This window comes from Streptomyces sp. a15, assembly GCF_059026085.1.
The window spans coordinates 57,672-101,956 of the sequence record NZ_JBWLKM010000021.1 but is presented as its reverse complement, the minus strand read 5'-3'; the positions used below and the strand labels follow the sequence as shown (position 1 = coordinate 101,956).

The 44,285-nt window shown below is 70.1% G+C and carries 43 protein-coding genes, 1 tRNA gene and 1 pseudogene (1 of these 45 only partly in view); 20 read left to right on the top strand and 25 right to left on the bottom strand.

Features of this window, described 5'->3' with window-relative positions:
* Positions 1–263: 263 nt before the first annotated feature.
* The gene (locus AC5P09_RS22720; RefSeq protein ID WP_493875644.1) at positions 264–1,292 is read left to right on the top strand and encodes an ATP-binding cassette domain-containing protein; all 1,029 of its coding nucleotides are present in this window, start codon (positions 264–266) and stop codon (positions 1,290–1,292) included.
* Complete coding sequence (locus tag AC5P09_RS22715; protein WP_493875643.1) at positions 1,289–2,137, top strand: ABC transporter permease; 849 nt, start codon at positions 1,289–1,291, stop codon at positions 2,135–2,137. Before AC5P09_RS22720 ends, AC5P09_RS22715 begins: the two co-directional genes overlap by 4 nt.
* Before the next feature lie 76 nt (positions 2,138–2,213).
* Here the strand turns inward: AC5P09_RS22715 and AC5P09_RS22710 are convergent, their stop codons facing one another.
* The 6 genes from AC5P09_RS22710 to pdhA form a co-directional block, all read right to left on the bottom strand.
* Positions 2,214–3,311 (bottom strand): potassium channel family protein, encoded by a 1,098-nt coding sequence (locus AC5P09_RS22710; protein ID WP_493875642.1) that lies wholly within the window; start codon positions 3,309–3,311, stop codon positions 2,214–2,216.
* A complete protein-coding gene (locus AC5P09_RS22705) occupies positions 3,308–4,720 on the bottom strand; it encodes a molybdopterin molybdotransferase MoeA (RefSeq protein WP_493875641.1) in 1,413 nt (470 codons plus the stop codon). The genes AC5P09_RS22710 and AC5P09_RS22705 overlap by 4 nt, the downstream gene beginning before the upstream one ends.
* On the bottom strand, positions 4,717–5,634 hold the full coding sequence (locus AC5P09_RS22700; protein ID WP_493875640.1) for an NTP transferase domain-containing protein: 918 nt from the start codon (positions 5,632–5,634) through the stop codon (positions 4,717–4,719). The genes AC5P09_RS22705 and AC5P09_RS22700 overlap by 4 nt, the downstream gene beginning before the upstream one ends.
* An 81-nt stretch (positions 5,635–5,715) precedes the next feature.
* Positions 5,716–7,068 (bottom strand): dihydrolipoamide acetyltransferase family protein, encoded by a 1,353-nt coding sequence (locus AC5P09_RS22695; RefSeq protein WP_493875639.1) that lies wholly within the window; start codon positions 7,066–7,068, stop codon positions 5,716–5,718.
* Positions 7,068–8,072 carry an alpha-ketoacid dehydrogenase subunit beta gene (locus AC5P09_RS22690; RefSeq protein ID WP_493875638.1) on the bottom strand — a complete coding sequence of 335 codons (1,005 nt, stop codon included), beginning with the start codon at positions 8,070–8,072 and terminating at the stop codon, positions 7,068–7,070. Before AC5P09_RS22690 ends, AC5P09_RS22695 begins: the two co-directional genes overlap by 1 nt.
* Positions 8,072–9,205 carry a pyruvate dehydrogenase (acetyl-transferring) E1 component subunit alpha gene (pdhA, locus tag AC5P09_RS22685; protein ID WP_493875637.1) on the bottom strand — a complete coding sequence of 378 codons (1,134 nt, stop codon included), beginning with the start codon at positions 9,203–9,205 and terminating at the stop codon, positions 8,072–8,074. Before pdhA ends, AC5P09_RS22690 begins: the two co-directional genes overlap by 1 nt.
* 189 nt (positions 9,206–9,394) lie before the next feature.
* Here pdhA and AC5P09_RS22680 point away from each other — a divergent pair, with 189 nt between their 5' ends.
* Positions 9,395–9,880 carry an Lrp/AsnC family transcriptional regulator gene (locus AC5P09_RS22680; protein WP_266448292.1) on the top strand — a complete coding sequence of 162 codons (486 nt, stop codon included), beginning with the start codon at positions 9,395–9,397 and terminating at the stop codon, positions 9,878–9,880.
* A 2-nt stretch (positions 9,881–9,882) separates the two neighbouring features.
* Here the strand turns inward: AC5P09_RS22680 and AC5P09_RS22675 are convergent, their stop codons facing one another.
* Both AC5P09_RS22675 and AC5P09_RS22670 read right to left on the bottom strand, forming a co-directional pair.
* On the bottom strand, positions 9,883–10,473 hold the full coding sequence (locus AC5P09_RS22675; RefSeq protein ID WP_307676078.1) for a TetR/AcrR family transcriptional regulator: 591 nt from the start codon (positions 10,471–10,473) through the stop codon (positions 9,883–9,885).
* Entirely contained in the window at positions 10,470–11,987 is a 1,518-nt protein-coding gene (locus tag AC5P09_RS22670; RefSeq protein ID WP_493875636.1) for a 3-hydroxyacyl-CoA dehydrogenase, read from the bottom strand. Before AC5P09_RS22670 ends, AC5P09_RS22675 begins: the two co-directional genes overlap by 4 nt.
* Before the next feature lie 160 nt (positions 11,988–12,147).
* On the opposite strand from AC5P09_RS22670, the gene paaN reads away from it, so the two are divergent.
* Entirely contained in the window at positions 12,148–13,839 is a 1,692-nt protein-coding gene (paaN, locus tag AC5P09_RS22665; RefSeq protein ID WP_493875635.1) for a phenylacetic acid degradation protein PaaN, read from the top strand.
* On the opposite strand, the gene AC5P09_RS22660 is transcribed toward paaN, so the two are convergent.
* Genes AC5P09_RS22660 through AC5P09_RS22650 form a run of 3 tightly spaced genes read right to left on the bottom strand, consistent with a single transcriptional unit; the run spans position 13,836 to position 16,665 of the window.
* Complete coding sequence (locus AC5P09_RS22660; RefSeq protein WP_493875634.1) at positions 13,836–14,597, bottom strand: TrmH family RNA methyltransferase; 762 nt, start codon at positions 14,595–14,597, stop codon at positions 13,836–13,838. The two genes, paaN and AC5P09_RS22660, sit on opposite strands and share 4 nt — an antisense overlap.
* Positions 14,594–15,883: an HTTM domain-containing protein gene (locus AC5P09_RS22655; RefSeq protein WP_493875633.1), complete on the bottom strand. Its 1,290-nt coding sequence runs from the start codon at positions 15,881–15,883 to the stop codon at positions 14,594–14,596. Before AC5P09_RS22655 ends, AC5P09_RS22660 begins: the two co-directional genes overlap by 4 nt.
* Positions 15,880–16,665 (bottom strand): DUF5819 family protein, encoded by a 786-nt coding sequence (locus tag AC5P09_RS22650; protein ID WP_493875632.1) that lies wholly within the window; start codon positions 16,663–16,665, stop codon positions 15,880–15,882. The genes AC5P09_RS22655 and AC5P09_RS22650 overlap by 4 nt, the downstream gene beginning before the upstream one ends.
* A 367-nt stretch (positions 16,666–17,032) precedes the next feature.
* Here AC5P09_RS22650 and paaA point away from each other — a divergent pair, with 367 nt between their 5' ends.
* From paaA to AC5P09_RS22620, 6 genes are all read left to right on the top strand, one after another.
* A complete protein-coding gene (gene paaA, locus AC5P09_RS22645) occupies positions 17,033–18,064 on the top strand; it encodes a 1,2-phenylacetyl-CoA epoxidase subunit PaaA (protein ID WP_493875631.1) in 1,032 nt (343 codons plus the stop codon).
* The gene (paaB, locus tag AC5P09_RS22640; RefSeq protein WP_054242083.1) at positions 18,061–18,348 is read left to right on the top strand and encodes a 1,2-phenylacetyl-CoA epoxidase subunit PaaB; all 288 of its coding nucleotides are present in this window, start codon (positions 18,061–18,063) and stop codon (positions 18,346–18,348) included. The genes paaA and paaB overlap by 4 nt, the downstream gene beginning before the upstream one ends.
* On the top strand, positions 18,345–19,067 hold the full coding sequence (gene paaC, locus AC5P09_RS22635) for a 1,2-phenylacetyl-CoA epoxidase subunit PaaC (RefSeq protein ID WP_493875630.1): 723 nt from the start codon (positions 18,345–18,347) through the stop codon (positions 19,065–19,067). Before paaB ends, paaC begins: the two co-directional genes overlap by 4 nt.
* Positions 19,061–19,609, top strand: coding sequence for a 1,2-phenylacetyl-CoA epoxidase subunit PaaD (paaD, locus tag AC5P09_RS22630; protein ID WP_493875629.1), 549 nt, complete (start codon positions 19,061–19,063; stop codon positions 19,607–19,609). Before paaC ends, paaD begins: the two co-directional genes overlap by 7 nt.
* The gene (locus AC5P09_RS22625) at positions 19,609–20,670 is read left to right on the top strand and encodes a 2Fe-2S iron-sulfur cluster-binding protein (RefSeq protein WP_493875628.1); all 1,062 of its coding nucleotides are present in this window, start codon (positions 19,609–19,611) and stop codon (positions 20,668–20,670) included. Before paaD ends, AC5P09_RS22625 begins: the two co-directional genes overlap by 1 nt.
* A 119-nt stretch (positions 20,671–20,789) precedes the next feature.
* Positions 20,790–21,923, top strand: a complete 1,134-nt coding sequence (locus tag AC5P09_RS22620; protein ID WP_493875627.1) for an acyl-CoA dehydrogenase family protein — start codon at positions 20,790–20,792, stop codon at positions 21,921–21,923.
* Between the two features lie 47 nt (positions 21,924–21,970).
* On the opposite strand, the gene AC5P09_RS22615 is transcribed toward AC5P09_RS22620, so the two are convergent.
* The 4 genes from AC5P09_RS22615 to AC5P09_RS22600 all read right to left on the bottom strand — a co-directional run bounded on the left by AC5P09_RS22615 (position 21,971) and on the right by AC5P09_RS22600 (position 25,419).
* Positions 21,971–22,300, bottom strand: a complete 330-nt coding sequence (locus AC5P09_RS22615) for a rhodanese-like domain-containing protein (protein ID WP_493875679.1) — start codon at positions 22,298–22,300, stop codon at positions 21,971–21,973.
* Positions 22,301–22,373: 73 nt separating this feature from the next.
* Entirely contained in the window at positions 22,374–23,216 is an 843-nt protein-coding gene (locus AC5P09_RS22610) for a J domain-containing protein (RefSeq protein ID WP_493875626.1), read from the bottom strand.
* Positions 23,217–23,346: 130 nt separating this feature from the next.
* Positions 23,347–24,783 carry a DUF2252 domain-containing protein gene (locus AC5P09_RS22605; protein WP_493875678.1) on the bottom strand — a complete coding sequence of 479 codons (1,437 nt, stop codon included), beginning with the start codon at positions 24,781–24,783 and terminating at the stop codon, positions 23,347–23,349.
* A gap of 273 nt (positions 24,784–25,056) precedes the next feature.
* Positions 25,057–25,419, bottom strand: a complete 363-nt coding sequence (locus AC5P09_RS22600) for a winged helix-turn-helix transcriptional regulator (RefSeq protein WP_493875625.1) — start codon at positions 25,417–25,419, stop codon at positions 25,057–25,059.
* Between the two features lie 132 nt (positions 25,420–25,551).
* Between AC5P09_RS22600 and AC5P09_RS22595 the strand changes: the two genes are divergently transcribed.
* Entirely contained in the window at positions 25,552–26,205 is a 654-nt protein-coding gene (locus AC5P09_RS22595; RefSeq protein ID WP_493875624.1) for an FMN-dependent NADH-azoreductase, read from the top strand.
* Positions 26,206–26,342: 137 nt separating this feature from the next.
* On the top strand, positions 26,343–26,963 hold the full coding sequence (locus AC5P09_RS22590) for a TetR/AcrR family transcriptional regulator (RefSeq protein ID WP_493875623.1): 621 nt from the start codon (positions 26,343–26,345) through the stop codon (positions 26,961–26,963).
* 208 nt (positions 26,964–27,171) lie between these two features.
* On the opposite strand, the gene AC5P09_RS22585 is transcribed toward AC5P09_RS22590, so the two are convergent.
* Positions 27,172–27,255 (bottom strand) — tRNA-Leu (locus tag AC5P09_RS22585).
* Between the two features lie 490 nt (positions 27,256–27,745).
* On the opposite strand from AC5P09_RS22585, the gene AC5P09_RS22580 reads away from it, so the two are divergent.
* The 6 genes from AC5P09_RS22580 (at position 27,746) to pknB (ending at position 35,939) form a co-directional block, all read left to right on the top strand.
* Positions 27,746–28,621 carry an FHA domain-containing protein gene (locus tag AC5P09_RS22580; protein ID WP_493875622.1) on the top strand — a complete coding sequence of 292 codons (876 nt, stop codon included), beginning with the start codon at positions 27,746–27,748 and terminating at the stop codon, positions 28,619–28,621.
* Positions 28,622–28,631: 10 nt separating this feature from the next.
* Positions 28,632–29,150, top strand: a complete 519-nt coding sequence (locus AC5P09_RS22575) for an FHA domain-containing protein FhaB/FipA (RefSeq protein ID WP_266436609.1) — start codon at positions 28,632–28,634, stop codon at positions 29,148–29,150.
* 128 nt (positions 29,151–29,278) lie between these two features.
* A complete protein-coding gene (locus AC5P09_RS22570) occupies positions 29,279–30,811 on the top strand; it encodes a Stp1/IreP family PP2C-type Ser/Thr phosphatase (RefSeq protein ID WP_493875621.1) in 1,533 nt (510 codons plus the stop codon).
* Positions 30,812–30,838: 27 nt separating this feature from the next.
* Positions 30,839–32,278 carry an FtsW/RodA/SpoVE family cell cycle protein gene (locus AC5P09_RS22565; protein WP_493875620.1) on the top strand — a complete coding sequence of 480 codons (1,440 nt, stop codon included), beginning with the start codon at positions 30,839–30,841 and terminating at the stop codon, positions 32,276–32,278.
* Complete coding sequence (locus tag AC5P09_RS22560) at positions 32,275–33,741, top strand: peptidoglycan D,D-transpeptidase FtsI family protein (protein ID WP_493875619.1); 1,467 nt, start codon at positions 32,275–32,277, stop codon at positions 33,739–33,741. Before AC5P09_RS22565 ends, AC5P09_RS22560 begins: the two co-directional genes overlap by 4 nt.
* Positions 33,742–33,911: 170 nt before the next feature.
* Positions 33,912–35,939, top strand: a complete 2,028-nt coding sequence (pknB, locus tag AC5P09_RS22555; protein WP_493875618.1) for a Stk1 family PASTA domain-containing Ser/Thr kinase — start codon at positions 33,912–33,914, stop codon at positions 35,937–35,939.
* A 99-nt stretch (positions 35,940–36,038) separates the two neighbouring features.
* Here pknB and AC5P09_RS22550 read toward each other — a convergent pair.
* Positions 36,039–36,359, bottom strand: a pseudogene (locus AC5P09_RS22550) (sortase domain-containing protein); the annotation flags it as partial.
* Between the two features lie 503 nt (positions 36,360–36,862).
* Between AC5P09_RS22550 and AC5P09_RS22545 the strand changes: the two are divergent.
* Positions 36,863–37,786, top strand: coding sequence for a restriction endonuclease (locus AC5P09_RS22545; RefSeq protein WP_493875617.1), 924 nt, complete (start codon positions 36,863–36,865; stop codon positions 37,784–37,786).
* A gap of 97 nt (positions 37,787–37,883) precedes the next feature.
* Here AC5P09_RS22545 and AC5P09_RS22540 read toward each other — a convergent pair whose 3' ends face one another.
* The 6 genes from AC5P09_RS22540 to AC5P09_RS22515 are packed head-to-tail and all read right to left on the bottom strand — an operon-like array spanning position 37,884 to position 42,088.
* Complete coding sequence (locus AC5P09_RS22540) at positions 37,884–38,633, bottom strand: class E sortase (RefSeq protein ID WP_493875616.1); 750 nt, start codon at positions 38,631–38,633, stop codon at positions 37,884–37,886.
* A 13-nt stretch (positions 38,634–38,646) separates the two neighbouring features.
* A complete protein-coding gene (locus AC5P09_RS22535) occupies positions 38,647–39,747 on the bottom strand; it encodes a class E sortase (RefSeq protein ID WP_493875615.1) in 1,101 nt (366 codons plus the stop codon).
* A complete protein-coding gene (locus AC5P09_RS22530; protein WP_266436622.1) occupies positions 39,744–40,382 on the bottom strand; it encodes an aminodeoxychorismate/anthranilate synthase component II in 639 nt (212 codons plus the stop codon). Before AC5P09_RS22530 ends, AC5P09_RS22535 begins: the two co-directional genes overlap by 4 nt.
* Positions 40,379–40,540: a hypothetical protein gene (locus AC5P09_RS22525; protein WP_266436623.1), complete on the bottom strand. Its 162-nt coding sequence runs from the start codon at positions 40,538–40,540 to the stop codon at positions 40,379–40,381. The genes AC5P09_RS22530 and AC5P09_RS22525 overlap by 4 nt, the downstream gene beginning before the upstream one ends.
* Positions 40,541–40,592: 52 nt before the next feature.
* A complete protein-coding gene (locus tag AC5P09_RS22520) occupies positions 40,593–41,279 on the bottom strand; it encodes a class E sortase (RefSeq protein ID WP_493875614.1) in 687 nt (228 codons plus the stop codon).
* 29 nt (positions 41,280–41,308) lie between these two features.
* Positions 41,309–42,088 (bottom strand): DUF881 domain-containing protein, encoded by a 780-nt coding sequence (locus AC5P09_RS22515; protein ID WP_493875613.1) that lies wholly within the window; start codon positions 42,086–42,088, stop codon positions 41,309–41,311.
* 142 nt (positions 42,089–42,230) lie between these two features.
* Here AC5P09_RS22515 and crgA point away from each other — a divergent pair, with 142 nt between their 5' ends.
* Positions 42,231–42,485: a cell division protein CrgA gene (crgA, locus tag AC5P09_RS22510; protein ID WP_493875612.1), complete on the top strand. Its 255-nt coding sequence runs from the start codon at positions 42,231–42,233 to the stop codon at positions 42,483–42,485.
* 242 nt (positions 42,486–42,727) lie between these two features.
* Here crgA and AC5P09_RS22505 read toward each other — a convergent pair whose 3' ends face one another.
* Complete coding sequence (locus AC5P09_RS22505; RefSeq protein ID WP_493875611.1) at positions 42,728–43,600, bottom strand: rhomboid family intramembrane serine protease; 873 nt, start codon at positions 43,598–43,600, stop codon at positions 42,728–42,730.
* Positions 43,601–43,776: 176 nt separating this feature from the next.
* Positions 43,777–44,285 carry the 3' portion of a peptidylprolyl isomerase gene (locus AC5P09_RS22500; RefSeq protein WP_266436628.1) on the bottom strand. 25 nt of this gene lie beyond the right edge of the window, so 509 of the gene's 534 nt are visible here — the last part of the coding sequence; its start codon lies off the right edge, out of view; the stop codon is at positions 43,777–43,779.

Here is a 44,285-nt window from a genome sequence, read left to right as displayed (position 1 = left end):
CGGGCCGATCCTCGGGCCGATCCTCGGGCCGATCCTCGGGCCGATCCTCGGGCCGATCCTCGGGCCGATCCTCGGGCCGATCCTCGGGCGGATCCTCGGGCGGACCCACTTCCGTCCCTGGTCGGATCCTCGTCGGTCCCTGGGCGGACCCTTCGTCGGTCCTTCGACCGATCCCCCGGAAATTCGCTGGGCGCGACCGATGAGTTTGCGCGACCGTAAAGGTCTCCCCATGCGTAACCCAAGTGCGTGGAAGGAAACCCACCATGAGCCAGCACACGTCCGGCCTGGCCATCGAGACCGCAGGCCTGGTGAAGACGTTCGGCGAGACACGGGCCGTCGACGGAGTCGACCTCGCGGTGCCGGCAGGCACGGTCTACGGCGTCCTCGGCCCGAACGGCGCCGGAAAGACGACCACGGTTAAGATGCTCGCCACCCTGCTCCGGCCGGACGGCGGCGAGGCCCATGTCTTCGGACACGACGTCGTACGAGACGCCGACGAGGTCCGCGGCCGGGTCAGCCTCACCGGCCAGTACGCATCGGTGGACGAGGACCTCACCGGCACCGAGAACCTGGTCCTGCTGGGCCGGCTGCTCGGTCACCACAAGAAGGCCGCGCGGGAGCGTGCCGGGCAGCTGCTGGAGGCCTTCGGCCTCACGGACGCGGCCGCCAAGCAGGTCAAGCACTACTCCGGCGGCATGCGGCGCCGTATCGACATCGCCGCCTCCATCCTCAACACCCCCGAGCTGCTCTTCCTCGACGAGCCGACGACCGGCCTCGACCCGCGCAGCCGCAACCAGGTGTGGGACATCGTGCGCGCGGTCGTCGCCCAGGGCACTACCGTGCTGCTGACCACGCAGTACCTGGACGAGGCCGACCAGCTGGCGTCCCGGATCGCGGTCATCGACCAGGGCAAGGTGATCGCCGAGGGCACCAAGGGCGAGCTGAAGGCCTCCGTGGGCGCCGGTTCCGTACATCTGCGACTGCGTGATCCGGCGCAGCGGCCGCAGGCCGAGCAGGTGCTGCGGCTGGCCATGGACGCGGACGTGCAGCTGGAGCCGGATCCGGTGGCGCTGACGGCCCGCGTCGGAAGCGGGGCGTCGAACGGGCAGGGGGCGGCCGAGCAGGCGGCCCGCGCGCTCGCCGAGCTGGCCCGCACCGGCGTGATCGTCGACAACTTCTCCCTGGGGCAGCCCAGCCTGGACGAGGTCTTCCTCGCCCTCACCGGACACGACACCCACGACGCGAAGAACTCCACCGACACGGACGACTCGAAGGACGAGGTGGCGGCATGAGCACCGCGACGACCACGGAGACCAAGGACCTCGCCCCCGTCAGGGCCGAATCCCTCGCGGCGCTGCTCGTCACCGGTGAGCGGCCGCCGCGTCCGAGCGCCCTGTCGGCCTCACTGACCTTCGGCTGGCGGGCCATCCTCAAGATCAAACACGTGCCGGAACAGCTCTTCGACGTCACGGCGTTCCCGATCATGATGGTGCTGATGTACACGTACCTGTTCGGGGGCGCCCTGGCCGGGTCCCCGAAGGAGTACATCCAGTTCCTGCTGCCGGGCATCCTGGTGATGTCGGTCGTGATGATCACGATGTACACCGGCGTCTCGGTGAACACCGACATCGAGAAGGGCGTCTTCGACCGGTTCCGCAGCCTGCCGATCTGGCGGCCGTCGGTGATGGTCGGCTATCTGCTCGGCGACGCCCTGCGCTACACGATCGCGTCCGTCGTGATGCTCACGGTCGGCATGATCCTCGGCTACCGCCCGGACGGCGGGGTCGCCGGAGTGCTTGCCGGGATCGCGCTGCTGGTCGTGTTCTCGTTCGCGTTCTCGTGGATCTGGACCATGTTCGGGCTGATGCTGCGCACCGAGAAGTCGGTGATGGGCGTCAGCATGATGGTGATCTTCCCGCTGACCTTCCTGTCCAACGTCTTCGTCGACCCGAAGACCATGCCGGGCTGGCTGCAGGCGTTCGTCAACAACAGCCCGGTGACCCATCTGGCGTCGGCGGTGCGCGGCCTGATGGCGGGCGACTGGCCGACTGAGGAGGTCGCCTGGTCGCTGGGCTGGGCGGGCCTGTTCGTGGCGGTCTTCGGGCCGATCACGATGCGGCTGTACAACCGCAAGTAGCCCGCCCCTCAACCGCCTTACGGCTTCACCGCCTTACGGCTTCACCGCGACCAGGAGCCCCACCCCATCACCGCTCTCAGTCCTGGCGCAGCGGGCGGACGTCGGGCGCGATCTGCGAGCCCGGCGTCGCCCGCACGATGGTGATCAGCCGGTCCGTCAGCTGCAGCGTGCCGACGGCCGCATCGTCGTATCCGAGCACCCGATGCCCGCGTACGACGCTCACCACCAGGTCGTCCGTCTCCTTCGGGCGCTTGCCCACCTCGGCCTTTATGACCGGCCGTTCGATGATGTCGAGCCCGCTGCCCTGCTGGATCAGATCCTCCATCACCATGCCGGCCGCGGGGCTCAGCACGGACAGGCCGAGCAGCCGCCCGGCGGCACTGGCGCTGGTGATCACCGCGTCGGCGCCGGACTGCTTCAGCAGCGGGGCGTTCTCCTCCTCCCGCACCGCGGCCACGATCTTCGCGCCCTTGTTGAGCTGCCGGGCCGTCAGCGTCACGAGGACCGCCGTGTCGTCGCGCTGCGTCGCGATGATGATCTTCCGGGCCCGATGCACCTCGGCCCGCATCAGGACGTCGCTGCGCGTCGCGTCCCCGATGATCCCGGCGTACCCGTCCGCGGTCGCCGCGTCGATCACCTTGGAGCTGGGGTCGACCACGACGACCTGCTCCTTCTTCAGTCCCGTCGCACAGACGGTCTGGATCGCCGAGCGCCCCTTCGTGCCGAAACCGATGACGACGGTGTGGTCACGCAAGGTGGACCTCCAGCGGTTGAGTCGCCATTCCTCACGCGTGCGCTCGGTGAGAACCTCGAGCGTGGTGCCGACCAGGATGATCAGGAACAGCACGCGCATCGGCGTGACGACGAAGATGTTGGTGAGCCGGGCGGCGTCGCTGACCGGGGTGATGTCGCCGTATCCGGTGGTCGAGAGGGTGACGGTCGCGTAGTAGAGGGAGTCGAGGAGGTCGACGGAGCCGTCGGAGTTGTCGTTGTATCCGTCATGGTCGGCGTAGACGATCAGGGCGGTGGCCGCGAGCAGGAACAACGCCATGGACACGCGCCTGGCGACCTGCCGGAACGGATGCTCCACCACCTTCCGGGGGAGTTTCACCCGATGAGTCACGAGATGCTCGTCCGCCTGACGGGCGATCGCGTCCTGGCCCGGAAGTTTCACGTGAAACACACCCCGATTCCGGCCGTGGCCCAGGGCAGGTCGAGCAGTTCCGTCTCCTCACCGGGCCGCGCCCCGCCCGGTGGTACGACGGCCAGGGCGTCGGAGCCCGCGATGCCCCGCAGCATCGCCGGGCCGTTGTAGTGCAGCGGCACGGCACTGTCACCGCGCAGGACCACGGGGATGAGCCGGGTGTCGTGCGGATGCCCGTGCGCCTCGTCCCGCAGCGGCAGCGTGTACGGCTCCGGGGCGGGGCGTGCCGCGAGGGTGCGCAGCAGCGGCTCGGCGAGCGTGAGCAGACCGGAGACGGCCGCGAGAGGGTTGCCGGGCAGGCCGACGAGGTGCTGGTTCTCCTTGGTGCGGGCCAGCAGCATGGGGTGGCCGGGGCGCACCTTGACGCCGTCCACCAGGAGTTCGGCGCCGATGCGCTGAAGAGTGGGGTGGACATGGTCGACGGGGCCGGAGGCGGTGCCGCCGGTGGTGACGATCACGTCGGCGCCCGAGGTGGTGATCGCCTTGTGGAGCGCCTTGGCGTCGTCGCCGAGCCGGCGTACGGCGGTGACCTCGGCGCCGAGCGCGCGCAGCCAGGGCGGGAGCATCGGGCCGAGCGCGTCCCGGATCAGCCCGTCGTGCGGCTTGCCCTCGGTGAGCAACTCGTCACCGAGGACGAGGACTTCGACGCGGGGGCGGGGTACGGCGGTGAGGGTGTCGTATCCGGCGGCCGCGGCGAGACCGAGCACCGCCGGGGTGACGAGGGTGCCGGCCGGGAGGAGGTGGTCGCCGCTGCGGCACTCCTGTCCGCGCGGGCGGATGTCCTGGCCGTGCGCCATCTCGCGGGTGGCGTGGAGGTGGCCCTTGTCGTCGGTGCGGCCGTGCTCGCTGCGCAGGACGGCGGTGGTGTCGAGGGGGATGCGGGCGCCGGTGGCGATCCGGACGGCCTCGCCGTCGGTGAGCGGCTCGGGCTCCGCGCGTCCGGCGAGTACGCCCTCCTCCCGAACGGCCCAGGGGCCGGGGCCCGCGACCGCCCAGCCGTCCATCGCCGAGGTGTCGAAGGAGGGCAGGTCGATGAGGGCGGTGAGGGGGGCGGCCAGGGTGAGGCCGAGGGCGTCGTCGAGGACGACGGAGACGGGGGCGCGGTGGCTGCCGCGGGTGACGGATCGAGCGGCGCGGGCGGCGATCGCGCGGGCCTCGGGCCAGGGGGTGGCCCGGTGGCGGGGGTCCGGTGGGGAAGACGCGCCGTGCCGGCCGGCTTGCGGGGCGGGTGCGGGCACGTGATCACCGGCGGTGTGGCCGTTCCCTTCCTTCACGAGGGCGAGCACCTCCTCGACGTCGAAGTCCTCGGCGTCCTCGGCGTCCTCGGCGTCCTCGGCGTCCTCGGCGTCCTCGCCGGTCCGGGCGGCGCGGGCGGTCATCCGGCGTCCGGGCGGGCGTCCGGCGTGGCGTCGGGGGCCTTGTCCGGCTTGGCGTCGGCGGTGTCCTCGTCTGCCCAGCGGAGGGCGAGGGCGGCGGCCTTGCGGGACGCCTCGGCCACCGCCTGAGGGCCTCCCCCGGCCTGCGCGGCCGCGTAGCCGACGAGGAAGGTGGTCAGCGGTGCCGCGGGCCTCGCGACGCCGTGGGCGGCGTCACGGGCGAGGTCGAGCAGCACACCGGTGTCGACGTCGAGGTCGATGCCCAGCTCGTCCTTGACTGCGGAAATCCATTCATCCAACACGTGCCCATGCTCCCTGATGCGTGCCCTTGCAGTGGCGATGTCGTCCCAGGTGTCGCAGTCGAAGGACGCGACGGGGTCCGGGACGCGGGTGAGGTCGAGACCGGCGGTGAGCCGGCGCAGAGGCAGCCCGTTCGCGCTGCCGTGCGCCTTGACGAGGGCGGCCAGTTCCCGGCGCAGTGCGGACGCGCGGTACGCGGCCACCAGCGGCTGGTCGCGGCCGTCGGCGTCGGTGAGCAGCACGCCGTCGGCGCCGGTCGCCCCGAGGGCGGTCAGCAGCCGCCGTACCGTCGCCTCGCCGAGGAACGGCAGGTCGGCGGAGAGGACGACGACCTGCTCGGCCGTGGTGTGCCGCAGCCCGGCGTCGAGCGCGGCCACCGGTCCGCCGCCGGGCGGATCCTCGCGTGCCCAGGTCACGGGCCGCGCGGTCGGCCGGGGATCGGCGACGACGACGGTGGTACGCGCGTCGGCGCAGGCGGCGAGCACCCGGTCGAGCAGCGCCCGCCCGCCCACCCGTACGCCGGGCTTGTCCGCACCGCCGAGCCGCCGGGCGGCACCGCCGGCGAGTACGACGGCGTCGTACTCGGCGTCAGCGAGGTGCGGCTCGTGGGCGGTCACCCCCCGAGTATGCGTGCCGCCGCGATCACAGGGAACGCCGATCACAGGGAAGGCGGGAGGGGTCTCGCCGTCACAGCGTGATCAGAGGGTGCGCAGGAGGACCGCCGGCTGTTCCACGCAGTCCGCCACGTACCGCAGGAAGCCGCCCGCCGTGCCGCCGTCGCACACCCGGTGGTCGAAGGTGAGCGAGAGCTGGACGACCTGGCGCACCGCCAGCGCGCCCTCGTGCACCCAGGGCTTGGGCACTATGCGGCCGACGCCGAGCATGGCGGCCTCGGGGTGGTTGATGATCGGCGTGGAGCCGTCGACGCCGAACACTCCGTAGTTGTTCAGCGTGAAGGTGCCGCCGGTCAGTTCCCGGGGCGTGAGTCGGCCCGCGCGGGCCGACTCGGTCAGCCGGGCGAACTCCGCGGTCAGCGACTCCGCGTCCCGCGCCTGCGCGTCCCGTACGACGGGCACGACGAGTCCCCGCTCGGTCTGCGCGGCGAACCCGAGGTGCACGGCGTCGAGCCGGACGATCTCCCTGGCCTCCATGTCCACGGTGGAGTTGAGCTCGGGGTAACGGGCCAGGGCGGCGGTGCAGATGCGGGCCAGGAGGGCGAGGAGGGAGATCTTCGGCCCTCCGGCGGCGTTCATCGCGGTGCGCGCCCGCATGAGTTCCGTGGCGTCGGCGTCCACCCAGCAGGTGGCGTCCGGGATCTCGCGCCGGCTGCGGGAGAGTTTGTCGGCTGCGGCGCCCTGGATGCCCTTGAGGGGGATGCGGGTGGCTGCGGCGGTCGGTGCGGTCGGTGCGGAGAGGGCCGGGGTGGCGGTGGTGGTCGGCGCCACGGGCAGGTGTTCTTCGGCTGTCGGCATCGCCGTATGCCCGGCCGGGACCGCCGTACGCCCCTGCGCGGCGGCGGCCCGCAGCGCGTACTCGACGTCGGCCCGCAGGATCAGCCCGTCGGGCCCGGAGCCGTTCAGCTCCCTGAGGTCGAGGCCGTTCTCGCGGGCGAGGCGGCGCACCAGCGGCGAGATCACCGGAACCGGACCGTCGGCCGACTCGGAGGCGCCGACCTGCCCGTTCGCCGCAGCGGCCGCCGGAGCAGGCTGTCCCGGCCGCACCCTGCGGCGGCGCGCGGGCGCCTGAGAGGTGCCGTATCCGACGAGTACGTTGCCCGAGGCCTCGGCCGGGGCGCCGGAGGCCGGCGCACCCACGGCGACCGTGATCAGCAGCGCCCCGACGGGCAGTTCCGTGCCCTCCTCGCCGAAGCGGGCGGTGACGACCCCTGCGTAGGGGCAGGGCACCTCGACCATCGCCTTGGCCGTCTCGACCTCGACCACGGGCTGGTCGACGGCGACGACGTCACCGACCTCGACCAGCCAGCGGACGATTCCCGCCTCGGTGAGCCCCTCCCCGAGGTCGGGGAGCTTGAACTCGAGCACTTGTGCCATCAGCCCTCGGCCTCCCATTGCAGACGCCCCACGGCATCCAGGATCCGGTCCACGCCGGGCAGGTGGTGACGCTCCAGCATCGGCGGCGGGTAGGGGATGTCGAACCCGGCCACGCGCAGCACCGGCGCCTCCAGATAGTGGAAGCAGCGCTCCGTGACACGGGCCGCGATCTCCCCGCCCGGGCCGCCGAACCCGCCCGACTCGTGTACGACGACCGCTCGCCCGGTCCGCCGTACCGAGGCGCAGACCGTCTCGTCGTCGAACGGCACCAGGGAGCGCAGGTCGACGACTTCGAGGTCCCAGCCCTCTTCCCGGGCTGCCTCGGCGGCTTCGAGGCAGACGGGCACGGACGGCCCGTACGTGATGAGTGTGGCGCTCCGGCCCGAGCGCCGCACCACCGCGCGGCCTATCGGTTCAACGGTCTGCGGGTCGTCCGGGTTCCAGGAGTCCTTGGACCAGTACAGGCGCTTGGGTTCGAGGAAGACGACCGGGTCGTCGGAGGCGATGGCGGCGCGCAGCAGGCCGTAGGCGTCGGCGACCGTGGCGGGCGTGACGACATGGAGGCCCGGAGTCGCCATGTAGTACGCCTCGGACGAGTCGCTGTGATGCTCGACCCCGCCGATGCCGCCGCCATAGGGGACGCGGATGGTGAGCGGGAGCGGCATCGCGCCGCGGGTGCGGTTGCGCATCCTCGACACATGGCTGATCAGTTGCTCGAACGCCGGGTAGGCGAACGCGTCGAACTGCATCTCCACTACCGGGCGCAGCCCGTACATCGCCATGCCGACGGCCGTGCCGAGGATGCCCGCCTCGGCCAGCGGGGTGTCCGTGCAGCGGTCCTCGCCGAACTCCTTGGCGAGCCCGTCGGTGACCCGGAAGACACCGCCGAGGGTGCCGACGTCCTCGCCCATGACGTGCACGGTCGGGTCGGCGGCCATGGCGTCGCGCATCGCGCGCGTGAGCGCCTGCGCCATGGTGGCCGGCTTGAGGGCGACGGTCGTCATCAGTGCGCCCCTTCCTGTCCCGCCGCCAGCTCGGCACGCAACTGGGCCTGCTGCTCGCGCAGTTGCGAGGTGGGCTCCGCGTACACGTGGGCGAACAAGTCCATGGGGTCGAGCGGCGGGTCCTGGTTCATGCGCTCACGCAGGTCGGCGGCCATGGTCTCGGCGGCGTCGCGCGCGGCCTGGATGCCCTGCTCGTCGAGGAGGCCACGCTCGGTCAGCTCGTGCTCCAGGAGGGCGATCGGGTCGTGCCCGCGCCAGGTCTCGACCTCGGCGTCGGCGCGGTAGCGGGTCGCGTCGTCGGCGTTGGTGTGGGCCTCGACGCGGTACGTGATCGCCTCGACCAGCGTGGGACCGCCGCCCTGGCGCGCGTGCCGTACGGCGTCGGCGAGGACCTGGTGCACGGCGGCGGCGTCGTTGCCGTCGACCAGGCGGCCGGGCATGCCGTAGCCGACGGCCTTGTGGGCCAGCGACGGGGCCGCGGTCTGCTTGGCGAGCGGGACGGAGATGGCGAAGCCGTTGTTCTGGACGAGGAAGACGACCGGGGCCTGCCAGACGGCGGCGAAGTTCAGCGCCTCGTGGAAGTCGCCCTCACTGGAGCCGCCGTCGCCGACCATCGCCAGCGCGACCACGTCGTCGCCCTTGAGGCGGGCGGCGTGCGCGAGGCCGACGGCGTGCGGGAGCTGGGTGGCGAGCGGGGTGCACAGGGGGGCCACGCGGTGCTCGCGCGGGTCGTAGCCGGTGTGCCAGTCGCCGCGCAGGAGGGTGAGGGCCTGGACGGGGTCCACACCGCGGGCGACGGCCGCGAGGGTGTCGCGGTAGCTGGGGAAGAGCCAGTCGCGGTCCTCGAGAACCAGCGCGGCGGCGACCTCGCAGGCCTCCTGGCCGGTGCTGGACGGGTAGACCGCCAGGCGGCCCTGCTTGGTGAGGGCGGTGGCCTGCGCGTTGTACCGGCGGCCCCGTACCAGTTCGGCGTACAGACGGCGCAGCAGCCCGGGATCGGCCTGTGCGGCCGCCTCGGTGCCGAGGACGCGGTACGGACGCGCGTCGGGCAGCAGCGGCGCGGGGTCGGTGCGGGGCTGCCAGGCGGGCGGCGGGGTCGGCTTGTAAGCGCCCCGCTGCTCCATGACCGTCATGACGGCACCTCCTCGTGGGAGCGGCTTCAGGCGCGTCACGGGTGTGATGCGCCTCACCTACCGATTGTTCGGTCGTCGGCACATTTTGGCTACCGGCACCCTCAGGCTGTGGACAAACGGTTCTGCACAGCCTCAAATGAACGCAGTACGTCCATGGTAGAGAGGCGGGGGCACATGGCATCTGAACAAATGGCCGAGAGCCCGGAAGGCAGCGGCCCCCAGCCGCCCGCACGCCCGCTCGATCCCATCGATCTGGACATCCTGCAGATGCTCCAGGCGGACGGCCGCGCGTCGATAAGGTCGGTCGCCGAACGGGTCCATGTCTCGCGCGCCAATGCCTACGCCCGTATCAACCGCCTCATCGAGGACGGCGTCATCCGTGGCTTCGGGGCTCGGGTCAACCACGAACGCGCAGGTCAGGGCACCTCGGCGTACATCACCCTGAAGATCGTCCAGAACTCCTGGCGCACCGTTCGCGAACAGCTCAGACAGCTGCCCGGCGCCTCCCACATCGCCCTGGTGGGCGGCGACTTCGACGTACTGCTCCTGGTGCACACGTCCGACAACAGGGCCCTGCGCGAGCTGGTGCTCACCCGCCTCCAGGCGATCCCCGAGGTGCTCAGCACGCGCACGCTGCTGGTATTCGAGGAGGAGGACCTGGAGCCGCAGGGCTGACGTCAGTACTCCTCGCGAAGCCCTGAGAACACCAGCCGCGCGACGGCGTCGGCGACCTCGCGCTCGTTCATGCCCCGTCCGTCCGGCCGGTACCACTCCACGATGGAGTTGATCATCCCGAAGACGAGCCGCGTCGCGAGCCGTACCTCCACGTCGCCGCGCACGTCCCCGTCGGCGGCCGCCGCCTTGAGCAGCTCGGCGACCCGGTGGTCGAAGTCACGGCGCCGCTCCAGGGCCCATCGCTCGGTGCCGGTGTTGCCGCGCACGCGCAGCAGCAGCGTCACGTACGGCAGTTCGGCGATGAGCACCTCGACCATGCGCCGTACGACGTACTCCAGGCGCTCGGCGGAACGCCCCACGCGCGCGTGCTCCTCGTCGAGGATCCCGAAGAGGCCGTCCAGCGCCCGGCTGACGGCGCGGCGCAGCAGCTCCTCCTTGCCGGAGACGTGGTGGTATATCGACGACTTGGAGATGCCGGCCGCCTTGGACAGGTGCTCCATGGAGGTGCCGTCGTAGCCGCGTTCGTTGAAGACCTGGACGGCGACGGACAGCAGCGTCTCCGGTGTGTACGTGTCGCGCTTGGCGGTGGTCATGAGGTGCTGCCCTCCCGCTTGTCGGTGGCGTACGCGTGGCGGTACAGCGCGAGGGACGGCGCGTAGCGCCCCGAGGGGTCGCGCATGTGCAGGTCGTCGAGGAGGGCGTAGGCCCAGTTGCGGCCGAGCCGGCGGCTCCACTCGAAGGGGCCCAGGGGGTAGTTGACCCCGAGGCGCATCGCGGTGTCGATGTCCTCCTCGGTGGCCACGCCCTTGGCGACGGCGTCGTGCGCCAGGTCGACGATGCGCGCGACCGTACGCGCCACGATCATGCCGGGGACGTCGCCGATGACGCTGACCTGCTTGCCGAGCGCCTGGAAGAGGCCGACGGCCTCGGCGAGGGTCTGCTGGGCGGTGTCCTGGGAGGCGGACAGGGCGATGCGGGTGGCACGGCGGTAGTCGAGTGCGAGGTCGAAGTAGACGACGTCCCGGAACTCGACCGAGGTCTGTCCGTCGGCGAGGGCCAGCTGGCCGCCGCTCGGCAGCACCAGGCGGGTGCCGTGGTCCTCGTCGTCCTCGCGGACCGGGATGCCCGCCTCGCGGACCAGGTTGAGCAGTTCGGCGGCGGGGCCCAGGTCGCCCTCGGCGACGACGTACGCGGGCGGCTGGGCCGGTTCCGCGGTGTGCGGTTCGGGACGGTCGGCGGCGTCGTCGTAGTCGTACCAGCCGCGTCCGGTCTTGCGGCCGAGCCGGCCCGACTCGACCAGGCGGCGCTGGGCGAGCGAGGGCGTGAACCGCACGTCCTGGAAGAAGGCCTGCCACACGGAGTGCGTGACCGACTCGTTGACGTCCTGGCCGATGAGGTCGGTGAGTTCGAAGGCGCCCATCTTGAAGCCGCCGCACTCGCGCAGGACCGCGTCGATGGTGGCGGGTTCGGCACCCTGGGCCTCGTGGACCGCGAGGGCCTCCGCATAGAAGGGCCGCGCGATGCGGTTGACGATGAAGCCCGGGGTGTCGGCGCAGGCGACCGGGGTCTTGCCCCAGGCGCGGGCCATCTCGTACGCGCGCGTGGCCGACGAGACGTCGGTGGCGAACCCGGAGACGACCTCCACCAGGGGCAGCAGCGGCGCGGGGTTGAAGAAGTGCAGGCCCACCAGGCGGCCCGGGTTGCGCAGGGCGCCGCCGATGGCCGTCACCGACAGGGACGAGGTGTTGGTGGCGAGCAGACAGTCCTCGCCGACCACGTCCTCCAGCGCGCGGAACAGCTCCTGCTTGACGTCCAGCCGCTCCAGGACGGCCTCGACCACGAGGGCGCAGTCCGCGAGGTCGGCGAGGTTCTGTGCGGGCAGCAGGCGCGCGCGTGCCGCGTCCCGGTCGGCGGCGCCGAGCCGGTCCTTCTCGACGAGCCGGTCGAGGCGGGCGCCGATCGTGTCGGCAGCCTCCTGGGCCCGGCCGGGAGCGGCGTCGTACAGCCGTACGGAATGGCCGGCGACCAGCGCGACCTGGGCGATGCCCTGGCCCATGGTGCCGGCGCCGACGACGGCCACGGGGCTGCTGAGGTCGAGTGCTGTCATGTGCGCGATCCTCCCGCACGGGGTTTTCCACAGATGCGGCGGACCCCCTTGTCCCGACCGATCGTTCGGTTACTCTAACTCTGGATGGCTGTTCCTGCCCATGTTTCTGCCCAGGTCATGAGCTCGACGAAGAGTTCTTGAGACGAGGAGTTGGTCCCGCATGGCCGCCGAACTCACCGCGCACGATCTGATCGCCAAGCACCGGCCCACCCTCGACCAGGCGCTGGAAGCGATCCGCACGCGCGCGTACTGGTCCCCGCACCCCGAACACCCCAAGGCCTACGGCGAGAACGGCAGCCTGGACATGGCGGCGGGCAAGGCCGCCTTCGACGCCCTCCTGGGCACCCGCCTCGACCTCGGCCAGCCCGGCACGGACGACTGGGTGGGCGGCGAGGTCTCGCCGTACGGCATCGAGCTGGGCGTGACCTACCCGCACGCGGACGTCGACGAGCTGCTGCTCGCCATGAAGGCCGGCCAGAAGGCCTGGCGGGACGCGGGCGCGGAGATCCGCGCGGTGGTGTGTCTGGAGATCCTCAAGCGGATCAGCGACCGGACGCACGAGTTCGCGCACGCGGTCATGCACACCTCCGGCCAGGCCTTCATGATGGCGTTCCAGGCGGGCGGCCCGCACGCGCAGGACCGCGGCCTGGAGGCGGTGGCGTACGCGTACGTGGAGCAGGTCCGCACCCCGGACACGGCGGAGTGGACCAAGCCGCAGGGCAAGCGCGACCCGCTCGCGCTCACCAAGCGGTTCACGCCGGTCCCGCGCGGGATCGCCCTGGTCATCGGCTGCAACACCTTCCCGACGTGGAACGGCTATCCGGGCCTGTTCGCCTCCCTGGCCACCGGCAACGCGGTCCTGGTGAAGCCGCACCCGCGCGCGGTACTGCCGCTCGCGCTCACCGTCCAGGTCGCGCGCGACGTCCTCACCGAGGCCGGCTTCGACCCGAACCTGGTGGCGCTGGCCGCCGAGCGTCCCGGCGAGGGCATCGCCAAGACCCTGGCCACCCGCCCCGAGATCCGGATCATCGACTACACCGGCTCGACGTCGTTCGGCGACTGGCTGGAGGCCAACGCCCGCCAGGCGCAGGTCTACACGGAGAAGGCCGGCGTCAACACGGTGCTGGTCCACTCCACGGACGACTACAAGGGGATGCTGTCCAACCTGGCCTTCTCTCTGTCCCTGTACAGCGGCCAGATGTGCACCACCCCGCAGAACCTGCTCGTCCCGCGTGACGGCATCCGCACCGAGGAAGGCCCCCGGACCTTCGACGAGGTGGTCGCCGACCTCGCCCGCTCGGTCGACGGCCTGCTCGGCGACGACACGCGCGCGAACGCCCTGCTCGGCGCGATCGTCAACCCGGACGTCAAGGCCCGCCTGGAGGCCGCGGCCGGTCTCGGCGAAGTCGCCCTCGCCTCGCGGGAGGTGAGCAACCCGGAGTTCCCGGGAGCCGTCGTCCGCACGCCCGTCATCGTGAAGCTGGACGGCGCCAAGCCGGACGACGAAGCCGCCTATATGAGCGAGTGCTTCGGCCCCGTCTCCTTCGCCGTCGCGGTCGACTCGGCGCCCGACGCGCTGGAGCTGCTGCGGCGCACGATCCGCGAGAAGGGCGCGATGACGGTCGGCGCGTACACCACCGACGAGGAGGTCGAGCAGGCCGTCCAGGAGGTCTGCCTGGAGGAGGCGGCCCAGCTGTCGCTGAACCTCACAGGCGGGGTGTACGTCAACCAGACCGCCGCCTTCTCCGACTTCCACGGCTCGGGCGGCAACCCGGCCGCCAACGCGGCGCTCACCGACGGGGCGTTCGTGTCGAACCGCTTCCGGGTGGTCGAGGTGCGCCGGGAGGCCTAAGGGACGTGCGGTGCGCCCCCGGTGGCGCTCCAGTGGTACAGCGTCATGGCCACACTGGTCGCGAGGTTGTAGCTGGAGACCTGGGGGCGCATCGGCAGCGCGACCAAGTGATCGGCACGCGCGCGCAGGTCGGCCGACAGCCCGCTGCGTTCCGAGCCGAAGGCAAGGATCGCGTCGTCCGGGACCTTGGTGCCACGGATGTCCTCGCCCTCCGGGTCGAGGGCGAACACCGGCCCCGACGGCAGCTCTGCCACCGTCAGCCGTTCCACGGCGGTCGCGAAGTGCAGCCCGGCGCCGCCGCGTACGACGGTGGGGTGCCAGGGATCGAGCGTCCCGGTGGTGACCACTCCGGTCGCCCCGAAACCGGCGGCCAGCCGGATCACGGCCCCCGCGTTGCCCAGGTTGCGCGGGTTGTCGAGGACCACGACGGGCGCGGTGCGGGGGGTGTGCGCCAGCCTGTCCAGGTTGGCCGCGCGGGACGGACGTACGGCCAGGGCGGCGATCTCGGTGGGGTGCGGGCGCGGCACCAGACTCCGGTACGCCGGCGCCGGGACCTGGGTCAGGAGCGCGTCGAGTGTGTCCCGTACGTCCGGCGCCAGTTCCTCGGCGAGGGCGAGCGCGGCCCTCCGGTCGGCGGTGACCGCCACCGGGACCTCGGCGCCGAAGCGCAGCGCGTGCTTGAGGGCGTGGAAGCCGTCGAGCAGCACGGACGTGTCGGCGAGCTTGTGCCAGACGTCGAGGGGGCCGGGGGCGCTCATGCCCTGAAGCCTACGGGCGCGTCCCCCGCGTCCCCCGCGTCCTTCGCACCGCCGGGATCCCCTGCGCTCGCCGTGCTCTCCGTGGTCTCCGTGGTCTCCGGGGCGCGCGGCTTCGGCAGCGGTGTACCGCCCGTGCCCGTGCCCATGCCCGCGAGCAGCCGTCCACGCGCGCGTGCCGCCCAGCCGCCGAGTCGGCGCAGGAACGACGTCGGCAGGAAGACCGCGTCGGCGGCGATCATGGCCAGCGAGAAGAAGGGCAGTCCGAGGATCACGGCGATCGCGGCGTGCTCGAAAATCATGACCGCCAGCAGGACGTTCTTGACGCGCCTGTTGAAGAGCGTGAACGGGAAGGCGACCTGCGCAGCGACGGTGCCGTACGTCACCAGCATCACCATCGTGCCGCTGGCCGCCAGCGCGTCGGCGAGCGCGGGCCACGGGGAGAAGTAGTCGAGGTGCAGGGGGTAGTAGACGGCGGTGCCGTCCTGCCAGCGCGAGCCCTGGATCTTGTACCAGCCCGCCGTGGCGTAGATCAGACAGGCCTCGGCCATGATCACGAGCAGGGCGCCGTTGTGGACGATGTTGGCGACGACGTCGAGCAGGATCCGGGGCTCGCGGGTCTTCGCACGGCGTCCTATGAGCCACCACAGGGCCTGCGCGAGCCAGACCGTCCACAGCAGCAGCGGCACGAACTCCTCGCCGTCGAACAGCCGACCCGACAGGGTCACCGCGGCCAGCGCCAGGCCGAGCACGCCCCACAGAGCCGGGCCCACCCGGTCCGGAACGTGTTCCCCACGCGCGCGTGCCTCGCGTCCGAGCCGCGCCCGCCGCGCGTCCAGCGACCACACCTGGCCGCAGCGCGTGAACACCAGGTAGATGCACATCAGGTGCAGGACGTTGTCGCCGCCGTCCCCCATGAAGATGCTGCGGTTCTGCAGCGAGAGCACGCCGACCATGAACAGCACGGACATCGTGCGGGTGCGCCATCCCAGCAGCAGCAGGACGCTCGTCAGGACGGCCAGCGCGTAGACGGCCTCGAACCAGAACCGGCCGTCGGACCACATCAGGGCCGTGAAGGCACCGTTGTCCGAGACCAGCTGCTGGGCGAGATCCCAGCTCCAGGGGCCGTCGGGGCCGTACATCTCCTCGCGGTGCGGGAACTCGCGCAGCAGGAACAGCAGCCAGGTCCCGCTGAAGCCGATGCGTATCACGGCGGTCTGGTACGGGCCGAGGACGGACTCGGTGACACGGGCGATGCCGGCGGAGACGCCGAGCGCGAAACGGTTCACTTGACGTCCCTCTCGGTGCTGTCCGCCGTGATCGACCACCAGGGCAGCACCCGGTACACCGGCTCGTCCGACACCTTCTCCTGGCTCCACTGCGGCGGGCGCACATTGGTGGTGCGGGAGCGGATCTGGACGAGATCGATCGCGCCGCCCTTCCCCGCCGCGTCGTCGCGCTCCAGGCGCAGCAGCACGATGCGGCGCAGATACGTCTCGGACAGGGAGCCGCGCAGACCCACCGGGCGGTTGTCGCTGTCGTGGGTGGCGACGAAGAAGTCCCAGGCCCGGCGCAGCTCGTTCTGCTGGGTGTGGCTCGGCAGCAGGTTGCCGTCGATGGCCCGGCCGTCCTCGGCGGACAGGTCGTACCAGCCGGTCGTGCGCACGCCGCCGTCCGCCGTGTCGATCTGGGCCCGGACCTGGACGGCGATGTTCTGCTGCAACGGGTTCGGCGCGAACAGTTTCCAGTTCTGCTCGAACTCCGGGTAGATCCAGTCGTCGATCGCCCGGCCGTGCTCCTTGGTCACCGTGTTCGACGGCGCGACGTGCAGGAACACCATGCCGATGTGCACACAGACGGCGACGGCGACGACCGCGAGGGTCACGGCGACGGCGATCTGGTAGCGGAGGGAAAGGGCGGCGACGCCGGTGCGGGCCTCACGGGGCGCCTGGTCAGGTGGCGGGTCGCGCGGATCGGGCGGGTCGGGCGGGGAGCTCTGGGGACCGGCGGGCGCGGCGCCCGGCTCGCCCGGCCCGTGCGGGGCCTTCGAGCCTCCGTCGTGCACGTCCATTCCGCCCCGTTCCCGTTCCGGTCCGTCTTCCGGCCGCCCTGCCGCCTGCTGTGCGCCATGTGCCATGTGCCCTGTGCCGTGGTCCGCCGCCGCCTGCCGCGAGGCACCTGGCGAGGGACGCCGTAGCGCCCACGCACCACCATTCCGCCGACGCTCGCACGGAACGGTACTCAGGCCCGCGCGCCCGGCACAGCCCCCACCGGCTCTTCCGCGAAGCCACCTCGGTTGCCCACAGGCGTGCCCGGGGATGCCCGGAGGTTATCCACAGCGGTTGACACCTTACGGCGCCCGTCACACCATGGAATCGCACGAACCGAACGATCGGTCGGGAGCAAGCACCGGCAGAGTCCAGGTCGAGGGGGACCTCATGGCGACAGCAGCCACGCACCAGACGGCGCGCACACTGGCGTACGACGGCCAGGACGGCACACAGGCCGGCGTCGACGACACCGCCGCGTACGAGAGGGCCTTCGACGCCGCCGTGGCCGCCGACGAGCGCGTCGAGCCACGTGACTGGATGCCCGACGCCTACCGCGCGACCCTGGTCCGGCAGATCGCGCAGCACGCGCACTCCGAGATCATCGGCATGCAGCCGGAGGCTAACTGGATCACGCGCGCGCCCTCGCTGCGCCGCAAGGCCATCCTGATGGCCAAGGTCCAGGACGAGGCGGGACACGGGCTCTACCTCTACAGCGCGGCCGAGACCCTCGGCACCGGCCGCGAGGAACTGCTCGACAAACTCCACACCGGCCGCCAGAAGTACTCCTCGATCTTCAACTACCCCACGCTGACCTGGGCGGACATCGGCGCGATCGGCTGGCTGGTGGACGGCGCAGCGATCACCAACCAGGTGCCCCTGTGCCGCTGCTCGTACGGCCCGTACGCGCACGCGATGGTCCGTATCTGCAAGGAGGAGTCCTTCCACCAGCGCCAGGGGTACGAGCTGCTGCTGGCCCTCAGCCGCGGCACCCCCGAGCAGCACGCGATGGCGCAGGACGCGGTGGACCGCTGGTGGTGGCCGTCCCTGATGATGTTCGGCCCGCCCGACGACGAGTCCGCGCACTCCGCGCAGTCGATGGCGTGGAAGATCAAGCGGCATTCGAACGACGAGCTGCGCCAGCGCTTCGTCGACATCTGCGTCCCCCAGGCCGAATCCCTGGGCCTCACGCTTCCCGACCCGGACCTGAGGTGGAACGAGGAGCGGGGGCACCACGACTTCGGCCCGATCGACTGGACAGAGTTCTGGGACGTCCTCAAGGGCAACGGCCCGTGCAACGAACAGCGGATAACGCAACGCAGGCGGGCCCACGACGAGGGCGCCTGGGTCCGGGAGGCGGCCTCGGCGTACGCGGCCAAGCACAGTGCCTCCGGTGCCGGAAGGGGAGTGGAGCAGGCATGACGAACACCGACTGGCCCCTGTGGGAGGTCTTCGTGCGCTCCCGCCGCGGCCTCTCGCACACCCACGCCGGCAGCCTGCACGCGCCGGACGCGGAGTTCGCCCTGCGCAACGCCCGCGATCTGTACACCCGGCGCGGCGAGGGCGTCTCGATCTGGGTCGTCCCGTCGTCCGCGATCACCGCGTCCTCGCCCGACGAGAAGGACCCGTTCTTCGAACCGTCCGCCGACAAGCCGTACCGGCACCCGACCTTCTACGAGATCCCGGAGGGGGTGAAGCACCTGTGACCACCACATCCGTCCCTACGGCTGCCGCCCTCGCCCTCGGCGACGATGCCCTGGTGCTCTCGCACCGCCTCGGGGAGTGGGCCGGCCACGCCCCCGTCCTCGAAGAGGAGGTCGCCCTCGCCAACATCGCACTGGACCTGCTCGGCCAGGCCCGTGTGCTGCTCTCGCTGGCCGGCAACGAGGACGAACTGGCGTATCTGCGCGAGGAGCGCGCCTTCACCAACCTCCAGCTGGTGGAACAGCCCAACGGCGGCTTCGCCCACACCATCGCCCGCCAGCTGTACTTCTCCACCTACCAGCACCTGCTCTACGCCGAACTGGCCGCCGCGGACGGCCCCTTCGCGCCACTCGCCGCGAAGGCCGTCAAGGAGGTCGCCTACCACCGCGACCACGCCGAACAGTGGACCCTGCGACTCGGCGACGGCACGGACGTCAGCCATGAGCGGATGCAGCGGGCGTGCGAGACGCTGTGGCGCTTCACCGGGGAGATGTTCCGGCCCGTGGCAGGGCTGGACGCCGACTGGCCGGGCATGGAGTCGACCTGGGTCAAGGCCGTCGGTGACGTCCTGCGCCGTGCCACCCTCACCGTCCCCGAGGGCCCGCGGTCCGGAGCGTGGGCGGCCGGGGCAGGCCGTCAGGGCCTGCACACCGAGTCCTTCGGGCGGATGCTCGCCGAGATGCAGCATCTGCACCGCAGCCACCCGGGGGCGTCATGGTGACGACCACTTCGCTGGAGGCGGAGCTGCTGGAGCTGGCCGGTTCGGTCCCCGACCCCGAACTGCCCGTGCTCACCCTCCAGGAGCTCGGCGTGCTGCGCGCGGTGCACGTCCACGGCCCCGACTCGGTCGAGGTCGAGCTGACCCCGACGTACACCGGCTGCCCGGCCGTCGAGGCGATGTCCCTGGACATAGAGCGGATCCTGCACGAACACGGCGTACGGGACGTCACCGTGCGCACGGTGCTCGCGCCCGCCTGGTCGACGGACGACATCACGGACGAAGGGCGCCGCAAGCTCCGGGAGTTCGGCATCGCCCCGCCGCGGACGGGGCGGGCGGCCGGGCCGGTCGGCCTGCAGCTGGGGCCGACCCGCACGCTCGACCGGGAAGCCGAGGAAGCCGAGGAAGCCGCCGACCCCATCCGCTGCCCGCACTGCGACTCCGCCGACACCGAGCTGCTCAGCCGTTTCTCCTCCACCGCCTGCAAGGCGCTGCGGCGGTGTCTGTCGTGCCGTGAACCCTTCGACCACTTCAAGGAGTTGTGATGGCCCGCTTCCACGCGCTCCCCGTGGCCGCGGTCGACCGGCTCACCGACGACTCCGTGGCCCTGACCCTCACCGTGCCCGAGGAACTGCGCGAGGAGTACCGGCACACCCCCGGCCAGCATCTCGCCCTGCGGCGCACGGTGGACGGTACGGAGATCCGGCGCACCTACTCGATCTGCTCCCCCGCACCGGCACCGGGCGACGAGGGCCCTCACACCCTGCGCGTCGGGGTGCGGCTGGTCGAGGGCGGGGCCTTCTCGACGTACGCGCTCAAGGAGATCAACATCGGCGACGAGGTGGAGGTGATGACCCCGGCGGGGCGCTTCACCCTCGACCCGGCGCCCGGTCTGTACGCGGCGATCGTCGGCGGCAGCGGCATCACCCCGGTCCTGTCGATCGTGGCGACCCTGCTGGCGCGCGAGCCGGAGGCCCGGTTCTGTCTGATACGCAGCGACCGTACGTCCGCGTCGACGATGTTCCTGGAGGAGGTCGCCGACCTCAAGGACCGCTATCCGCAGCGGCTGCACCTGGTGACAGTGCTGTCCCGGGAGGAGCAGCAGGCGGGACTGCCGTCCGGGCGGCTCGATCAGGAGCGGCTCGGCGCGCTGCTTCCGGCGCTGCTGCCTGTGGGGGACGTGGCGGGATGGTTCCTGTGCGGGCCGTTCGGGCTGGTGCAGGGTGGCGAGAGGGCACTGCGGGAGCTCGGTGTTTCCCGCACCCGTATCCACGAGGAGATCTTCCATGTGGACGCCGCCGCCCCCGTGACCACCGCACCCGCTCCCGCGCACAGCACGGTGACGGCCCGACTCGACGGCCGCGGCGGGAGCTGGCCCGTCCGGCAGGGCGAGTCTCTGCTGGAGGCAGTGCTGCGCAACCGGTCCGACGCGCCCTACGCCTGCAAGGGCGGGGTGTGCGGAACCTGCCGGGCCTTCCTGGTCTCCGGCGAGGTGCGCATGGACCGCAACTTCGCGCTGGAGCCGGAGGAGACGGAGGCGGGCTATGTGCTGGCGTGCCAGTCGCATCCGGTGACGGAGAAGGTGGAGCTGGACTTCGACAGGTGAGGAGCCGCGAAACGCACCGGCGTTCCACAGGTGAGCGTCGGCAGCCCGTTCCCTTCTTCTAGAACCTGTTCTATCTTGATGGATCGTCAGATCGGCGGGCCCGGCGGAAGGGCAGGACCGTGGACTTCACCTTCACCGAAGAGCAACAGGCGGCGGCCGAGGCGGCGCAGGGGGTGTTCGCCGGGGTAGCCCCGGACGCGGTGCCCAGCCCCGCTCTCACCTCGGGCGCCGTCGCGGACGACTTCGACCGTGCGCTGTGGGCCAGGCTCGCCGACGCGGACCTGTTGAGCCTGCTGCTGGACCCGGAGTACGGCGGGTCGGGCCTGGATGCCGTCGCCCTGTGCCTGGTGCTGCGCGAGGCGGCGAAGGTGCTGGCGCGGGTACCGCTGCTGGAGAACAGCGCCGCGCTCGCCGCAGTACAGACCTTCGCCGGTGCGGAGTTGAAGTCCGGTCTGGCGGTGCGGGCGGGCTGTGGGGAGGTCGTCCTGACCGTCGCCGCGAGCGGTCGCACCGGCCACGACCCGGCCGAACTCGCCGTGACCGCACGGCAGGAGGGGGAAGCGTGGCTTCTGGACGGGGTGCAGACGGCGGTGCCGTGGGTGTACGACGCCGACTTCGTCCTGGTCCCCGCGCACACGGCCACCGACCGGACCCTTCTCGCCGTGATCCCCCGGGTGCACGCGGGGGTCGAGCTCGCCGAGCAGATCTCCACCACCGGCGAGCGGCTCGGCGAACTGCGCCTGGACTCCGTACGGATCGCGGACCGGGACGTCATCGCGGCCGACGGCGCGTGGGAGTGGCTGCGGGATCTGCTGACCACCGGGACGTGCGCGCTGGCGCTCGGTCTGGGGGAGCGGGTCCTGCGGATGACCAGCGAATACACCGGCAAGCGGGAGCAGTTCGGGTTCCCGGTGGCCACGTTCCAGGCCGTCGCCGTGCAGGCCGCCGACCGCTACATCGATCTGCGGGCCATGGAGGTCACCCTGTGGCAGGCCGCGTGGCGCATCGCCTCGGGAGCCCTGGGGGCACTGCCCGCCGCCGGTGATGTGGCCGTCGCCAAGATCTGGGCGTCGGAGGGCGTACGGCGGGTCGTGCAGACGGCGCAGCATCTGCACGGCGGGTTCGGCGCCGACGTCGACTACCCCCTGCACCGGTTCCACGCCTGGGCCAAGCACCTGGAACTGTCCCTCGGCCCGGCGGCGGCACACGAGGAGACCCTGGGCGACCTGCTGGCGGCCCACCCGCTGGCCTGAACCTCAAGCCGCCCTGAACCTCAAGCCGACCCTCGGCAGGGCTCGGCTCAGAGGACGAAGCCCGGCTGCCCCTCGTCGGTCACGACGGGGCGGCCCGCCGCTGCCCAGACCTGCATGCCGCCGTCGACGTTCACGGCGTCGATGCCCTGCTGGACGAGGTACATCGCGACCTGCGCCGAGCGCCCGCCGGAGCGGCAGATCACGTTGACCCGGCCGTCCTGCGGCGCGGCCTCGGTCAGCTCGCCGTACCGGGCGACGAACTCACTGATGGGGATGTGCAGCGCCCCTTCGGCGTGACCCGCCTGCCACTCGTCGTCCTCGCGGACGTCCAGCAGGAAGTCGCTGTCCTTGAGGTCCGTGACCTCGACCGTGGGCACACCAGCTCCGAAATGCATGCCTCCGACGCTACCCGACGTCACTGCCCGACGCGGGCGCGCACCGGTCCGGCCACTATCCGAGCAGCTCCGCCAGCTCGGCCTCGCGCGCGGCGACGTCGGCCAAGAGCTTCTCGGCGACCTCCTCCAGGAGGCGGTCCGGGTCTTCCGGGGCCATCCGGAGCATCGAGCCGATCGCGCTCTCCTCCAGTTCCCGCGCGACCACGGTGAGCAGTTCCTTGCGCTGGGCGAGCCATTCGAGGCGGGCGTAGAGATCCTCGCTGGGCGTCGGCCCCTGCTCCGGGAGCTTCGGTCCGGCGGCCCACTCCTCGGCCAGCTCCAGCAGCAGCGCCTCGTCACCCCGGGCGTAGGCGGCGTTGACCCGCGTGATGAACTCCTCACGCCGCTTGCGCTCGGTCTCGTCCTGGGCGAGGTCGGGGTGGGCCTTGCGGGCCAGCTCGCGGTAGCGCTTGCGGGCCTCTTCGCTGGGCCGCACCCGCTGCGGGGGCCGCACCGGCTGATCGGTGAGCATCGCCTCGGCCTCCGGGAACATCCCCTCGCCGTCCATCCAGCCGTGGAAGAGCTCCTCGACTCCGGGCATCGGCATGACCCGGGCCCGCGCCTCGTCCGCCTTGCGCAGGTCCTCGGGGTCGCCGGTGCGGGCGGCCCGGGCCTCGGCGATCTGGGCGTCCAGCTCGTCGAGGCGGGTGTACATCGGGCCGAGCTTCTGGTGGTGCAGCCGGGAGAAGTTCTCGACCTCGATACGGAAGGTATCGACCGCGATCTCGTACTCGATCAACGCCTGCTCGGCGGCCCGTACGGCCCGTTCCAGCCGCTCCTCGGGCCGGGGCACACCGGCGTCCGGCGTCGGCCGGTTCTCACCGGCGACACCACCCTGCTCAGCTTCCGGGGTCGTCACCCGACCAGCGTAGGCCACGGCGGGAGGAGCCTCTCGAACACACAGTCCTCAGCCCGCCGAGCAGGCCCTTTCAGGACACGGACACGCCCTTGCCAGCACCCCGGACACCGAGCGCCCGGGCACACCCCCCTCACACACCCACCTCCGCCGCGATCCGCCCCGACCGCACCGCCGCCACCAGCTGCGCGTGGTCCGCCTCCGTGCGGTCGGCGTAGGCGACGGCGAACGCGGTGATCGCCTCGTCCAGCTCCTCGTTCTTGCCGCAGTAGCCGGCGATCAGGCGCGGGTCGGCACTGTGGGCGTGGGCGCGGGCCAGGAGGGCGCCGGTCATCCGGCCGTAGTCGTCCAGCTGGTCGGCGGCGAGGGCGGTGGGGTCGACGCTGCCCTTGCGGTTGCGGAACTGCCGTACCTGGAACGGCAGTCCGTCGACCGAGGTCCAGCCCAGCAGGATGTCGCTGACCACCTGCATGCGCTTCTGCCCCATGACCACCCGCCGGCCCTCGTGGTCGACCTTCGGCGCCTCGAACCCGGCGCTCGCCAGGTGCGGCACCAGCGCCGAGGGGCGCGTCTCCTTGACCTGGAGGACGAGCGGTTCGCCCCGGTGGTCGAGGAGCAGGACGACGTACGACCGGGTGCCGACGCTGCCCGTGCCGACGACGCGGAAGGCGACGTCGTGCACCGCGTGACGGGCCAGCAGGGGGAGGCGGTCTTCGGAGAGCGAGGTCAGGTACTGCTCCAGGGACGCGGCCACCGACGCGGCCTCCTCGTCCGGCACCCGCCTCAGCACCGGCGCGGCGTCGACGAAGCGGCGGCCGCCGTCCTCGGTGGGCTCCGTCGACTTCGCGGCGAAGCGCCCGCTGGTGTTGGCCCGCGCCTTCTCGGAGACCCGCTCCAGGGTGCCGAGCAGGTCGTGGGCGTCGGTGTGGGAGACCAACTCCTCGTCCGCGATGGCGTTCCACGCGTCCAGGACCGGAAGCCTGGCCAGCAGCCGCATGGTGCGGCGGTAGGCACCGGCCGCGTCGTGCGCCGCCTTGCGGCAGGTGTCCTCGTCGGCGCCCGCCTCACGGGCGGCGAGTACAAGGGAGGCGGCGAGCCGCTTGAGGTCCCACTCCCAGGGGCCGTACACCGTCTCGTCGAAGTCGTTCAGATCGATGACCAGACCGCCGCGCGCGTCGCCGTACAGACCGAAGTTGGCGGCGTGGGCGTCGCCGCAGATCTGGGCACGGATCCTCGTCATCGGGGTGCGCGCCAGGTCGTAGGCCATGAGGCCGGCCGAACCGCGCAGGAAGGCGAAGGGCGTGGCCGCCATCCTGCCGACCCGTATGGGCGTGAGCTCGGGGATACGGCCCCGGCCGGACTCCTCGACCGCGCTCACCGCGTCGGGCCGTCCCCCGTCCAGGTCGAGGACGGCGTGCGCACTGCGCGGGACGCTTCGCCGCAGCGCCCTGCCCTCCTCCTTGGGAGTGCCCTCGGCGGGCCAGTCGGCGAAGCCGCGGACCCTGGGGAGCCGACGGGTGCTCCCGGCACTCGCCGCCGCCTCCTGAACGGGGACCGCGTCCCCGACCAACGTCTCCGCACCGACCTCGGTCACAGCGACCGCCTCCCCCGCGTACGCACGAACATCAACTCGTGCCGACCGTACAGCGGAGGGCCGAAACGCGTCAGACCCTGTGGACAACTGCACAGCTGTGGAAAACGGCGACAGTCCTCAGCACACCGACGGCACACCGGCACCACAGCGACGGCCTACCGGCACCAAGCACCAAGCACCAAGCACCAAGCACCAAGCACCAAGCACCAAGCACCTACGAAGCAACGCCGGCACCCCCGCAGCCCGCCATCAGCACCCCGTCGGCCGTTCCCCCTCCGGCAGATGCTCCTCCGCCCACTCCTTGAGCAGCCCCAGCGCCGGAGCCAGCGCGGCCCCCGCCTCCGTCAGCCGGTACGACACCCGCAGCGGAGGCCCCTCGTCGACCTGGCGGACGACGAGCCGGGCGGCGCCGAGTTCGGTGAGGCGGTCGGAAAGCATGCGCTCGCTGATGCCGGGGACGGCCCGGCGCAGGTCGACGAAGTAGGCGGGCCCGTTGGTGAGGACGGACACGATCGGGCCGGTCCAGCGCTTCCCGAGCAGTTGGAAGACGCGCGTGATGCCGTCGTCGACCCGCTTGCACGCCGCGGGGTCGTGACTCTGCTCGACCGTCATGTCCCTCAGGGTACTGCCCTTCCCGAAGGTGATGAAAAAAAGTAAGTGACTGTGTTATCCATAGTCGAGTACGTATTACTAGCCCACGGAACGAGCATCCCGTGGGCCAGACCGCCGTCCCCTGGAGACTCCATGGCCACGCTCCTGATCATCGACTCCTCCGTCTTCCCCACCGACGCCTCCGCGTCCCGCTCCGTGACGGACGCCTTCCGCAAGGCCTGGGAGGAGCAGCACCCCGAGGGCACGGTGATCTACCGCGACCTCGCCGCGAACCCCGTCCCGCACATCACCGCCGAGGCCCACACCGCCGGCTTCGCCGACCCGGCCGCGCACACCCCGGAGCAGGCGGCCGCCTTCTCCGCGCGCGTGCAGCTGATCGAGGAACTGGAGCAGGCGGACGCGGTGCTGATCGGCGCCCCGATGTACAACTTCTCGATCCCGTCGACCCTCAAGGCCTGGCTGGACAACGTGATCCTCATCGGACGTACCGCCATGACCGAGGACTCCAAGGTCAAGGGCACCCCGGTCACCGTCGTCGCCAGCCGCGGCGGCTCGTACGCGCCGGGCACCCCGCGCGAGGGCTACGAGTACGTCCAGACCTACCTTCAGGCCGTCCTCGCCGACACCCTCGCCGTGGACCTTCACTTCATCGTCCCGGAGCTCACGATGGCCCCGCAGAACCCGGCCATGACCGAACTGATCCCGCTCTTCGAGGCCTCGCGCGAGCGCGCCCTCCAGGACGCGTCCGCCAAGGCCAAGGAAGTGGCCGAGCGGGTCGCGGCATAAGCCTGCCGGCCGGGTGGGGCGGGCATCCGTCCCACCCGGCGAAGCACCTCCACAGCAGGCCACCCGCCCTCAGGCCCTCCCTGCCGCAGGCCACGCCCATATGCGAGTCTTCGCCGGAGCGACACGAGGAGCAGGCGATGACCGAGAGTGCGAAGGCGGCACCCCGTCGGCGGCACGCGCAGGCGAACCGGCGGCGCATTCTGGACGTCGCGCGCGAGACGCTGAGCGCGGATCCGGAGACCACCGTCGACGACATCGCCCGCGCGGCAGGTATCGCCCGCCGCACGCTCTACGGCCATTTCGCCGGCCGGGAGGATCTCGTCAACGCCCTGGCCGAGGAGGCCGTGGAGTCGATCCGGCAGGCGTTCGTCGAGGAGCGCAACCCCGCCGAGCCCGCCGACCTGTCCCTGGCCCGCTACATCATGGCCGTCTGGGGCATCGGCGACCGCTTCCGCATGCTCATCGCGCTCGGCCGCCACGACCTGGACGGCGACATCCGCGGCGCGCTGACGCCCGTACGCAATCTGGCCGGTGAACTGCTCGCGCAGGGACAGCGGGACGGAGTCTTCGCCGACCACCTGCCGGCGCCTGTGCCGGCCCACGTCATGGAGTCGGTCGTCGTCTCGATGCTGGAGTCGGTGAACGACGAGACATGGGAGGGCTCCGCCCCCGCCACCGCCACGGCGGAACTGCTGGCCGTCGGCAGGACACGTCCCGAGGCGGAAGCCGTCCTGCGGCACCTGCGCCCGGGCGACTGACCCCGCAGCCCGTCGCCTTCGCGGCAGAGCCTTCTTCGCAGAGCCTTCTTCTCGGGGCCTTCTTCTCGGGGCCTTCTCCTCAGAGGCTCCCGACCGTGAGATAGCTCACCGCCGGACCCCCGCCACGACCAACGCACGACCAACGAGAAACGGGCCCTCACCGTGACTTTCGTCACTGGTGAAGACCCGTTCCGTCGGTTCTTCGCTGTGCGCGAGGGGGGAGTTGAACCCCCACGCCCTTTCGGGCACTGGAACCTGAATCCAGCGCGTCTGCCTATTCCGCCACCCGCGCATTGGGTGTGTCTTCGGGCTGTTCCCCCTTGGGGGCGGCGCCTTCCGACACGCAGAACATTAGCACGCAGGACGGGGTGGGTTCACATCCCTTATGGCCGGGCAGCCGCCGACCAGCACACTCTGCGTCAGTCCGCCACCCCGCCCCCGATTCCGTCGGCAGACGTATCAACGCCGACCTGTTCACGTATCAACCTCGTACCGGTCCCGACCGTCTCCGCAGGAGCGGTCCAGGTCCACAGTCCGGTGCGGGACACTTGTCTGCGGCCGCCTCTACGATCCTTGGCAGGACTACGTCCGAGAAGAGTTCGAAGGGGAGCTCCGGAGGGAACTTCGGAGGCGTCGACACCCGTCGACCGGGCCGACAGGGGGAACCAGCCGATTCGACGGCGCGTGGATACGATCAGTAAGCAGTACCAGCAGCAGTACCGGGCAAGGCAGTGCCCGCTCAGCGGGACACAGGACAGCAGCGGCTACGGAGGAGGTGCCCCATGGGAGTCCTGAAGAAGTTCGAGCAGCGTCTCGAAGGTCTGGTCAACGGCACCTTCGCCAAGGTGTTCAAGTCCGAGGTACAGCCCGTGGAGATCGCGGGAGCGCTCCAGCGCGAGTGCGACAACAACGCGACCATCTGGAACCGCGACCGGACGGTCGTACCCAACGACTTCATCGTGGAGCTGAGCACTCCGGACTTCGAGCGGCTCAGCCCCTACTCCGGCCAGCTCGGCGACGAGCTCGCCGGGATGGTGCGCGACTACGCCAAGCAGCAGCGCTACACCTTCATGGGCCCCATCAAGGTCCACTTGGAGAAGGCGGACGACCTCGACACCGGCCTGTACCGGGTGCGCAGCCGTACGCTCGCCTCCTCCACCAGCCAGCAGGCTCCCGGCGGCGCCCCGGCGGCCCCGGCCCCAGGCCGGCCGGCGCCCGGCGGCTACGGCTACCCGCCCGCCGCCGCACCCGCGGCCGCCCCGCCGATGCCGGCCGCGCCGCCGCCCGGCGGCCGTCCCGGCGGCTACGGCTACCCGCAGCCCGCGGGCGGACAGCGGCCCCCGGTCGCACCTGCTCCCGCTCCCGCGGCCGGCGGTCGCATGCGCCACTGGATCGAGATCAACGGCACCCGCCATCAGATCTCCCGCGCGACGCTCGTGCTGGGTCGCAGCACCGAGGCCGACGTGCGGATCGACGACCCCGGCGTCTCGCGCCGGCACTGTGAGATCCGGACCGGAACGCCCTCGACCATCCAGGATCTCGGGTCCACCAACGGCATCGTGGTGGACGGGCAGCACACCACCCGCGCTACGCTCCGCGACGGCTCGCGGATCGTCGTGGGCAGTACCACCATCATTTACCGGCAAGCCGAAGGGTGAAGCGGGGGCAATGTCAGAGCTGACCCTCACGGTCATGCGGCTGGGTTTCCTGGCCGTACTGTGGCTGTTCGTGATCGTGGCCGTGCAGGTCATCCGCAGCGACCTGTTCGGTACGCGTGTCACCCAGCGCGGTTCGCGCCGGGAGAGCGGACGGCAGCAGCAGGCCGCCGCCCGGCAGGCCGCGCCCCCGCAACAGCGCCAGCAGGCCGCCGCCGGTGGCCGCCAGCGTCGTAACGCCCCCACCAAGCTGGTGGTGACCGAGGGCACACTCACCGGTACCACGGTGGCGCTCCAGGGCCAGACCATCACCCTGGGCCGGGCGCACGACAGCACCATCGTGCTGGACGACGACTACGCCTCCAGCCGACATGCCAGGATCTACCCGGACCGTGACGGCCAGTGGATCGTCGAGGACCTGGGTTCCACCAACGGCACGTACCTCGACCGAACGCGGCTGACGACCCCCACACCGATCGCACCGGGCGCGCCCCTCCGCATCGGCAAGACCGTCATCGAGCTGCGGAAGTAGTGCTACGTCATGAATGAGCGCGAGCGGAGCGAGCACGCAGCGGCGCCCGGCACCCCGGGCCCCGGCGCGCTCCCGACCGGAGGGTGGGCACCGTGCGGATGTACCCGGAGCCGACGGGCGAGGTGCGCATGAGTCTGTCACTGCGCTTCGCCGCCGGATCGCACAAAGGCATGATCCGGGAGGGCAACGAGGACTCCGGATACGCCGGTCCGCGCCTGCTCGCCATCGCCGACGGCATGGGCGGCGCCGCGGCCGGCGAGGTCGCCTCCTCCGAGGCCATCTCCACCATCGTCGCCCTCGACGACGACGTGCCCGGCTCCGACATCCTCACCTCCCTCGGCACCGCCGTGCAGCGCGCCAACGACCAGTTGCGCGCGATGGTCGAGGAGGACCCGCAGCTGGAGGGCATGGGCACCACGCTCACCGCCCTGCTGTGGACCGGCCAGCGCCTCGGCCTGGTCCACGTCGGCGACTCGCGCGCCTACCTGCTGCGCGACGGCGTCCTCACGCAGATCACGCAGGACCACACCTGGGTGCAGCGCCTGGTCGACGAGGGCCGTATCACCGAGGAAGAGGCCACCACCCACCCGCAGCGCTCCCTGCTGATGCGCGCGCTGGGCAGCGGCGAGCACGTCGAGCCCGACCTCTCCATCCGTGAAGTCCGCGCCGGCGACCGCTACTTGATCTGCTCCGACGGTCTGTCCGGGGTCGTGTCCCACCAGACCCTCGAGGACACCCTCGCCAGCTACCAGGGCCCCCAGGAGACCGTCCAGGAACTCATCCAGCTCGCGCTGCGCGGCGGCGGCCCCGACAACATCACGGTCATCGTCGCCGACGTCCTCGACCTCGACACCGGGGACACCCTCGCCGGCCAGCTGTCCGACACCCCCGTCGTGGTCGGCGCGGTCGCCGAGAACCAGCTCCAGCTGCACGACAACGGCATCATGCAGACCCCCGCGGGGCGCGCCTCCGGCCTCGGCCGCCAGGTGCCCGGACAGGGCGGAGGCGGCGAGTTCGGCCCGCCCGGCTCCGGCGACACCACCGGCTACATCTCCACCGCCGGCTTCGGCGACTACGGCGACGACGACTTCGTCAAGCCCCGCAAGGGCCGCAAGTGGCTCAAGAGATCCTTCTACGTCGCGCTCGCGCTGGCCGTCATCGGCGGCGGCCTCTACGGCGGCTGGCGCTGGACGCAGACGCAGTACTACGTCGGCGCCAACGGCGAACACGTCGCCCTGTACCGGGGCATCAGCCAGGACCTCGCCTGGGTCTCGCTGTCCAAGGTGCACAAGGACCACCCCGAGATCGAACTCAAGTACCTGCCGACGTACATGCAGAAGCAGGTCAAGGCGACGATCACCGAGGGCGGGCTCAAGGACGCCCAGACGAAGATCGAGGCCCTGGCGGTCCAGGCCTCCGCATGCGAGAAGGAAGCAGCCCGGCAGAAAGCCGAGAGCGAGAACAACGCGAAGACCGGCGAGGGCGAGGCCGGCGGCACCACGGGAACCACACCCGCCTCTTGGTCGTCCAAGGCCTCGCCGACGCCGAATCCATCGACGTCGACCTCGCCCGCCCCGTCCCCGACTGCGCCCAAGCCCACCCCCGGCCCCAGCCTCTCCGACCAGGAGCAGAAGGTCGTCTCGCAGTGCGACAAGCAGTAGCCGAGCCGTGAGAGGCCCTGTCACACGATGAGCAGTACTACCAACCCACCGACGCACCACACGTCCACCATCGGCGCGATCGGCACGCCGAGCCGGCGCAACACCGAGCTCGCGCTGCTGGCGTTCGCCGTGGTGATCCCGGTGTTCGCCTACGCCAACGTGGGCCTGGCCATCAACGACAAGGTGCCGGCCGGCCTGCTGAGCTACGGCCTGGGCCTCGGCCTGCTGGCCGGCATCGGGCATATCGTCGTACGCAAGTTCGCGCCGTACGCCGACCCGCTGCTGCTGCCGCTCGCCACGCTGCTCAACGGGCTCGGGCTGGTCGTCATCTGGCGGCTGGACCAGTCCGAACTGCTCCAGTCGATCAACCAGGCCGGCAACGCCGCCTCCCGGCAGCTGCTGTACACGGCCATGGGCATCGCCCTGTTCATCGTGGTGCTGATCTTCCTCAAGGACCACCGCGTCCTGCAGCGTTACACGTACATCTCCATGGTCGGCGCGCTCATCCTGCTGCTGCTGCCGCTCGTACCGGGCCTCGGCACCTCCATCTACGGCGCCAAGATCTGGATCTCGGTCGCCGGATTCTCCATCCAGCCCGGTGAGTTCGCGAAGATCGTCCTGGCGATCTTCTTCGCCGGCTACCTGATGGTGAAGCGGGACGCGCTCGCCCTGGCCAGCCGCCGCTTCATGGGCCTGTACCTGCCGCGCGGCCGCGACCTCGGCCCGATCCTGGTCGTCTGGTTCATCTCGATCCTGATCCTGGTCTTCGAGACCGACCTGGGCACCTCGCTGCTGTTCTTCGGAATGTTCGTCATCATGCTGTACGTCGCCACCGAGCGGACCAGCTGGATCGTCTTCGGTCTGCTGATGTCCGGTGCCGGCGCGGTCGGTGTGGCCAGCTTCGAACCGCACGTCCAGCAGCGCGTCCAGGCCTGGCTCGACCCGATGAAGGAGTACACGCTCTCCCGGCAGGGCGTGAGCGGCCACTCCGAGCAGGCCATGCAGGCCCTGTGGGCGTTCGGCTCCGGCGGCACCCTCGGCACCGGCCTCGGCCAGGGCCACTCCGACCTCATCCGGTTCGCCGCCAACTCCGACTTCATCCTCGCCACCTTCGGCGAGGAACTGGGCCTCGCCGGCATCATGGCGATCCTCGTGCTCTACGCCCTGATCGTGGAGCGCGGCGTCCGCACCGCCCTCGCCGCCCGCGACCCCTTCGGCAAGCTCCTCGCCGTCGGCCTGTCCGGCGCCTTCGCCCTCCAGGTCTTCGTCGTCGCGGGCGGCGTCATGGGCCTGATCCCGCTGACCGGTATGACGATGCCGTTCCTCGCCTCCGGCGGATCCGCCGTCATCGCCAACTGGGCGCTCATCGGCATTTTGTTGCGCATCAGCGATACCGCGCGCCGCCCGGCGCCCGCTCCCGCCCCCAGTCCCGACGCCGAGATGACCCAGGTGGTCCGCCCGTCATGAACAAACCCCTGCGCCGGATCGCGATCTTCTGCGGACTCCTCGTCCTCACCCTACTCATCCGCGACAACTGGCTCCAGTACGTCAAGGCGGACGAACTGCGGACCGACACGGCCAACCGCCGCGTCGCCATCGAGCGGTACGCCACCCCGCGCGGCGACATCATCGTCGACGGCAAGGAGATCACCGGCTCCAAGGAAGTCGACAGCGGCGACTTCGAGTACGTACGCACCTACAAGGACGGCGCCATGTGGGCGCCCGTCACGGGCTACGCCTCGCAGGCCTACGGCACCAGCCAGCTCGAGAACCTCGAGGACGGCATCCTCAGCGGCACCGACGACCAGCTCTTCTTCCGCAACACCCTCGACATGATCACGGGCAAGAAGAAGCAGGGCGGCAACGTCGTCACCACCCTCAACTCCGCCGCCCAGAAGGCCGCCTACGACGGTCTGAAGGGCCGCGGCAAGGGCGCGGTCGCCGCAATCGACCCGTCCACCGGCGCGATCCTGGCCCTGGCCTCGTACCCGTCGTACGACCCCTCGACGATCGCCGGCTCCAACGACGGGGACGCCTGGGGCAAGCTCCAGAAGAAGAGCGACGCCAACGACCCGATGCTCAACCGGGCGCTGCGCGAGACCTACCCGCCGGGCTCCACCTTCAAGGTGGTCACCGCGGCCGCCGCGCTGGAGAACGGGCTGTACACGGACCCGGACTCGCCCACCAAGACGCCGCTGCCGTGGATCATGCCCGGCACCACGACGCCGCTGGAGAACGAGGGCAACATCCCCTGCAAGAACGCCACGCTGCGGACCGCCCTCCGGTACTCCTGCAACACCGTCTTCGGCAAGGTCGGCGCCGACCTCGGCAACGACAAGATGCTCGCCGAGGCCGAGAAGTTCGGCTTCAACTCCGAGCAGTTCACGCCGGTCCGGGCCAACGCGTCGGTCTTCTCCGACGACATGAACGAGTCGCAGACCGCGCTGTCCTCCATCGGCCAGTTCAACACCGCCGCGACCCCGCTGCAGATGGCCATGGTCGCCTCCGCGGTCGCCAACGACGGCACGCTGATGAAGCCGTACATGGTCGACAAGCTCCAGACCTCGAGCCTGGACACCATCGAGCAGACCGACCCGGAGAAGCTCAGCCAGCCGCTGTCCTCGAAGAACGCCCAGCTCCTCCAGTCGATGATGGAGACGGTCGTCAAGGACGGCACGGGCAAGAACGCGCAGATCGACGGCGTCACCGTGGGCGGCAAGACCGGTACCGCCCAGCACGGCGTCGACAACAGCGAGAAGCCGTACGCCTGGTTCCTCTCCTACGCCAAGCTCGCCGACGGCAGCTCGCCGGTCGCCGTGGCCGTGGTGGTCGAGGACGACAAAGCCGTCCGTGACGACATCTCCGGCGGTGGCCTCGCGGCGCCCATCGCGAAGAGCGTGATGGAGGCGGTCATCAACAGCAAGCAGTGACCCCGATCACGTCCCCTTCACATCGGTGCACGTTGCGATACCGGTCCTGTATCGGGTGACGGGCTTGGCCAGGTCACACAAAGCCATCCGGGTACGGTAGGCCCGGACGGCAGCCACCCGACCGCACTACTGTGCCGGTCGGGACCGACGGAGAGGGCTGGTAGGAAGCTATGGAAGAGCCGCGTCGCCTCGGCGGCCGGTACGAGCTGGGCCAGGTGCTCGGCCGTGGTGGCATGGCGGAGGTATACCTCGCACATGACACCCGGCTCGGCCGCACCGTGGCGGTGAAGACGCTGCGCGTGGACCTCGCGCGCGATCCGTCCTTCCAGGCCCGGTTCCGCCGGGAGGCCCAGTCGGCCGCCTCGCTCAACCATCCCGCGATCGTCGCGGTCTACGACACGGGCGAGGACTACATCGACGGGGTCTCGATCCCGTACATCGTCATGGAGTACGTCGACGGCTCCACCCTCCGTGAGCTTCTCCACAGCGGCCGCAGGCTGCTGCCGGAGCGCACGCTGGAGATGACCATCGGCATCCTGCAGGCCCTGGAGTACTCGCACCGGGCCGGCATCGTCCACCGTGACATCAAGCCCGCCAACGTCATGCTGACGCGCAACGGCCAGGTCAAGGTGATGGACTTCGGCATCGCCCGCGCCATGGGCGACTCCGGCATGACGATGACGCAGACCTCCGCGGTCATCGGCACCGCCCAGTACCTCTCCCCGGAGCAGGCCAAGGGCGAGCAGGTGGACGCGCGGTCCGACCTCTACTCCACGGGCTGTCTGCTCTACGAGCTCCTGACGGTCCGGCCGCCCTTCGTGGGCGACTCCCCGGTGGCGGTCGCGTACCAGCACGTACGGGAGGAGCCCCAGCCCCCGTCCGTGTTCGACCCCGAGCTCACGCCCGAGATGGACGCCATCGTCCTCAAGGCCCTGGTCAAGGACCCGGACTACCGCTACCAGTCCGCCGACGAGATGCGCATCGACATCGAGGCCTGCCTCGACGGCCAGCCGGTCGCGGCCACGGCCGCGATGGGCTCGGTCGGCTACGGCGGCTACCCCGACGACCAGCCGACGACGGCCCTGCGCGCCGACGCCGGCGCCACGACCATGCTGCCGCCCATGAACCCGGACGACGGCGGCTACGGCTACGACGACCGCCCGGACCGGCGCCGCCAGAAGAAGTCGAACACCTCAACGATCCTGCTGGTCGTGGCCGGTGTCCTGGTGCTGGTCGGCGCGATCCTCATCGGGAAGTGGATCTTCGACGGCGGCGGGGTGAGCAACAGCACGGTCGCCGTGCCGAACTTCATCGGTCAGACGCAGGAGGACGCCCAGAAACAGGCGATCAATGCCGGTCTGAAGTTCACGACCTCGGAGAAGGCCTGCGAGGCCCAGCCCAAGGGACAGATCTGCGATCAGGACCCGAAGGCCGAGACGAAGGTCCAGAAGGACACGACGGTCAACCTGGTCGTGTCGACCGGCGCCCCGAAGGTCACCGTCCCCAGCGTGATCGACCTGACCCTCGACGAAGCCAAGGCAAAGCTCAGCGGCGACGACTACGAGTTCACGATCAAGACGGAGACCCGGGAGTCCTCGGACACGCCGGGCACCGTCCTCGACCAGGACCCGGTCAAGGGCGAGGAAGTGGAGAAGGGCTCCACGATCACCCTCACCGTCGCCAAGGCCGAGGAGAAGGCCACGGTCCCGGACGTCATCGGCAGGACCTGTGACGAGGCCAAGGCTCAGATGACGGCCAGCAACCTGGTCGGCAACTGCACCGAGATCGAGACCGACGACGTCAACCAGATCGGCAAGGTCATCCAGACCTCGCCGCAGGCAGGCCAATCGGCCGACAAGAACTCCTCAGTCAACATCCAGATCGGCAAGGCGGCGGACAAGACGGAGGTCCCGAACGTCGTCGGCCAGACCGTCGGTCAGGCCAAGCAGATCCTCAACGCGGCCGGCTTCAACAACATCCAGTTCGCCAACGGCAGCGATCAGAGTGATACCGCGTTCGTGAGCCAGCAGGACCCGGGCGCGGGCAACGAGGTCGACGACCCCGCCGGTACCCAGGTCACCCTGACCACCATCGGCATCGGCAACAACAACGGCGGGAACGGCAACGGCGGGAACGGCGGCGACGACGGCAACATCTTCGGAGGCCCCACCGGAACGGCGGCCCGCACGGAGGAGTGACCCACTCACCACCGTCGCTCGCGACACGAACGAAGCCCCGGAACCCTCACCAGGAGGGCGCCGGGGCTTCGTTCTGCGGTCCTCCTCGGAGGACCCGGGTCAGCTGCTCAGTTCCTTGGGCGGCGTCCGCTCGCTGTTCACCGCGTCCACCCGCATCAGCTCCCCCGACACCACGTACCGGTACCGGTACGTGAACACCGGCGTGCAGGTCGTCAGGGTGATGTAGTGGCCCGCCTTCTTCTTGCCGGACTCCCTGGGGACCGCCGACAGGACCTTGACGTTGTACTTCGAGGTCTCGGGAAGGATCGCGTAGACCTTGTAGACGTACCACTTGTCCTTCGTCTCGAAGACGATCGCCTCAACCTTCTTCACCTTGTCGATGTTGTGATACTGCACGCCGTGGCCGTCGCGGTAAGCCGCGCCTGCGTTGGGGGCGCAGACGCACTACTCGGGCTGCACCGCGCAATTCCACTTTCGGCCCTCAGCTTCAGCGGCATGGGCATATCGGCCGGATTCAACAGCTCCAGGGCCCGTGTCCGAAGACAACCTCATGTCACCGGCCCAGCCGACGCCAGCAGGCGAGCGGCGCCGTTTGGATCACTGACCGAGCCCCTGCAGCGGTGTCCGCCTGCTGGCGACCCTTTCGACGCAGACCAAATAGATCCCAAGCCATGCACCAATACCGGCTCATGTCGCAGAACACATCGCCCAGCCCATCGCATACCCGTACGCACATCGATCGTGTCTTCATATGTGACGAGTCGTTGATCGGGTGGGGTGGGGTGGGGTGGGGTGGGGTGGGGTGGGGTGGGGTGTCGAGCTCTGCCCTGGCCGTACGGCCACACCGCGAGCGGAAGGGCAGAGCATGATCAACGAATCGGCACTGCTGGAATCGAAGACCCTGCGCGACAGCGTGCTACGGGATGCACGTGACTACGGCGATGGTGGCGGCCTATTTCGAAGTGGGCCGCAAGGCGATCGAGTCCCTGGTACTCGATCACCGGGAAGAACTGACGGCCAGCGGGTACCGCGTATTGGCAGGTACAGAACTGGCCTCCTTCAAGGAGGTCAGTGGGATCCAGTCGCGCTCTCGATCCCTCGCACTGTACCCACGCCGTGCCATCCTCAACGTCGCCATGCTGCTCCGGGACAGCGAAGTCGCACGTCAGGTGCGTGTGGACCTCCTGGACATGGAGCACGTGGCGCGCACGCAGCCTGTGGACAACTCCGTCCACACTGGTGATGTATCCCTCGACGACCGCATCGACCAGCGCCTCACCCACATCCTGGGCAAGACGGTCGTCCCGATGTTCAACGCCCTGATCGAAACGTCCGGAGAACACCGCAGGGAGTTGATCGCCCTACGGGCAGGAGTCCAGCGCATCGAACGACGGCTCCACCAGCACCACACCCGGCTGCAGAGGCTCGAAGGGACATGCGAGGACCGGCCCGCCGTCGGAGTCATGGCCGTCATGGACGCCATGAACGGCCGCAGGTTCGAGCACCACGTCGCCGAACTGCTGCGCCGCGACGGGTGCATCAACGTCGTCGTACAGGGCGGTCGCGGAGACCGGGGCGTCGACATCATCGCGCTCACGGCCGACGGGCGGCGCCTCGTCGCGCAGTGCAAGAGGTTCGCGCCCTACCTCTCCATCACCAGCTCCGACGTCCAGAAGTTCGTCGGATCAGCCAAGGTTTTGTACGCCGCGGAAGTGGCCCTCTTCGTGGCGACATGCCCCTTCACCCCTGATGCCCTGAGCATCGCCGCCGAAGGCCGCATCACCGCCGTACACCGTGGACTGCTGGAGCAGTGGAGCGCAGGGGAACCACTAAACGTGCTGGAGTAAGCGCGGAGTGATACACGGAGGCCCGAAGCCGCAAGGGTTAGTTGCGGCTTCGGGCCTTCGCCATGCTAGGCGACTGAGTTGCTGCAAGTAACTTCAGTCACCTCAGTTCCTTCGGCGGCGTCCGCTCGCTGTTCACCGCGTCCACCCGCATCAGCTCCCCCCACACCACGTACCGGTACCGGGACGTGAACACCGGCGTGCAGGTCGTCAGGGTGATGTAGTGGCCCGCCTTCTTCTTGCCGGACTCCTTGGGGACCGCCGACAGGACCTTGACGTTGTACTTCGAGGTCTCGGGAAGGATCGCGTAGACCTTGTAGACGTACCACTTGTCCTTCGTCTCGAAGACGATGGGGTCGCCCTTTTTGAGCTTGTCGATGTTGTGGAACTTCGCGCCGTGGCCGTCGCGGTGCGCGGCGAGGCTGAAGTTGCCCTCCTTGCCGGAGGTGGGGAGCGCGGACTTGACCGGGTCGGTGTAGTAGCCGGCGACGCCGTCGTTGAGGATCTTCGACGACGTGCCCTTCTCGACCAGGACCTCGCCGTTCTTCATCGCGGGCACATGGAGGAAGCCGATGCCTTCCTTGGTGTCCAGCGCGCCGGGACCGGTGTCCTTCTCGGACCAGGTGTCACGGACCTTGTCGCCCTGCTGGTCCGCCTTGCGGTCGGCGAGGACGTTCGTCCACCAGAGCGAGTAGACGACGAAGAGGCCGAGGATCAGGCCCGCCGTGATGAGGAGTTCGCCGAAGACACTGACCGCCATGGCGATCCGGCCCATGCCGCGGCGGCGCGGTGCCGGCGCGGGCCCGGACACGTCGGTCTGCTCTGCGGTGCCGTCGGTGGTCGCTGCCACTTGTCATCTGCCCCTACTCGACGAGCGCATCCGGCTTGCCCTTGCTGCGCGGCCGTTCCTCGACCATCTTGCCCCAGACGATCAACCGGTACTTGCTGGTGAACTCCGGAGTGCATGTGGTGAGGGTGATGTAGCGACCCGTCGTCGTGAATCCCGACCCCGGCGGCACGGGATCCAGCACGCTCGTGTTGCTCGGCGACGTCACCGGCAGCATCTTCGCCATCTTGTAGACGAAGTACTCGTCCTGCGTCTCCACGACGATCGCGTCGCCCGGCTGCAGCTTGTTGATGTACCGGAACGGCTCCCCGTGCGTGTTCCGGTGGCCCGCGAGCCCGAAGTTGCCGGTCTTCGCCTCGGGCATCGCCGTCTTCAGCGGATCCTCGGCGTAGTGGCCGACCATGCCCCGGTCCAGCACCTTCTTGTTGCTGACGCCCTCCGCGATCGGCACCACCACGTCCAGCTTGGGGATGTGGAGGAGTGCGAAGCCCTGCCCCGGCGAGAACGTCCCGGGATTGCGCTTGCCGTTCGCCCAGTCGTCCTGGAGGCTGCTCGCCTCCTTGTCCGCCTGCGCATGCGCCCGGACGTTCGTCCACCACAGCTGGTAGGTGACGAACAGCAGCATGAGGACGCCCGTGGTGATGAACACCTCACCGATCGCCCGGCTCGCGACGACCGCCGCACCGGGCCTGCGCGCCCGTGCCTGGCGCCGTGCCTCCACCCGGGAGAGCGGCCTGCCCTCGTCAGAAGACTCCAACGGCTCCGCCGCCGTCCCCCCACCAGCCCCATGACGCCCGCCACGGCGCTTGGCGGCCCTTCTGCGGGCCGCACGACCGCCCATGGGGGTTCCTGTGGCGGACGAGGCGGATGACGCGTCAGGGGCGGATATGGACTCGCCGCCGATCGGACGCGTCGGCGGCTCGGGTATCCGCAGCGCCACCGTCTCGTCGTCGAGGGGAGCTTCGTACGGCGCCTCGAAGGCGATCGGCGCCTCGGGGGCGATCGGCGCTTCGTACGGCACCTCGCGACCCACGGACGGTTCGTACGGCACCGAGTCGTACGACTCGTACGGCACCCCGCCGTACGAGTCCTCGCGCTCGGGGCGCAGCGCGGTCACGCCGTGGCCCTGCCCACCACCGGGGCGAGCCCCACCGACCTCGCCACCGCGCCCTGGTCCCCGCACTGCACCAGCCAGTTGGCCAGCATCCGGTGCCCGTGTTCCGTCAGCACCGACTCGGGGTGGAACTGCACACCCTCGACGGGCAGCTCCCGGTGGCGCAGGCCCATGATGATGCCGTCGTGGGTGCGGGCCGTGACCTCCAGCTCGGCCGGAACCGTGGCCGGCTCGGCGGCCAGCGAGTGGTAGCGGGTCGCCGTGAAGGGCGTCGGCAGCCCGGCGAAGACACCCCCGCCCTCGTGCTCGACCAGCGAGGTCTTGCCGTGCAGCAGCTCGGGCGCACGGTCCACGACACCCCCGTACGCCACCTGCATCGACTGCATGCCCAGGCACACGCCGAAGACGGGCACGCCGGTCGCGGCGCAGTGGCGCACCATCTCGATGCAGACCCCGGCCTCCTCGGGCGTCCCCGGCCCCGGCGACAGCAGCACACCGTCGAAGCCGTCCTGGGCGTGCGCCGTCGACACCTCGTCGTTGCGCAGCACCTCGCACTCGGCGCCCAGCTGGTACAGGTACTGGACCAGGTTGAAGACGAAGCTGTCGTAGTTGTCGACGACGAGAATCCGCGCACTCACTGGTTGTCCACCGTCACATCGTTGAAGGGCAGCAGCGGTTCGGCCCACGGAAAGACGTACTGGAACAGGACGTACACGACACCAACGACCAGCACGAGTGAGATGAGCGCCTTCACCCAGGCGTTCCCCGGCAGATGCCGCCAGATAAAGCTGTACATGCCGTCCCTTCCGTCGCACCACGGCACCAGACTCACGCCGTACCGCACCAGACTAACGGCGCAGGGCCGGTGGTTTCCCTGCCTCCACAGGCTGTGTGGAGTCGAGATGCGCCCAGACGATCAACCGGTGGCTGTGCCCCCACTCCGGATCGCACGTGGTCAGTGTGAGGTAGCGGCCCGGGCGCGTATACCCCGACTTACGTGGCACAGGGTCGATCACCTCGACGTCCGAGGGCACTGTTTTGTAGGGGCCTTTGTCGATCCGATACGTGAACCAGGTCGCCCCGTCCGTCAGCACCACCGCATCGCCCCGCCGCAGCCTCGGGAAGTCCTTGAAGGGATCCCCGTACGTGCGCCGGTGCCCGGCGACCGCGAAGTTGCCCTTCTGCCCGAGCTGCGCGGTGCGCGCGTAGTGGCCGAGACCCTTCTTCAGGGTCTTCGTGGCGGTGTTCTCCAGGACCGGCTTGTTCCACGTGAAACCAAGACGCGGGATGTACATGATCGCGAACGGCTTCCCCGCCCGGTACGGCGCCGGCTCGGCCGGACTCTCAGAGGCACCCGCCGACGTCGTGGGCCGCACGGGCTCCTGCGCCCACTGGTCCTGCAAACGGTCGATCTGGTCGTCCATCACATGGTCGGCCTTCACACCGGTCCAGAACAGCACATAGACGACGAACAGCACGATCAGGGCACCGACGGTGATGCACAACTCACTGACGGTCCTGACGACGACGCGCACCGGCAGCTCCTGAGGGGCCTACTCGGGACTCACTCCACGGGCTTCGCGTACTGCAGATCCACTGTGCCCGAGTAGCCGGGCAGAGTCACCGCCCCGTCCTCCTCGACTTTCCAGCCGAGCCCGTAGACGTTGACGTACACCATGTAGTTCTGGATCGCCGGGCTCTCCGCCAGCGCCTTCTGCAACGCGTCCGGGTCACCGACCGCGGTGATCTTGTACGGCGGTGAGTAGACGCGGCCCTGCAGGATCAGCGTGTTGCCCACGCAGCGCACGGCGCTGGTCGAGATCAGCCGTTGGTCCATGACCTTGATGCCCTTGGCGCCGCCCTTCCACAGGGCGTTGACCACGGCCTGGAGGTCCTGCTGGTGGATGACCAGGTAGTCGGGCTGCGGCTCGGGATAGCCGGGGAGCTTGGCGGTCGCGTCCGGCGGAGCGTCGTTGAGGGTGACCGAGATCGCCTTGCCCGTGAGCTTCTGCGTGCCCGCGTTCTCCTCCAGGGCCGCGAGCTTGTCGTCCTCGGCCTTGGTACTGCCGTCGTCGCGATCGGCCAGCGCCTCGTTGCCCTGCCGCAGGGCTCCGTTGGACTCGTCCAGCTCGCCGTTCTTCTGGCTGCGCTCGTGGATGAGGTCCGACAGCTTCAGCAAGGACGCATCCGTCCGGATGTTGGTGCCCTTGGCCGTATTGAAACTCGTGAAGAAGATGAGCCCCGCGAGAGCGAAGACGGCTGCCGTGAGCACCCGCACGGGCCGGAAACGTCGCCGGCCGGCAGGACTGGATCCCGTCCCGGGGGAGTCGGCAGAATTGCTCAACGTACCCTTATCTCCTTCGGCGCCGCGGAAGCACTACGCTAACGGACGCCCGGGGGAGCACTAAGTGTCCCCTTGTACGCTGCCCCGGAGCCCGCCCCAGTTCCCTGCGCGGCCACGCAGCGCATCGACAGGAGAGACCCTCGTGCCGAAGTCACGTATCCGCAAGAAGGCCGACTACACGCCGCCCCCGGCGAAGCAGGCGACCGCCATCAAGCTGAACAGCCGCTCCTGGGTCGCACCAGTGATGCTGGCCATGTTCCTCATCGGACTCGCCTGGATCGTCGTCTTCTACGTGACGGACGGGTCACTGCCGATCGACTCTCTCGACAACTGGAACATCGTGGTGGGCTTCGGCTTCATCGCGGCGGGATTCGGTGTCTCCACGCAGTGGAAGTAGCGGCCGCTGGGCTCTGCCCAGGGGTATCCACTGAGTTATCCACAGTGGTTTTCCACATGGGGAAAAGAAAGACGATCTGTGGATAACCCATCGGGTGTTGACGCCGGTGTGACTGACACACCGGCAACCGAAAACTTGTTCGCCCCCTGTCCGACCTGCGGAAACACAGGTCAGCGACAGGGGGCACACCTGTTCCCGCACGGTATGCACAAGATTCGCCACACACTGTGGACAACCGCAGCTCAGGTGAGCTGCGCGGTCCTCAACAGGGTCACGATCACGACCACGGCCAGGACCAGCGCACAGGTGCCGTACTGGACCAGCGTGCGGCGCTCGCGCGGGGCGTGGACCATGGCGTAACCGGTGATGATGCCGGCGACGAGGCCGCCGATGTGGGCCTGCCAGGAGATGTTGAAGCCCGGGTTGAAGGTGAAGATGAGGTTGATCACCAGCAGGGCGATGATCGGCCGCAGGTCGTAGTTGAGGCGGCGCATGAGGACGGCGGTGGCGCCGAAGAGCCCGAAGATGGCGCCGGAGGCACCGACGGTGGCCGTGGTCGGGGAGGCGAGCAGATAGGCGAGGGCGCTGCCGGCGAGGCCCGAGACGAAGTAGACGGCGAGGTAGCGGGCGCGGCCGAGGGCGGCTTCGAGGGGGCCGCCGAGCCACCACAGGCTGAGCATGTTGAAGCCGATGTGCCAGATCTCCTGGTGGGTGAACATCGAGGTGACCAGGCGGTACCACTGGCCGTCCGCGACGCCCATGGCGGGCGCGAAGGGGGTCGGCGGCCGGGCGCCGATGAGTGCCAGTTCGGTCGCCAGCGAGTCCGACGCCCGGACGGCGATGAACACCGCGAGGTTGATGCCGACGAGGATCTTGGTGATGAGCCGGGGATCCGCCGCGATGGTGCGGGGCTGGGAGGCGGTGGGGGCGTGGCCGGTGCCGGAGCCGCCGCGGACGCAGTCGGGGCACTGGAAGCCGACGGAGGCGCTGATCATGCACTCGGGGCAGATCGGCTTCTCGCAGCGGGTGCAGCTGATGCCGGTCTCGCGGTCCGGGTGCCGGTAGCAGCCGGGCAGGCTTTGGGCGTCCTGTGAACTACTCGCCGCCTGGTCCATGACATCCCCTAAGTCGTCGTACAGACATGCACCGCCCCGTCCATCCTTACGGATGAACGGGGCGTTTGGTTCCCTTCGCGCAGGCCGGAGAGGTTACCGGTCGCACGGATCGCGGGGCCCTCGGGGGCCTTCGAGAGCTCTCGGGGCTCTCGGGCCTCTCGGGCCTCTCGGGGGTATCAGCCTTGGCGGGTCTCGATGACGACCGACTCGATGACGACGTCCTTGACCGGGCGGTCGTTCGGTCGGGTCGTCGGGACGGCGGCGATGGCGTCCACGACCTTCTGGCTGGCCGGGTCGGTGACCTCGCCGAAGATGGTGTGCTTGCGGTTCAGCCAGGCCGTCGGGGAGACGGTGACGAAGAACTGCGAGCCGTTGGTGCCCGGGCCGGCGTTCGCCATGGCCAGCAGGTAGGGCTTGCTGAAGGAGAGGTCCGGGTGGAACTCGTCCTCGAACTCGTAGCCCGGGCCGCCGATGCCGGTGCCGAGCGGGTCGCCGCCCTGGATCATGAAGCCGCTGATCACCCGGTGGAAGACCGTGCCGTCGTAGAGCTTCTTGGTGGACTTCTCGCCGGTGGCCGGGTGGGTCCACTCCCGCTCGCCCTGAGCGAGTTCGACGAAGTTACGGACCGTCTTGGGGGCGTGGTTCGGCAGGAGCCGGACTTCGATGTCGCCGTGGTTCGTCTTCA

Bases quoted from the DNA above. Each gene is read 5' to 3' on its own strand.
- AC5P09_RS22715 (WP_493875643.1), top strand. From the start codon at position 1,289: ATGAGCACCGCGACGACCACGGAGACCAAGGACCTCGCCCCCGTCAGG.
- AC5P09_RS22720 (WP_493875644.1), top strand. From the start codon at position 264: ATGAGCCAGCACACGTCCGGCCTGGCCATCGAGACCGCAGGCCTGGTG.
- paaD (WP_493875629.1), top strand. From the start codon at position 19,061: ATGGTGACGACCACTTCGCTGGAGGCGGAGCTGCTGGAGCTGGCCGGT.
- AC5P09_RS22570 (WP_493875621.1), top strand. From the start codon at position 29,279: ATGAGTCTGTCACTGCGCTTCGCCGCCGGATCGCACAAAGGCATGATC.
- AC5P09_RS22680 (WP_266448292.1), top strand. From the start codon at position 9,395: ATGGCCGAGAGCCCGGAAGGCAGCGGCCCCCAGCCGCCCGCACGCCCG.
- AC5P09_RS22660 (WP_493875634.1), bottom strand. From the start codon at position 14,597: ATGAGCGCCCCCGGCCCCCTCGACGTCTGGCACAAGCTCGCCGACACG.
- AC5P09_RS22560 (WP_493875619.1), top strand. From the start codon at position 32,275: ATGAACAAACCCCTGCGCCGGATCGCGATCTTCTGCGGACTCCTCGTC.
- AC5P09_RS22670 (WP_493875636.1), bottom strand. From the start codon at position 11,987: ATGACAGCACTCGACCTCAGCAGCCCCGTGGCCGTCGTCGGCGCCGGC.
- pknB (WP_493875618.1), top strand. From the start codon at position 33,912: ATGGAAGAGCCGCGTCGCCTCGGCGGCCGGTACGAGCTGGGCCAGGTG.
- paaN (WP_493875635.1), top strand. From the start codon at position 12,148: ATGGCCGCCGAACTCACCGCGCACGATCTGATCGCCAAGCACCGGCCC.
- AC5P09_RS22695 (WP_493875639.1), bottom strand. From the start codon at position 7,068: ATGGCACAAGTGCTCGAGTTCAAGCTCCCCGACCTCGGGGAGGGGCTC.
- AC5P09_RS22505 (WP_493875611.1), bottom strand. From the start codon at position 43,600: ATGGACCAGGCGGCGAGTAGTTCACAGGACGCCCAAAGCCTGCCCGGC.
- AC5P09_RS22595 (WP_493875624.1), top strand. From the start codon at position 25,552: ATGGCCACGCTCCTGATCATCGACTCCTCCGTCTTCCCCACCGACGCC.
- AC5P09_RS22575 (WP_266436609.1), top strand. From the start codon at position 28,632: ATGTCAGAGCTGACCCTCACGGTCATGCGGCTGGGTTTCCTGGCCGTA.
- AC5P09_RS22580 (WP_493875622.1), top strand. From the start codon at position 27,746: ATGGGAGTCCTGAAGAAGTTCGAGCAGCGTCTCGAAGGTCTGGTCAAC.
- pdhA (WP_493875637.1), bottom strand. From the start codon at position 9,205: ATGACGGTCATGGAGCAGCGGGGCGCTTACAAGCCGACCCCGCCGCCC.
- AC5P09_RS22675 (WP_307676078.1), bottom strand. From the start codon at position 10,473: ATGACCACCGCCAAGCGCGACACGTACACACCGGAGACGCTGCTGTCC.
- AC5P09_RS22525 (WP_266436623.1), bottom strand. From the start codon at position 40,540: ATGTACAGCTTTATCTGGCGGCATCTGCCGGGGAACGCCTGGGTGAAG.
- AC5P09_RS22625 (WP_493875628.1), top strand. From the start codon at position 19,609: ATGGCCCGCTTCCACGCGCTCCCCGTGGCCGCGGTCGACCGGCTCACC.
- AC5P09_RS22650 (WP_493875632.1), bottom strand. From the start codon at position 16,665: ATGGACGTGCACGACGGAGGCTCGAAGGCCCCGCACGGGCCGGGCGAG.
- AC5P09_RS22565 (WP_493875620.1), top strand. From the start codon at position 30,839: ATGAGCAGTACTACCAACCCACCGACGCACCACACGTCCACCATCGGC.
- AC5P09_RS22590 (WP_493875623.1), top strand. From the start codon at position 26,343: ATGACCGAGAGTGCGAAGGCGGCACCCCGTCGGCGGCACGCGCAGGCG.
- AC5P09_RS22705 (WP_493875641.1), bottom strand. From the start codon at position 4,720: ATGACCGCCCGCGCCGCCCGGACCGGCGAGGACGCCGAGGACGCCGAG.
- AC5P09_RS22600 (WP_493875625.1), bottom strand. From the start codon at position 25,419: ATGACGGTCGAGCAGAGTCACGACCCCGCGGCGTGCAAGCGGGTCGAC.
- paaB (WP_054242083.1), top strand. From the start codon at position 18,061: ATGACGAACACCGACTGGCCCCTGTGGGAGGTCTTCGTGCGCTCCCGC.
- AC5P09_RS22545 (WP_493875617.1), top strand. From the start codon at position 36,863: ATGCACGTGACTACGGCGATGGTGGCGGCCTATTTCGAAGTGGGCCGC.
- AC5P09_RS22690 (WP_493875638.1), bottom strand. From the start codon at position 8,072: ATGACGACCGTCGCCCTCAAGCCGGCCACCATGGCGCAGGCGCTCACG.
- paaA (WP_493875631.1), top strand. From the start codon at position 17,033: ATGGCGACAGCAGCCACGCACCAGACGGCGCGCACACTGGCGTACGAC.